The 57,671-nt window shown below is 62.3% G+C and carries 34 protein-coding genes (2 of these 34 cut by a window edge); 25 read left to right on the top strand and 9 right to left on the bottom strand.

The annotated features are described in order from the left end of the window. The 12 genes from PLH32_11775 to PLH32_11830 form a co-directional block, all read left to right on the top strand. Nucleotides 1-2,427, top strand: partial view of a family 20 glycosylhydrolase gene (locus PLH32_11775; protein HQJ65283.1) — the 3' portion only. Its footprint begins 429 nt before the window's first position; only the last 2,427 of its 2,856 coding nucleotides appear in the window; the start codon falls outside the window, past its left edge; it ends in the stop codon at nt 2,425-2,427. A gap of 17 nt (nt 2,428-2,444) precedes the next feature. Then, nucleotides 2,445-3,557, top strand: coding sequence for a glycosyltransferase family 2 protein (locus tag PLH32_11780; GenBank protein ID HQJ65284.1), 1,113 nt, complete (start codon nt 2,445-2,447; stop codon nt 3,555-3,557). A 64-nt stretch (nt 3,558-3,621) separates the two neighbouring features. Further along, nucleotides 3,622-6,075, top strand: coding sequence for a glycoside hydrolase family 95 protein (locus PLH32_11785; GenBank protein HQJ65285.1), 2,454 nt, complete (start codon nt 3,622-3,624; stop codon nt 6,073-6,075). Nucleotides 6,076-6,097: 22 nt separating this feature from the next. Then, nucleotides 6,098-9,916 (top strand): DUF4838 domain-containing protein, encoded by a 3,819-nt coding sequence (locus tag PLH32_11790; GenBank protein HQJ65286.1) that lies wholly within the window; start codon nt 6,098-6,100, stop codon nt 9,914-9,916. Between the two features lie 85 nt (nt 9,917-10,001). Beyond that, complete coding sequence (locus PLH32_11795) at nt 10,002-11,423, top strand: NCS2 family permease (GenBank protein ID HQJ65287.1); 1,422 nt, start codon at nt 10,002-10,004, stop codon at nt 11,421-11,423. 168 nt (nt 11,424-11,591) lie between these two features. Continuing rightward, nucleotides 11,592-12,137 (top strand): outer membrane beta-barrel protein, encoded by a 546-nt coding sequence (locus PLH32_11800; GenBank protein ID HQJ65288.1) that lies wholly within the window; start codon nt 11,592-11,594, stop codon nt 12,135-12,137. A 367-nt stretch (nt 12,138-12,504) separates the two neighbouring features. Then, on the top strand, nt 12,505-13,986 hold the full coding sequence (locus tag PLH32_11805; GenBank protein HQJ65289.1) for a DEAD/DEAH box helicase: 1,482 nt from the start codon (nt 12,505-12,507) through the stop codon (nt 13,984-13,986). A 95-nt stretch (nt 13,987-14,081) separates the two neighbouring features. Then, nucleotides 14,082-14,612, top strand: a complete 531-nt coding sequence (locus PLH32_11810) for a ribonuclease domain-containing protein (protein HQJ65290.1) — start codon at nt 14,082-14,084, stop codon at nt 14,610-14,612. After that, nucleotides 14,603-14,881, top strand: a complete 279-nt coding sequence (locus PLH32_11815) for a barstar family protein (GenBank protein HQJ65291.1) — start codon at nt 14,603-14,605, stop codon at nt 14,879-14,881. The genes PLH32_11810 and PLH32_11815 overlap by 10 nt, the downstream gene beginning before the upstream one ends. Then, nucleotides 14,856-16,835, top strand: coding sequence for a hypothetical protein (locus PLH32_11820; protein ID HQJ65292.1), 1,980 nt, complete (start codon nt 14,856-14,858; stop codon nt 16,833-16,835). The genes PLH32_11815 and PLH32_11820 overlap by 26 nt, the downstream gene beginning before the upstream one ends. Before the next feature lie 38 nt (nt 16,836-16,873). After that, a complete protein-coding gene (locus PLH32_11825) occupies nt 16,874-17,446 on the top strand; it encodes a methyltransferase domain-containing protein (GenBank protein ID HQJ65293.1) in 573 nt (190 codons plus the stop codon). Beyond that, entirely contained in the window at nt 17,443-18,903 is a 1,461-nt protein-coding gene (locus tag PLH32_11830) for an oligosaccharide flippase family protein (protein ID HQJ65294.1), read from the top strand. Before PLH32_11825 ends, PLH32_11830 begins: the two co-directional genes overlap by 4 nt. A gap of 12 nt (nt 18,904-18,915) precedes the next feature. Here the strand turns inward: PLH32_11830 and hypE are convergent, their stop codons facing one another. The 5 genes from hypE to hypB are packed head-to-tail and all read right to left on the bottom strand — an operon-like array spanning nt 18,916 to nt 24,415. After that, on the bottom strand, nt 18,916-19,935 hold the full coding sequence (gene hypE / locus PLH32_11835; GenBank protein HQJ65295.1) for a hydrogenase expression/formation protein HypE: 1,020 nt from the start codon (nt 19,933-19,935) through the stop codon (nt 18,916-18,918). Nucleotides 19,936-19,987: 52 nt separating this feature from the next. Then, nucleotides 19,988-21,082, bottom strand: coding sequence for a hydrogenase formation protein HypD (gene hypD / locus PLH32_11840; GenBank protein HQJ65296.1), 1,095 nt, complete (start codon nt 21,080-21,082; stop codon nt 19,988-19,990). Further along, nucleotides 21,079-21,351, bottom strand: a complete 273-nt coding sequence (locus tag PLH32_11845) for a HypC/HybG/HupF family hydrogenase formation chaperone (protein HQJ65297.1) — start codon at nt 21,349-21,351, stop codon at nt 21,079-21,081. The genes hypD and PLH32_11845 overlap by 4 nt, the downstream gene beginning before the upstream one ends. Before the next feature lie 24 nt (nt 21,352-21,375). After that, nucleotides 21,376-23,742, bottom strand: coding sequence for a carbamoyltransferase HypF (gene hypF / locus PLH32_11850; GenBank protein HQJ65298.1), 2,367 nt, complete (start codon nt 23,740-23,742; stop codon nt 21,376-21,378). Then, nucleotides 23,729-24,415, bottom strand: a complete 687-nt coding sequence (hypB, locus tag PLH32_11855) for a hydrogenase nickel incorporation protein HypB (protein ID HQJ65299.1) — start codon at nt 24,413-24,415, stop codon at nt 23,729-23,731. Before hypB ends, hypF begins: the two co-directional genes overlap by 14 nt. A gap of 219 nt (nt 24,416-24,634) precedes the next feature. On the opposite strand from hypB, the gene PLH32_11860 reads away from it, so the two are divergent. The 5 genes from PLH32_11860 (at nt 24,635) to PLH32_11880 (ending at nt 34,355) form a co-directional block, all read left to right on the top strand. Continuing rightward, on the top strand, nt 24,635-27,370 hold the full coding sequence (locus tag PLH32_11860) for a glycoside hydrolase family 3 C-terminal domain-containing protein (GenBank protein ID HQJ65300.1): 2,736 nt from the start codon (nt 24,635-24,637) through the stop codon (nt 27,368-27,370). A gap of 259 nt (nt 27,371-27,629) precedes the next feature. After that, the gene (locus tag PLH32_11865) at nt 27,630-29,294 is read left to right on the top strand and encodes a hypothetical protein (GenBank protein HQJ65301.1); all 1,665 of its coding nucleotides are present in this window, start codon (nt 27,630-27,632) and stop codon (nt 29,292-29,294) included. Nucleotides 29,295-29,472: 178 nt separating this feature from the next. After that, nucleotides 29,473-29,997, top strand: coding sequence for a DinB family protein (locus tag PLH32_11870; protein HQJ65302.1), 525 nt, complete (start codon nt 29,473-29,475; stop codon nt 29,995-29,997). Between the two features lie 108 nt (nt 29,998-30,105). Continuing rightward, nucleotides 30,106-31,179 carry a uroporphyrinogen decarboxylase family protein gene (locus PLH32_11875; GenBank protein HQJ65303.1) on the top strand — a complete coding sequence of 358 codons (1,074 nt, stop codon included), beginning with the start codon at nt 30,106-30,108 and terminating at the stop codon, nt 31,177-31,179. A 2-nt stretch (nt 31,180-31,181) separates the two neighbouring features. Next, the gene (locus PLH32_11880; GenBank protein HQJ65304.1) at nt 31,182-34,355 is read left to right on the top strand and encodes a glycoside hydrolase family 2 TIM barrel-domain containing protein; all 3,174 of its coding nucleotides are present in this window, start codon (nt 31,182-31,184) and stop codon (nt 34,353-34,355) included. Between the two features lie 18 nt (nt 34,356-34,373). Here PLH32_11880 and PLH32_11885 read toward each other — a convergent pair whose 3' ends face one another. Continuing rightward, the gene (locus tag PLH32_11885; protein ID HQJ65305.1) at nt 34,374-35,222 is read right to left on the bottom strand and encodes a hypothetical protein; all 849 of its coding nucleotides are present in this window, start codon (nt 35,220-35,222) and stop codon (nt 34,374-34,376) included. 112 nt (nt 35,223-35,334) lie between these two features. Beyond that, complete coding sequence (locus PLH32_11890; protein ID HQJ65306.1) at nt 35,335-38,553, bottom strand: T9SS type A sorting domain-containing protein; 3,219 nt, start codon at nt 38,551-38,553, stop codon at nt 35,335-35,337. A 424-nt stretch (nt 38,554-38,977) separates the two neighbouring features. Here PLH32_11890 and PLH32_11895 point away from each other — a divergent pair, with 424 nt between their 5' ends. The 8 genes from PLH32_11895 to PLH32_11930 all read left to right on the top strand — a co-directional run bounded on the left by PLH32_11895 (nt 38,978) and on the right by PLH32_11930 (nt 55,768). Next, nucleotides 38,978-39,946, top strand: coding sequence for a hypothetical protein (locus PLH32_11895; protein ID HQJ65307.1), 969 nt, complete (start codon nt 38,978-38,980; stop codon nt 39,944-39,946). Further along, nucleotides 39,943-41,034, top strand: coding sequence for a carbohydrate-binding family 9-like protein (locus PLH32_11900; GenBank protein ID HQJ65308.1), 1,092 nt, complete (start codon nt 39,943-39,945; stop codon nt 41,032-41,034). The genes PLH32_11895 and PLH32_11900 overlap by 4 nt, the downstream gene beginning before the upstream one ends. Before the next feature lie 24 nt (nt 41,035-41,058). Further along, on the top strand, nt 41,059-43,437 hold the full coding sequence (locus PLH32_11905) for a glycosyl transferase family 36 (protein HQJ65309.1): 2,379 nt from the start codon (nt 41,059-41,061) through the stop codon (nt 43,435-43,437). Between the two features lie 100 nt (nt 43,438-43,537). Next, complete coding sequence (locus PLH32_11910; protein HQJ65310.1) at nt 43,538-46,036, top strand: prolyl oligopeptidase family serine peptidase; 2,499 nt, start codon at nt 43,538-43,540, stop codon at nt 46,034-46,036. Between the two features lie 50 nt (nt 46,037-46,086). Continuing rightward, on the top strand, nt 46,087-48,303 hold the full coding sequence (locus tag PLH32_11915) for a family 20 glycosylhydrolase (protein ID HQJ65311.1): 2,217 nt from the start codon (nt 46,087-46,089) through the stop codon (nt 48,301-48,303). A 118-nt stretch (nt 48,304-48,421) separates the two neighbouring features. Next, nucleotides 48,422-49,987 carry a peptidyl-prolyl cis-trans isomerase gene (locus PLH32_11920; GenBank protein HQJ65312.1) on the top strand — a complete coding sequence of 522 codons (1,566 nt, stop codon included), beginning with the start codon at nt 48,422-48,424 and terminating at the stop codon, nt 49,985-49,987. 3 nt (nt 49,988-49,990) lie between these two features. Next, entirely contained in the window at nt 49,991-53,080 is a 3,090-nt protein-coding gene (locus tag PLH32_11925; GenBank protein HQJ65313.1) for a glycoside hydrolase family 38 C-terminal domain-containing protein, read from the top strand. A gap of 18 nt (nt 53,081-53,098) precedes the next feature. Then, nucleotides 53,099-55,768: a transglutaminase-like domain-containing protein gene (locus PLH32_11930; protein HQJ65314.1), complete on the top strand. Its 2,670-nt coding sequence runs from the start codon at nt 53,099-53,101 to the stop codon at nt 55,766-55,768. 39 nt (nt 55,769-55,807) lie between these two features. Here the strand turns inward: PLH32_11930 and PLH32_11935 are convergent, their stop codons facing one another. Both PLH32_11935 and PLH32_11940 read right to left on the bottom strand, forming a co-directional pair. Beyond that, on the bottom strand, nt 55,808-56,866 hold the full coding sequence (locus PLH32_11935) for a family 20 glycosylhydrolase (GenBank protein ID HQJ65315.1): 1,059 nt from the start codon (nt 56,864-56,866) through the stop codon (nt 55,808-55,810). A 1-nt stretch (nt 56,867) separates the two neighbouring features. Continuing rightward, nucleotides 56,868-57,671 carry the 3' portion of a DUF5009 domain-containing protein gene (locus tag PLH32_11940; GenBank protein ID HQJ65316.1) on the bottom strand. Its footprint extends 423 nt past the window's final position, so 804 of the gene's 1,227 nt are visible here — the last part of the coding sequence; the start codon falls outside the window, past its right edge; the stop codon is at nt 56,868-56,870.

Here is a 57,671-nt window from a genome sequence, read left to right on the forward strand (position 1 = left end):
CCGGTTCGCGCCGCCTGGCCGATCCCCAGCGTCTCCCTCCTCGACCGGCCGCGCTTCGCCTGGCGCGGGATGCATCTCGATGTTTGCCGCCATTTTTTTCCGGTCACTGAGATCAAGAAGTACATCGACCTGCTGGCGATGTACAAGCTCAACATCTTTCACTGGCACCTCAGCGACGACCAGGGCTGGCGCATCGAAATCAAAAAGTATCCTAGATTGACCGAAACGGGCGCATGGCGCAACGACGGAACCGGCCGGTATGGCGGTTTTTATACGCAAGAGGAGATCCGCGCGGTGGTGGCCTACGCAGCGGAACGCGCCGTCACCATCGTTCCGGAGATCGAAATGCCGGGCCATGCCATGGCCGCCCTGGCTTCCTATCCCTGGCTCGGCTGCACCGGCGGACCCTATCGGGTGCAGTTCAGCTGGGGCATTTTTGACGACGTCTTTTGCGCGGGCCGGGATACGACTTTCGCCTTTCTCGAGGATGTCCTGACCGAAGTGATGGCGCTCTTTCCAGGAACCTATATTCACGTCGGCGGCGACGAGTGCCCCAAGACCCGCTGGAAGAGCTGCCCGCGCTGCCAGGCGCGTATCCAGGCGGAGGGGCTGCAGAACGAGACCGAGCTGCAGGGCTGGTTCACGCGGCGCATCGAGCGCTTCCTCTCCGCCCACGGCCGCCGCCTCATCGGCTGGGACGAGATCCTCGATGGCGGCATTGCAGCAGGCGCCACCGCCCAGGCCTGGCGCGGCCTGGAGTATGGCATTGCCGGTGTCCGCAGCGGCCATGATGTGGTGATGAGCCCGACCAGCCATTGCTATTTCGATTATTACCAGGGCAACTCCAACAGCGAGCCCAAGGCCATAGGCGGTTATATCCCGCTGGAGAAGGTCTACGAACTGGAGCCGGTCCCGCCGGTGCTCACGCCTGAGGAGGCGGCGCATGTCCTTGGGGCTCAGGCCAATCTCTGGACCGAATGGATCGCCGACGCGCCCTACCTCGAATATATGCTGCTGCCGCGGCTCTGCGCTCTCAGTGAGGTCGTCTGGAGTTCTTCCGCGCGGCGCGAGTATGGCGATTTTACCCGGCGGATGGCGGATCAGTATCCCCGCCTTGAGGCGGCCGGAGTCAATGTCCGTGTCCCGCCGGCGGCCTATTTTGCCGGAACGGGCGAGCCGGCCACCTTCGAATTCCAGGTGTCGGCATCCATCTCGGGGGCGCAGAACGGGGCTGGAGCCCGCGTCGGCTCCGACGCCCTGCGTTGGTCGATGACCGAGGAGGGCCGCACCAGCGGCGCGACGATCGTTTTTAACACGCCCCGTGACATGCGGATGCGCATACCCTATTACAGCCTCACCTTTTCCTACAAGACCAACCTGGCCCTGGACACCCTCTTCATCGGCTTTCGCGATGCCGACGGCCGCGGATTCTCTTTCCCGCTGCTGCAGCGCCATATGAACACCTCCGGCAAATGGGTGGCCTTGTCCCTGGGACTCTCCAGCTTCAAGGCCGAAGCGGGCTTTGACAGCAGCCGGGTGGCGCAGTTCGGTTTCTGGACGCATGCCTCCCGCGCCGGCGCTGATTTCTTTTTCGCGGATATCTATCTGGGCCTCCCCGACACCTGGCCGGCGGCTCATGCCCCCATCGTCTTTTTCGACGGGAGCAATTTCAACCCCCTCTTCCGGGTCAAGGGATTTGGCAACGCTCCGGGCTCGGGTGTGCTTCAGGGGGGCGGCCTGCGCTCCCGGACCAATGCTCTGCGCTGGCTGCCGCCGGCCGATTACAGCAGCAGCGCCATCCGCTGGCGCTTCAACGAGACCGTCGATTTCCGTCAGGTACTGCTCGGCGATACCCTCAAGCTGGCCCTCAAGGCTCCGGCCGGGTGCGACAGCCTGCAGCTGGCCTTTACCGATGCGGGCACGCGCCTGAGCCGCTGCTGGCTGACAGCGGCGGAGGGGTGCTTCGACGGCCAGTGGCACAACCTGCGCCTGCCGCTCACCCGGTTCGCGCCGGACTCGGGCTTTGCGGCCGGGGCCGTCGATCTCTTTTCCTTTTTCATCCGCAGCCGGCTCCCCGGCGCCGAGATCCTGCTCACGGATATCTGGATCGGCCAGCCCTCCGCCGGGCAGATCAGCGGGATCGAACGCCGGGAGACACTGATTTCGGGGTACCGCCTCGAGCAGAATTATCCCAATCCCTTCAACCCGCTGACGACGATCGCCTACCGCCTGGCGCAGCGCGGCCGAGTCCGTCTCGAAATCTATAATCTGCTCGGAGAACGGGTCGCGACGCTGGTGGATGCGGTGCAGGAGGGAGGCGCCTATCAACTCTATTGGGATGCCCGGTGCTTCGCCTCGGGTTCCTACTATTACCGGCTGCAGGTGAACGATTTCGTTCACACCCGGAAGATGGTCCTGGTCAAGTGAGCGCGGAGCAGGGCCCCATGTCGAGACTCTCGATCGCTGTCATCACCCGCAATGAGGAGACCAACCTGCGCGCCTGTCTTGAGAGCGCGGCATGGGCGGACGAGATCGTCGTGGTCGACGCCGAGAGCAGTGACGCGACTGCAGCAATTGCGCGCGAGTTCACGGAGCGTGTCTATATTCGCGCCTGGCCCGGGTTCGCAGCGCAGAAGGCCTTTGCGCTCGAGCAGTGTACCTCGCCGTGGATTTTCAGCCTGGATGCGGACGAGCGCATCCGCCCCGAACTGGCTGTGGAGATCCGCCGTGTCATCGCTGATCCGGCGGCGCTGCCCGGATACCGCGTCGGCCGGCGCTCCTGGTTTCTCGGGCGCTGGATCCGCCACGGCGGCTGGTACCCCGGCTATCAGCTGCGGCTCTTCCGCCGCGACGCGGTCGCGGTCATCGACCGCCGGGTGCATGAAGGCTTCACCGTCGCCGGCGAAAGCGGCACCCTGCAGGGCGATCTCGACCATTATTCCCACCCCTCCATTGTGAGCAGCCTCGATAAGATGGGGCGCTACTCCACCCTCGAAGCGCTGGACCGCCTCGAGCGCCAGCACGTGCGGGCCCTCGATTTCTTCACGCACCCCCTCGCCGCATTTCTGCGCAAGTACATCGCCCAGGGCGGTTTCCGCGACGGCCGGCACGGCCTGGTGCTCGCCTGGGTGACCGCGCTGGTCAAGCTTGCCCTCTATATGAAGATCCGGCATCTGCAGCGACTGCGGGCGGCGAAGGAGGACGGTGCCGCCGCGCTGCCGGCGGATGATCCCCTCGAGGCGCTCTTCACGGCGCAGCAACGGCAGCTGGAACTCTTTAATCCTACCGCCGCGGCCGGTCCTGGCACGGGGCAGCCACGGGCTCCATCGGCCGGTTCGCCGGCCGATTTGCCAGCCCGTACGCCGCTCGGCCAGCCGCCCGGCGTGCGGGCCTTTGTGGTGCGCCCGCTGTCCGCCTTTTTCCGGACTTACCGAGACCGCTCTTCTGTCTCAGAGGGTGTCCCGGTCCTGACGCAGGCCTTGCTCGCCGCGGCCTATGCCACCGCCCGCGAGATAAAAATCTGGGAAGCGGGGGTGAACGCAAAGGGTAGCTCATGAGGAATGCGGCATCCTGCAGCCTGGGCCGTCTCGGGCTGCTCATTTTTCAAGGGATGAGGTTCTGATGATACCGCACAGGTTGGTGTATCCTTCCGTAATGTTGCTGGTGCTCGGACTGGTGCGGATATCGCCGGCCGAAAAGCGTCACGATTTGCGGCTCTGGTTCGACCGACCGGCCGGTTCGTTCACCGAGTCGCTGCCGCTCGGCAACGGCCGGATCGGGGCGATGCTCTTCGGCGGCGCCGATTCGGAAAAGATCCTGCTCAACGAGATCTCGCTCTGGTCGGGGTCGCCGCAGGAGGCCGACCGGCCGGACGCCCATACCTATCTGCCCCAGATCCGCGCTCTGCTGCTGGCGGGCGACAACCGCGCCGCGCAGGCGCTGGTGATGCAGCACTTTGTCTGCGCAGGGGCGGGCTCCGGCTACGGCAGCGGCGCCAACGTTCCCTACGGCTGCTATCAGACTCTGGGCGCACTGCGTCTGGACTTTACGGCACGCGGGGTGGTCCGCGACTATCGCCGTGAGCTCGATCTCGATCGCGCCGTGGCCACGGTCCGCTTCCGCCGCGCCGGCGTTACCTTTCAGCGCGAACTCTTCATCAGCGCCCCGGACCAGGTGCTGGTCCTGCGGCTGACCGCCAGCCGGAAGAGAGCGCTGCAGTTCACCATCGCCCTGGACCGGCCGGAGCGCTTCAAAACCGTCGCCTCCGGTTCGCGCGAGCTGCAGATGGCCGGGCAACTCAACGATGGCCGCGGCGGCATGGGGATGTGCTATGCCGTTCGTCTGCGCGTCGCCGCCTGTGACGGCCGGGTGGAGGTAGCGGGAGACCGGCTGGTCGTCACCGAGGCGTCCGAGGTCCTGCTCTTGCTCGCGGCCGCAACCGATTTTGACGGCTTTGCCGGGCGCCACACCCGTGATCCCGGCGCAGCGGTACAGCAGGATCTCGGTAGCATTGCGGTCCGGAAGTATGATGCGCTGTGCAGCCGCCACATGGCGGACTATCAGCACTTTTTTCGCCGCACCGCACTCCATCTGGGCGGTGGCGGATCTGATCGAGCGGCGGCCAGGCTGCCTACCGACCGCCGCCTGCTCGCACTGCAGCAAGGCGGCAGCGACCCTGCTCTGATGGCCCTCTATTTTCAGTTCGGACGGTATCTGTTGATCTCCTCCTCGCGTCCGGGCGGGCTGCCGGCCAATCTCCAGGGACTCTGGGCTGAGGAGATCCAGACCCCCTGGAACGGCGATTATCATATCAATATCAATCTGCAGATGAATTACTGGCCGGCCGAGGTGACCAACCTCGCCGAACTGCACGAGCCGATGCTTGATTACATCAGCGCGCTGGTGGAACCTGGGCGGCGGACGGCCCGGGCCTATTATGGCGCTCGCGGCTGGGTGGCCCATGTGATCAGCAATCCCTGGCTCTTCACCTCGCCCGGCGAAGGGGCCTCCTGGGGCGCGACGGTCAGCGGCGCGGCCTGGCTCTGCCAACATCTCTGGGAACACTATGCCTGGTCTCTGGACCGGGATTATCTGGCGCGGGTCTGGCCGGTGATGCAGGCGTCGGCCCTCTTTTACCGGGACATGCTGGTCCGCGAGCCCGGTCATGGCTGGCTGGTGACGGCTCCTTCCAATTCTCCCGAGAATTCCTACCGGCTGCCGGATGGTTTCACCGGGCAGATTTGCATGGGACCGGCGATCGACCAGCAGCTGCTGCGGGCGCTCTTCGGCAACTGCAGTGCGGCGGCGCGCATTTTGGGCATCGACACGGCCTTCGCCGCGGAGATGGATTCTCTCCGCCGTCAGCTCGCGCCCAACCAGATTGGTTCCAAGGGTCAGCTGCTCGAGTGGCTCGAGGAGTATGAGGAGCCGGAGCCGCACCACCGTCACGTTTCGCAGCTCTGGGGGCTCTATCCGGGTGACGAGATCTCGCTGGAGGCGACGCCCGAGCTGGCCGCGGCCGCGCGCAAAGTGCTCGAATTGCGCGGCGATGACGGCACCGGCTGGTCGCTGGCCTGGAAGGTCAGCTTCTGGGCGCGCCTTGGCGAAGGGGGCCGTGCCCATGCCCTTCTGCGGGTGCTGCTCCGGCCCAGCGGCGCGGACCTGGCCCGCGGGGAGCACGGCGGCAGCGGCAGCTACCCCAATCTCTTTTGCGCCCATCCGCCGTTCCAGATCGATGGCAATTTCGGCGGGACCGCCGGGATTGCGGAGATGCTGTTGCAGAGCCAGGGCGGAGCACTGCGTCTGCTGCCGGCCCTGCCGCCGGAGTGGACGGAGGGGGAGGTGCAGGGGCTGCGGGGCCGCGGCGGCTTTCGTGTCGATATCACCTGGCGGCAGGGCCGGCTCCTGCGCGCCGGCATCCACTCGGCGGCCGGCGCTCCCTGCACCCTGCGCTGCGGCAGCGCTGCGCTCCGCGTCACCGGCCCGGATGGCCGCATCCTCGCGGCTGCCGGCGCGGGCCAGTGGGCTCGGTTTGCCACGGCGCCGGGCGCCACCTATACCGTCACCCTGAACTGAACCTCGGACAAACAGGTTGAGCATGAATAAAACTCTTTTTCTGATCCTCCTGATCACCGCGGCGCCGGACATCGGCCGGACGCAAACGACTTCCGAAAGCGAAGCCGACCTGATCCGCCGTGCGGCGGCCGTCGTTCCCTCGCCGCGCCAGTACGCCTGGCAGCGGCTGGAGACCATTGCCTTCACCCACTTTGGTATCAACACCTTCACAAACCACGAATGGGGCGATGGGACCGAGGATCCGGCCTTTTTCAATCCCACCGCCTTCGATGCGCGCCAGTGGGCCAGGATCTGCAGGGCCGCGGGACTGAAGATGATCATTCTTACCGCCAAACATCACGACGGCTTTTGCCTCTGGCCGAGCGCCTTCACCGACCACTCGGTCAAGCGCTCCCCCTGGCGCGGCGGTAAAGGCGATGTCGTCCGCGAGGTCGCCGAGGCCTGCCGCGAGTACGGCCTCAAATTCGGCGTCTATCTCTCCCCCTGGGACCGCCATGAACCGAGTTATGGCGATTCGCCGCGCTACAACGTCCATTTCATGAACCAACTGCGCGAGCTCCTCACCCAATACGGCGAGGTGGCGGAGGTCTGGTTCGACGGCGCCTGCGGCGAGGGGCCCAACGGCAAACGTCAGATCTATGACTTTCAGGCTTGGTACCAGCTCATCCGCCAATTGCAGCCGAACGCGGTCATCGCCATCATGGGGCCCGATGTGCGCTGGGTCGGCACCGAGGCGGGCTATGGCCGTGAGACCGAATGGAGCGTTCTCCCGGCCGCGGCGCTGGACACCGATGCCATCGCCGCCCTCTCCCAGCAGCAGGCCAGCGACGCCGCCTTTGTGCCCGGCGATCTCACCGAAACCGATCTCGGCAGCCGCGACAAGATCCGCGCCGCCCCCCGGCTGATCTGGTACCCGGCTGAGGCCGATGTCTCGATCCGGCCGGGATGGTTCTACCACGCCAGCGAGGACGGCCAGGTCAAGAGCGCCGAAAAACTGCTCGATATTTATTACGGATCCGCCGGCCGCAACTGCGTGCTGCTCCTCAATCTGCCGCCCGACAAGCGCGGCCTGATCCATGAGAACGATGCCGCGGCCCTGCTCGGCATGCGCCAGGCGCTGGACGCCACCTTTGTCACTAACCTCCTTTCCGGCACCCAAGTCACCGCCGGCGGCGGGGGAGAGGCGGCGAACGCGGAACAAGCCGGCGCGCGGCAGCAAGACCCCCCATCCGGCCTGACCGTTCTGACCGACGGCGATCCCGCCTCGTTCTGGCGCGCGCCCGGCGGCTCGGAGACCGCTCTCCTTACCGCCGAACTCGGTGGTGAAAAAACCTTTGATGTCCTCGCCCTTCAGGAGCCCATCCAGAACGGCCAGCGCATCGAAGCCTTCGAGCTGCAGGCGCCCTCTGGCAGCGGCTGGCGATCCATCGCCTTCGGCACCACCGTCGGCTTCAAACGGTTGATGCGTTTTCCGCCGGTCACCGCGACCCGGGTGCGCCTGGTCATCACCCGGTCACGGACCGAGCCGGCACTCTCGGAGTGGGGCCTCTATAAGCAGCCTGCAGCCCTGGAACTTGCACCGGCGGGCAGCCGCGCCGGCGCCGCCATTGTCCCGGCCCTTCCTGAACTCCCCATCGGGAACAAACGCCCGGCTCTGCTGCGCCTCGCCCAGCACGGCCGCTCACCCTATCGCATCGTCCTGCCTGAAAAGCCGGCCGCCGCCGAGCAACGCGCGGCCGGTCTTTTGCAGGAGTATCTCCGCAAATCAACCGGTGCCGAATTGCCTGTCGTGGGTGAGGCCGCGGCTGCCGGGAAGAAGGAGATCCGCATTGGCGCTGGCCGGCGCTTGCCGCCAGTGCTCACGGCCCTGCAGAGCCAACTGCCCGAGGATGGGTTCTATCTCGGCCCGGACGGAGACAATATCCTCCTCCTCGGCGGCGCGGACCGCGGTGCGGTCTATGGCGCGGTCCATTTCCTCGAAAAGTACCTCGGCTGCCGCAAATACACGCCTACGGTTGAGGTGGTGCCGCCGCACCGCGACCTGACCCTCCGGATCGTGCCGGAGGTCCAGGCCCCGGCCAGCCGCTTCCGTTCCATCCATTCCCGATTCCTCCGCGATCCCGGCTACAAGGAGTGGATGCGCCTCGATGATGTCAACGACATCTACGGCCGCGGCTATTACGTCCACACCTTTGACCGTCTCGTGCCCCGCGCCGACTATTTCGCCGACCACCCGGAGTATTACTGCTGGATGAACGGCAAGCGGATTCACGACCAGCTCTGTCTTACCCATCCGGAGGTTCTGCGCCTGACTATCGCGCACCTGCGCCAGGCGATATCGGAGCAGCCCGACCGAAAATACTGGTCGGTGAGCCAGAACGATAATTTATCCTATTGCCAGTGCCCCGATTGCCAAAAGATCATCGAGGAGGAGGGTTCGCCTGCCGGGCCGCTCCTCCGCTTCATAAACGCCGTGGCCAAGGAATTTCCCGATAAGATCATCTCCACACTGGCCTACCAGTTTTCACGCCCGGCGCCGCGGATCACCCGTCCGGCGGAGAATGTCCAAATCGTCCTCTGCACCATCGAACTCAACCGCAGCAAGCCGATCGAAGCCGATCCGGAGAGTCAGGATTTTGTCCGGGATATCCGGGAATGGTCGCAGCGGACCCGGAATCTCTTCATTTGGGATTATGTGGTCCAATTCACCAATTTCGTCAGCCCCTTTCCCAATCTCCACGTCCTGCAGCCCAACCTGCAGTTCTTCGTCCGCAACGGCGGCCTGGAGCATTTTCAGCAGTCTAACGGTCAGTCGGGCGGCGAGATGGCCGAGCTCAAGAACTGGCTCATCGCCAAATGGCTCTGGAATCCCGATCTCGATGCCGATTCCCTGAAAAACGATTTCCTCCGAGGTTATTTTGCTGCGGCCGCACCCTTCATTAACGACTATATCGAGCGGCTGGAGACGGAGCTGATCCACTCGGGTCAGCGTCTCGATATCTACGGCTCGCCGGTCTGGAACGCCGCAACGTTTCTCTCGGCGGAAAATGTGGATGAATACAACCGCTTTTTCGACCAGGCCGAAGCGGCGGTGGCAGATGAACCCGCACTGCTGGAGCGGGTGCGCACGGCGCGGATGCCCCTGCAGTACGCGGTCATGGAGATCGGCAAGGACGACCTCTTCGGCCCGCGGGGCTGGTACCGGGAGGAGGGAGGCGCCTTTGTGCTGCGGCCTGAGATGCGCGCGACGCTGGAAAAATTCCATGCCGCCGGTCAAGCCGCCGGACTCGGATTGGTCAATGAGAGCGGCTTCACCCTCGAGGATTATTACCAGACCACCCTGCGCTTTATCGATGCCCGTGTCGAGGGCAATCTCGCTTTCCGCAAATCCGTGACCGCCGCGCCGCCGCCGAGCCCCAAGTATGCTCGCGGCGACCTGGCGGTGCTGACCAACGGGGTGCAGGGAGCCAGCGACTACAAGGTGCACTGGCTCGGCTGGGAGGGGGTTGATTTCGCCCTAACCCTGGACCTCGGCGCTGCCGCGCAGCCGCAGCGCGTTCGTCTCGCCAGCCTCTACGATCCCAAGAGCTGGATCCTGCATCCGCGCCGGGTGAGCTGCCTGGTTTCGCCCGACGGCAAAACCTTTCAGCCGGCCGGGAGCGAGGCGGTGGAGGGCGACCAGCGCCAGGAGCCCAAGGTTCACGAATTCGTCTTCACTGCTCTTCCTGCCGGGGTGCGCTGGCTGCGCTTCGAGGTCGAGGGGACCAAACATTTGCCCGCCTGGCATCCTTCCGAGGGCGGCCTCTCCTGGGTCTTTTTCGATGAGATCGTTGTGGAATGAAGCAAAGAGCCGGAGCGGCTGTTCCGGCAGCAGGCCAGCAGATCCCTGCTCAAGCCCATTCAAGCTAATAGGAGAAAAACAAGCCATGCGAGGATCATTAGACCGGTTTTTCAACCTTTCGGCTAATCACACCACCCTCCGTACCGAGTTGGTGGCCGGGCTCACCACCTTCATCACCATGGCCTACATCATCTTTGTCAATCCCGCCATCCTCAGCCTGACCGGCATGGACCGCAGCGCGGTGTTCACCGCGACCATCCTCTCGACGGTTATCGCCACCCTGATCATGGGATTATACGCCAATGTCCCCTTCGCCCAAGCCCCTGGTATGGGGATGAATGCCTTTTTTACCTTCACGGTCGTGCTCACTATGGGGCTGAGCTGGCAACAAGCCCTGGCGATTGTCTTCCTCTGCGGGGTGATCAATTTTATCATTGTTGTCACCAATATCCGCAAGATGCTGATCGAGGCCATCCCGGAGTCGCTGCAGCATGCCATCGGCGGCGGGATCGGACTCTTCATAGCCTATCTCGGCATCAAGAACGCTCATCTCCTGGATTTCACCGCCGACAGCGCCCAGATTGTCCGCGCCACCCTTGCCGGCGACAAGGTCCAACAGGTCGTTGCCCGGGACGTCGTGCCCTCGCTGACTCGTTTCACCGATCCGGTCACCCTCCTCGCGGTGACCGGCTTGATCCTCACGGTCATCATGCTGCTGCTGCGCTGGCGCGGGGCAATACTGCTCGGGATCCTAGCGACGACTGTGATCGGTCTGGCCACCGGCCAGGTGCACTGGCCGCATCTGGCGGCTGCCGATTTTCTCCCACCATCGCTGGAGCCGACGCTCTTCCATCTCGATATCGCCGGTCTGTTCAGTCAACCCGACAGGGTCTTCTCGATCTTGGCGCTGATCCTGGCCTTCAGCCTCTCGGATACCTTCGACACCATCGGTACCTTCATCGGCGCCGGACGCCGGGCCGGGATCTTCGACCAGCGTGATGCCGAGCGCCTGGCAGCAGGCAAGGGGATCTCCTCCAAACTTGACCGCGCCCTCTTCAGCGATGGCATCGCCACCTCGATCGGTGCCTTGCTGGGCACCAGCAACGTCACCAGCTACGTCGAAAGCGCAGCCGGGATCAGCGCGGGCGGACGTACCGGATTGACCTCGGTTTTCACCGCGGTGTTTTTCCTGCTGGCGCTCTTCATCGCGCCGCTCGCCCTGATCATCCCCGCCGCGGCCACCGCAGCCGCCCTCATCGTCGTTGGCATCCTGATGATCTCAAGCATACGCGAGGTCGACTGGAGTAATCCCGATGAGGCGGTGGCGGCCTTTTTCACGGTGGTGATGATGCCCTTCACCTGTAGCATCGCCAATGGCGTGGCTGCAGGGTTCATTTTTTATGTGCTCACGCAAACCGTCAGGGGAGAGGCGAAAAAAGTGCATCCGCTGATGTATTTCGTCACCGCTCTTTTCCTGATCAATTTTGTCATCACCGCAGTGAAATAGGGAACAGGAGGAATCGTTGCAGGCTGTGCGTTTTTGACTTGCCTTTGTGCGCTGAAATGTGTACCATTAATCATGGTTTTGTGACGGAGCTCTCTACTTTCCGCCTGCCAAAGCGGTATACTAATAGAAAGGTTTTTTCTGCAGCGGATCTTTTTTAAGGAGCTGACGATGAGAAAAATGATGATGCTGTTGGCCTTGCTGACGTTCGTCCTGGTCCTGCAGAGCGAAGTAATGGCGCAGTTATACCTCGGACCACGCGCCGGGTACTACAAGAGCAAGGATGCCGATCAGGGGCAGATGTATGGCGGCCTGGCCGCGCGCCTCGCGATGGGCGGATTAAAGATCGAGGGCGCCATTGATTACCGTCAAGAAAAGTACGATGACGGCATGATGACCCTCCGCAGCTGGCCCGTACAGGTATCCGCGTTGCTCTATCCTCTGCCAGTGGTTTACGGCCTCGCCGGCGCGGGCTGGTATCACACCACGGTCGATTACGATCAGAACAAGATCGGCCTGGGCGCGCCCGAGGATCAGACTACAAGCACTCTTGGCTACCATCTCGGCGCGGGACTGGAGCTGCCGGTCAGCAACATGAAGCTCACCGCCGATGTCCGCTATGTTTTTCTCAACTACGATCTCGATAATATCGGCAACAAGGAGCAGCCCGATTCCGATTTTCTCGCAATCACGCTCGGACTGCTCTGGGAACTGTAGCTCCTTGGAACGGGTAGGTGCGAGTGCTCTCTTCTCGCACCCACCTGGCCTGGGGGGCGACGCGAGAGCATAGAGGCCCACCTGGCCTTCGGGTCGGCGCGAGAGATTGGAGGCCCAGCCGGATTTCGCCAAGAATGAGAAAAAAGTATTGGAAATTAGAAATTTATTATGTATACTCATAGTTAATATTAATTGCGAGATGTCATTTCATAACACCAATTCAGTGCCGTTATTGAAATCGCGATGTTGATTGATATGTAATCCCGACCTGCCAGTGCGTCCCTCTTGACGGATTCCCCTGCAGTTCCAATGCGCATCCCTCTTCATCCTCTGACATTTCCAGTCCTCTATCCATAAAGGATGTATCATGAGTTTTGATCAATTCAAGCTCGATTCCCGCTTGATGCCGGGAATCAAAGCCGAAGGCTATGTCACGCCTACACCTGTCCAGTCTGCCTCCATCCCCGTGATCCTCTCCGGACACGACCTGATCGGCACAGCGCAAACGGGTACCGGTAAAACCGCGGCATTTGTGCTGCCTATTCTGCACCAGCTGCTCTCCGGGCCGCGCAAGCAAAGCCGTGCCCTGATCCTCACCCCCACGCGCGAGCTGGCCGAGCAAATCCACGAGACGGTCCGCAGCCTGGGCCAGGGTACGGATCTGCGCAGCGTCACCGTCTATGGCGGCGTTCCTTCCGGGCCGCAGATCAAGGCCTTGCGCAGCGGCGTTGAGCTTCTCGTCGCCTGTCCCGGCCGCCTGCTCGACCTGATGGATCAGCACCAGGCCGATCTCTCGGGGATTGAGATTCTGGTCCTCGACGAAGCGGACCGGATGCTCGACATGGGCTTTTTACCTTCAGTCCGCAAAATCGTCCAGAAGATCCCATCGCAGCGTCAGACTCTGCTTTTCTCCGCCACTTTTCCAGAGGAGATCGAAGGACTGGCCGCCCAGGAGATGCGGAAGCCTCAGCGCGTCATGCTCGGGCTCGCCCAGCCGGTTCATACGGTCCGCCACGCGCTCTACCCGGTGCAGCCGCATCTCAAGCTGCCTCTGCTGCTGGCTCTGCTGCAGCGCACCGAGACCGATTCGGTCTTGATTTTCGCGCGCACCCGTCACCGCGCCCAACGCGTCGCGCTGCAGGTGGGTCGTCACGGTTACAAGGTGACCAGCCTGCATAGTGACCGCACCCAGAGTCAACGTCAAGCGGCGCTCACGGGGTTCCGGCGCGGCGAGTTCCAGATCATGGTCGCCACCGACATCGCCGCGCGCGGACTGGATGTCGAAACGATCTCCCATGTCATCAATTTCGACATGCCGGATACCGCCGATGCCTACATTCATCGCATCGGCCGTACCGGACGTGCCGAGCGCAGCGGCCTCGCCTACACCATGACCACGCCCGAGGATACGGACATGGTGAAAACCCTCGAAAAAATCATGGGCAAGCCCCTGCCGCGGGAGACTCTGCAGGATTTTAATTACCGTCAGGCGGCGCCGGAGCCGGCTTCGCCGGCCGGGCGGTCTCAGAATCCGGCGCGTCGGCAAGTGCAGCGGCCACTGCCCCCATCCGGCGCGCAGCGCCCGGTTTCACATGCCTCCCGCTCCGCCTATCCCCAAGCGGGACGCCCCCAGGTCGCCCGGAACGATGGCGTCTATCGCGGTGACCCCCGCCGCGAGGCCGCCCGTCGTGAAGGCAGCCGTAGCGGCGCCAGACGCAGCGCTGTCGCTTCGGGCCGCGCCAGCGCGATGCGGAACGGCGCAATCCGGAAAAGCCAAAACCAGGCTTCCCGGATTCCGGGCAAAAGCCTTTGGGATACCCTGCGCCAGACCATCGGCCTGGGCCGATAGTCGAATTCCTGCCCGCCGGTGAAGAAAATGTTTTGAAATGGGCCTGAAAATTGCGATATTTTATTGATAAATATCGGAAATAACGAACTCTTCGCATGCCCAGGCGCAAAATACTCCTGTGGATCGCCATCGTTCTCGCGGTGGCGGTGGCCACACACTGGCTCTCCGGTGACGGGGAGAGCACGGCCCCGGCTGTCGCGCAATCCTCTGCCGCGCCGGCTGCGGCCGACTCCGGGTGTTTGCGCGCGGTGGCCGACCTCAATCGCCATCTAGCGGAACAGATCGACGAGGCGGAGCTGGCGGCCATTCTGGTCGCGCTGAACCGCAGCAACAATCGTGAACTCCCGGGCCGGTATGTCACCAAAGCCCAGGCTCGCCAGGCGGGATGGCGGCCGGGGGACGATCTTTGGGCCCATCCCGCCCTAAAGGGCAAAAGCATCGGCGGCGACCGCTTTTCCAACCGGGAGAACCAGCTGCCAGCCGGCGGCCGTAGCTGGCGCGAACTCGATCTCGACTACAAGGGTGGCCACCGCGGCGCCAAGCGCATGGTTTTTTCCAGCGACGGATTGCGCTATGTCACCGTCGACCATTACCGGACCTTTGTGGAGGTACCGCCATGCCCGTGAAACACTGTCTTCTGCAAGGCCGCGATCTGACCTCCATGGACCGGTTCTACGACGAGTTGGCGCGGCAGCTCGACTTCCCGTCCTGGTTCGGCCGCAATCTCGATGCGCTATGGGACCTGCTGACAACCGACATCCCGGGGCCGATCACCATCCGTATCAAACAGCCCAGAACCGCGGAGCGGCTTCTGGGGGAAGCCTACAGCCGGATTCTCGATCTTTTCAAGGAAGTAGAAGAGGAGCGCGATGATTTCAAAGTCGTGGTGCGTTAAAAGACCATCTTGCACCCGTCCTTTCCAATTCATTCTTCTCGAACTTTGCTTCTTTTGCCTACTGCCCCTGATTGCCGCTGCCCTGCCTGCTACGCCTGCCCTGCCCAAAGCCAAAGAGAAATGGATTTGTCAGGAGGGAAATCTGTTCACCCTTTATAGCGCGGCCCCGGCGCGGCAGGCCAGCGAAATCAACCTCGGCCTCGAGCAGTACCATGCCGTACTGACCTCGTTCAGCGCCGGCAGGGCCTTGCCGAGTCCGGTGCCCACCTTTATCTTTGTCTTCAAGGATGAGCGCGGGCTGGCGCCCTACCAGAGTTTTCCCGTCGAGCAGCCCGCCGGCAGTGACGGCTATTTTCTCCAGCGGGAGGATGCCCAATACATCGCTGTCAGCGCCCGCGAGGAGGTGACACGGACGATCTATCATGAATATGCCCATGCCATTTTCGCCACCGCCTGGCCGGGAGCGCCGCTCTGGCTCCAGGAGGGGCTGGCGGAGTATTTTAGTACTTTCCGGGCTGATGCCGATGCTATTCTGATCGGCGGGCCTCTCAAAGAGCATGCCCGCACCCTGCGGTCGACGCCGTGGGTCCCTTTTGCCGAGTTGATGAAGCTGGATGCCGATGCCTCCCTCTACCGCGATTCGGACAAGAATCCCATTTTTTACGCCCAATCCTGGATGCTGACCCATTTCCTTTTCCATGGGCTGCGCGATGGGGGAGCCGAGGCCATCGACTGCTATATCACCCTGTTAGGGACGGGGGAATCCAACGCCAATGCCTTCAAGGAGGCCTTTCATCTCTCGCTGGCGGCGCTGGATGAGGCGGTGAGGGCCTATTCCGAAAGGGAAACCCTCGTTTCTACCCGGGTAACTCCGCGGGAACTGCGCGTGGTGTCGAGTCATCTTTTTCGTCCGGTGCCTTTTGAGGAGATCCTCTATCACCTCGGCGATCTGCTGGCGCATAACGGCACCAGCCAGTTGGCCGCCGCCGAAGCCCATTTCCAGCAGTCGCTCCGGGTCAATCCGCGCTATGCGCTGGCTCTTGCCGGACTCGGCTATGCGGCCATGGTGCGGGAAGAGGAGTCCCAGGCCCGGCACTATTTTCTGCAAGCCCTCGCCATCGATTCCAGCTCCGCTTGGATTCATTACCAGTACGGCCGCTGTCTGCTGGCGGCTGGACGCAAACAAAAGACGCCGCAGAAGGAGGAGACCATCGCTCTGGCGCGCGATGAGCTGCTGAGAACCCTCGAACTCGACAGCCGGTTCATCGATGCCCAGGCTCAGCTGGGTGAAGCTTATATGCATCTCGGCATGCAGCTGCAGGGCCAGAGTGCCCTCGAGAAGGCCTTGCTGGGGATGCCTTCGCGCCTCGATGTAGCGCGCAATCTGCTGCAGTATTATGTGCTCGAGGACAATACTACCAAAGTGACCGAGCTTCTGGCCCTGATTGGTCAGCGGGGCGGGGAGAAGGCCCTTGAGGCCGCTCGCGAGTCGACCCTGCGGACGCAGATCGACCGGGTAGCGCGGCTGATCAGCGAGAAAGAATATGCCAAAGCCATTTCCCTGGCAGAAAAACTGCGCAAACAGACCGACGATCCGGAGATCAAAAAGCTGATCGAAGAGGCACGCCAGGCGGCTTCGCAGGGTCAACTGGTCAATATCTACAACCAGGGGGTACGCTGCGCTGCAGACAAACGCTACGACCAGGCGGAAAAATATTTTTTGCATGTGATCAAGGAAGGGGGCAAGAGCGAATTGGCCATCCTGGCCCGGAGCAACATCAGCAAGATTCGCGTCGCACGCCAAGCAGCCTGGTACAATGAGGCGTTCGAATTGATGCGGGCCAGCAATTTCCAGAAGGCGGTGCCTTTGCTCAAGAAGGTGATCAACGACAACTCGGATGCCCAGACCACCCGCGCCGCAGAAAACGCCCTGAGTCAGATCGAGGCCCTTTAGGCGGCCCCCCCTTTCACCCTTACCGTGGATGACTGCTCATGCCGCAAAAACTGAATCTACAAGTGGACGCCTGCGATGTCAGCGATTTCCAGGGCAAACTCCGTTTCAATTTTACGCGCCGGTTCGTGGCCTCCGGCATCACCGAGCCTGGCGAAGTGCTCTCCATCGGGCCGGAAAATGCTTTCGACCAAGCCATGGCCGGAGTCTTTCAGCTTGGGTATAATTCAACCACCGGCGACCTCGACCGGGAGTGGCGCGCTCCCGAGAAGCCATATGCCTATGTCTTTTGCTTTGAGGTGATCGAGCACCTGATGAATCCGCTCCATTTCCTCGAGACGCTGCAGCGCTATCTGCAACCTGGAACCCGCATCTTTTTATCGACGCCGCGCCGGCCCCACGCCTTCTGGAACAACCAGCATTTTCACGAGTATGACACCCTGCGATTCACCCATCTGCTCACTTCTGCCGGTTATGAAGTGGTGCGGCATGAAGCGCGTGTGACCTGGTATCATCCCCTCTTCTATTTGAGCGGGCTGCGTCCCTTTCTGCGCCTGACCGTCGGCCGCAGCAAGACTCATCTCTATGAACTGCGGTCGACAGCGAAGCGATGATCTCGCGCCAGTTTTTCAAATCCTCTCTGATCTACTCGGTCACCGGCGCGCTGCCGCTGGCGGCCAGTGTTTTGCTGCTGCCCTTTTACACCAATTTGCTCAGCACCGGTGATTTCGGCCGGCTGGCTCTCTTTATCAGCTTCAGCTTTCTGATGCAGATTCTGGTCAGCTTCGGCCTCGATTCCTACATCACAGTGCAGTATATCGAATACCGCAACGATTCCGGCCTGTTGAAGCAGAACATGAGCGGCATCCTGACCGCGTTTCTCGGCTTCAGCGGTGGCATCGTGTTGCTCTCGATGCTCATCGGCCCCTGGCTTTTCCGCCTGATCTTCCACGATGCGGAACTCGCCTTCTATCCCTACGGCTTTCTTTCGGTGCTGACCGCGGTTTTTCATGGGATCTTTAAGCTCTACACCAATCTCCTGATCTATCAGCAGCAACCGGTCCGCTATTTCTGGGTCAATATCCTGAATTTCATCCTGGTCGTTGCGCTTTCGCTGAGCGGCCTTTATCTTTTCCCCCGTTCCCTGATCGGTCCGATGTGGGGGCGGCTGCTTGCCGCCCTGGCCATGGCCGCCCTGGCGTTCATCATCTTCTTGCGCGAGTTCGGCCTGACGCGGGACCGGAGCTTTCTGCGGGGCATGGCCGGCTACTGCTGGCCTCTGGTCCTCTATTCGCTGCTGTTCTGGATCCTATCGTACGTCGACCGCTTCATCATCAACCACTATCTCCAGGCCGAAAGTGTGGCGATCTATGACTTCGCCGTCAAGTGCACCCTCCTGATCGAATTCTTTCAGAATGGCCTGGTCAGCACGATCTATCCCAAGGTTTTCGGAATCTGGAAGGAGCAGCCGGACGGCGCCAGCCATATTCAGGTCAACCGCTATTTCAGCGCGTTCTCCGCCGCCACCCTGCTGATTCTGCCGCTGTTTCTCATCGCAGTCCCGGCGCTGGTCCCCCTGGTCGTCAAACGGGAGGCCTACTATTCCGCTTTTCATTTTCTGCCCATCCTCAGCCTGGGATTTGTGGCACGCAGCCTGTTTTACATGTTTCTTGCGCCGTTTTACTATTACCGCAAGACCCGGCTGCTGCCGCGGGTGCTCTTTTTTTCCTCCCTGCTGCAACTCCTGTTTTCGTTTTGGTTTGTGAAGGAGTGGGGTGTACTGGGTGCCGTCTGGGTGAATTTCGGTATGAAGTGGATCGTGGCGGGATTTGCCTGGAATGAATGCCGCAAAATCTATAATTTCAAATTCAACAGGTTGAAATTGCTCTGGCTGCCGGTCATCTATACCCTGATCTTTTTTCTGGCTGATCTTTACGTCACGCCCGCTACTCCCTTGCTCGTCCATACGCTGGAGGGTGTCATCAGCCTGTTCCTGGTCTTTTTCGTCTATCGGCGCGAGCTATTGCCCATCTGGAACCAGTGGCGGACGAAAAAGGCCCCCGCCCTCTAGGTCTTGGCTGCCTCAGCAAATGCGCGGCAGCAATTCCCCCGCCGGCAGATCCACGAGGCGCCAGGCGCCGAGGCTGGTGTGCAGCGCCACCAGTCCCGCTTCCCCCTTTTTGACCTCACCGATCACTGCCGCATCGCGGCTGAGGGGATGGCTCCGCAAGGCCGCCACCGCGCTCTCCGCGGCTTCTCCGGCGATCGCCGCCACCAGCTTGCCCTCGTTGGCGATATAGAGCGGATCGAGACCCAGCAGCCCGCAGGCGGCGGCTACGTCCGGCCGCACCGGCAGCGCTTTCTCCTCCAGGCGGATCTCGAGGCTTGATCCCCTGGCGAACTCGTGACAGGTGGCTGCAAGGCCGCCGCGCGTCGGGTCGCGCAGGGCATGCACGGCCTCGCCGCACTCCGACAGGAGCAGGGCGGTCAGTTCATGCAGAGGAGCAGTGTCGCTTAGCAGCGCGGTGGAGAAACCGAGATTCTGCCGCCGGGAGAGAATGGCGATGCCATGGTCGCCGAGCGTGCCGCTGATGATCAGCCGGTCGCCCGGTTGGAGATGGCGGGAGCCGAGCGTCAACCCATGTGCGATCACGCCGATGCCGCTGGTGTTGATGAAGAGCTTGTCGGCCTTGCCCTTTTCGACGACCTTGGTGTCACCAGTGACGATTTGCACCCCCACTCGGGCTGCCGCCTCCGCCATCGCTGCGGCGATTCGGTCCAGATCCTCGAGGGGCAAGCCCTCCTCGATGATGAATCCGGCGCTGAGCCAGCGGGGCTGGCTGCCGCACATACACAGATCGTTGACCGTGCCGTTGACCGCCAACTCGCCGATGCAACCGCCGGGGAAAAACAGGGGATCGACGACGAAACTGTCGGTGGAGAAGGAGAGGCGCTGGCCCGGCTCCAGTTCAGGCAGCAGGGCGCCATCGTCGAGGGGATTGAGAAAGGGATTGGCGAAGTGGCGCCGGAAAAGATCGGAGATGAGGCCGGCCATCATACGGCCGCCGTTGCCATGGCCGAGCTGGATCGTTTCGCCGTTCACACTGAACCTCCCGGCATCAGGTTGAAGATCAAGAAATACGCTGCAGAGTACGTCAGGCGCGCTCCGGATTGCGATGGTAACTGAAATAGGCGGCACACGCCCCTTCGGCCGATACCATGGGCGCTCCGAGGGGACGCAGCGGGGTGCAGCGGCCGCCGAATGCCGGACAGTCGGGCGGTTTTTTCAGGCCCTGGAGGATTGCTCCGCTGATGCACTCCGTCGGGACCGCTTTTTCCGCTATCAGCCCGCTGAATTTGACCTGCGCATCCCATGCCGCATACTCGGGCCGTAGTCGGAGGCCGCTGGCGGGGATGACACCGATTCCCCTCCATTCGCAATCACATACTTCGAAGACGCTCTGCAGCTGCGCTTGGGCCGGGAGGTTGCCCTCGCGGCGCACCACGCGTTCATAGGCATTTTCGACCCGCGCCTCGCCCGCCTCAAGCATCTGCACCACCCGTCCGATGCCGCGGAGGAGGTCGGCCGCTTCAAAGCCGGTGACGACGATCGGCACCTGGAACTCGGCGGCCAGAGCCTCATAGGGCTGCCAGCCGAGGATAGCACAGGCATGACCCGCAGCGAGATAACCCTGCACCCGATTGCCGGGGCTTTGCAGCAGGGCGCGCACGGCGGGGGGGACGAGCACATGGGCGGTCAGCAGAGAAAAGTTCCGGATCCTTTCGCTGCGGGCGCGGGCGACGGCGAGGGCACTGCCCGGGGCGGTGGTCTCGAAGCCGATGGCAAAAAAGACGATCTCACGTCCGGGCGACCGTCGCGCCAGCGCGAGGGCGTCGAGGGCGGAGTAGACCATCTCCACTTTTCCGCCGGCGGCTCGGGCGGCAAACAGGGTGGTGGTGGAACCGGGGACGCGCATCATGTCTCCGAAGGTGGCGAGTGTCACCCCGGGGCGGGCGGCTAAGGCTATTGCTGCGTCGATGCGTGCGGATGGCGTAACGCAGACCGGACAACCCGGTCCGTGCACCAGTTCGATGCCGCGGGGCAAAAGCTGGTCAAGGCCGAGGCGGAGAATGGCGTGGGTCTGGCCGCCGCAGGTCTCCATGATCACCCAGGGGTGGTGTAGCGCGTTGCGGATCTCCTCGAGCAGCCGGCTGGCCACTTCAGGGTGGGCAAAGGGGGCGAGGTTCATAACGCGTCATCCCCCGCCTCGGCGCGTGGGCGATCCCCGGTTCGGGTGTCGAGCACGGCCCGCCACAGGGCATAAAACTGCTCCACCTCGGCGGCGTCGATGATCTCGAGAGCAAATCCGGCATGCACCATCACATGATCTCCAGCCCGTACCGCCGGTACATGCGCAAGGCAGACCTGCTTGCTGATGCCGCCAAAATCGACCTCCCCCATCTGCAACCCCTCCGTTTCATAGAGCCGGAGGACCTTTCCCGGTGCAGCGACGCACATCTTCGTTTCTCCCTCGGTTTGTTCTTACGCTGCAGGATGGCCCGCTGACCCGCGAAGACGGGCAGCGGCTACGGCGATCTGGCCCAGCGCGAGTCCGCCGTCATTGGCGGGGACGAGGCGATGAGCGAATACCTCGAACCCAGCCGTTTCGAGGATCCGGCGCAGCTGTGTGTGTAAAAGGGTATTCTGAAAGACACCGCCGCTGAGGGCGACGCGGTTGACACCGCTGCGCCGCCGTACCTCCTCCGCTGCGAGCCGGAAGATGTCCGCGAGGATGAGATGGAAGCGCCAGGCGAGCAGGCCGACGGAGCAGCCCTCGAGGGTCCTCCCGGTCAAGCGGCGGATGTACTGACCCAGATGGAGGGCACCAGCCGGCACAAAATCACTCCCCAGAATCTCGGCCAGGGCTGGCCGCGGGGCGTCACTCTTTTCGGCGGCCATCTCAACCGCCATAGCCGCCTCCGCTTCGAAGGTGTTCTCGAAACAGAGTCCCATAATGGCGGAGACGGCGTCGAACAGGCGCCCGCAGCTCGAGGTCAGGGGAGCGTTTACCCTCTTTTCCACGGAATCGAGGAGCAGCTCCAGCTCCGCGCGCGGGCGGTAGTGCATCACCTCGAGATCGAGATCGAGGCAGTTGCGGCCGAAGGCCGCATGAAGATGGCTCAGGGCCATGCGCCAGGGCTCGCGCACGGCGGCGCTGCCGCCCGGCATCGGCACCGGCTGCAGCCAGGCTTCGCGGGTGAACGCAGCGGCGTTGCCGAGCAAAACCTCGCCGCCCCAGATCGTGCCGTCGGTGCCGTAACCGGTGCCGTCGAGGATGATGCCGATGCAAGGCTCTGTGATCCGGTGTTCGGCCAGGACCGCAGCGAAATGGGCATGATGGTGCTGCACAGCCATCCGTTTGACCTCCGGCTGTGCGAGCACCCACTGAGTCGAAAGATAGTCGGGATGGAGGTCATGAATAATGATTTGCGGTTCGATCCGCAGCAGGGTTTTTAGATGGCCGATGGCATGGCGGAAGAAGGCCAGGGCCTCGGGGTTGTCGAGGTCGCCGATATGCTGGCTCAGGAAGACTTCGTTTTCGCGTCCAAGCGCGACGGTGTTTTTGAGTTCGCCGCCGACGGCAAGCATGGGGGAGGGCAGGACCTCTCCGAGGAGGATGGGTTCGGGCACATAACCGCGGCTGCGGCGGATGCGCATAGGCATGCCGTCGATAAGATGGACGATCGAGTCGTCACAGCGCTGCAGGATCTCGCGGTCATGGAGCAGAAAAGCGTCGGCGACACCGCCCAGACGCTTCAGTGCCTCCGCGTTATCGATTGCGATCGGCTCTTCGGCGAGATTGCCGCTGGTCATGACCAGCACCGGCAGGGGGCCGGCCAGAAGCTGATGGTGTAGCGGCGCATAGGGCAGCATGAAGCCCTGGCAGCGCTGACCGGGCGCGATGGCCCAGGGGAGGGGATGGATAGGTGCTTGTGGCGGCTGGCGGAGTTCTGCGCCGCTTTTGGCGCTCAGGAGCAGTATCGGCCGGGCAGCGGATTCCAGCAGCTCCTGTTCTTTTAGACTGACGTGGCACCAGCGGCGGATGATCTGGAGGTCGCGGGCCATCATGGCAAAAGGTTTGCGGCCCCGCCCCTTGCGCTGCCGCAGGGTCATGATCGCCGTCTCGTTTTGCGCATCCACGCAAAGATGAAAGCCCCCGATGCCGCGTATGGCGACAATCCGCCCCTGCTGCAGCAGCTCCCAGGCGGCAACGACCGGATCCTGGCCACTGATCTGCACCCCGCTGGCATTTGTCAGCCACAGCTTTGGCCCGCAAAGCGGGCAGGCCGTGGGTTGCGCATGAAAACGGCGGTCGCCGGGATCGTCATATTCGGCCTGGCAGGCGGGGCACATCGCAAACCCGGCCATGGAGGTGCGGCTGCGGTCGTAGGGAAGGCTGCGGACAATCGTGAAGCGCGGCCCGCAGCGCGTGCAGTTGAGAAAGGGGTACTGATAGCGGCGGCTGGCGGGATCGTTCATCTCGGCCAGGCACTCGGGGCAGACCGCCAGATCGGGTGAGATAAAGGTCGCGGCCGCATCGCCGTATTGGCTGAACCGGATGGAAAATTCGCTCTCGCCGCAGACCGGGATGGCGATCGCATTGTGGCGCACGACCCGGGCAAAGGGGGGATGTTCCGACAGGATACGGCCGATGAACCGATCGATCACCGCCGGCGGTCCTTCGGCCTCGATTAAGACGCCGCCGCTCTCGTTGCGAACGAATCCGACCACGCCGCACTCCCGGGCCAGGCGCAGGGTGAAGGGCCTGAAGCCTACGCCCTGGACGATGCCCTCCAGGCGAATACGGCGGCGTTCCCGGGTGCTTCGGCTGGACTCATCCAAGAGCATGACCTGTGCTCTCCATGCGGTTCGCCATCAGGCGTTCCAGCCAGGCGAACCAGTCCTCCATCCCCGCGTTGCTGCGGCAGGAGAGGCGCAGGATTTCGATGCCGGGATGGATCATGCGGGCGTGTGCTTCGGCCCGCTCCGGATCGAAATCGGAACTGCCGAGCAGATCGGTCTTGGTGAGGACAACAAGACCGGCGCGGCGGAAGATCGCCGGATACTTGAGGGGTTTGTCATCCCCCTCAGCCGTGCTCAGCAGCACCACCTTCAGGTCTTCCCCCAGGTCGTAGCTGGAGGGACAGACCAGATTGCCAACATTCTCGATGATCAGCAGGTCGCATCCTTCCAGGTCCATCGCCTCCAGGGCCTGAGTGACCATGCGAGCGTCGAGGTGGCAGGCTCCGCCGGTGACGATGGGCTGAACCAGGCTTCCCCCTGCTGCGGTCAGGCGTCGGGCGTCGTTGTCGGTCTGAACATCTCCGGCGATGAGGGCGATGCGCCGCCGCCCCGCCATATGGGTGAGGGTTTTCTCGAGCAGGGTGGTTTTGCCGGACCCCGGCGAACTGACCAGATTGATGGCGGGAAGATGCAAAACCGAGCGCCGGGCGCGGATCGCTGCGGCCAGGCGGTCGTTTTCGGAGAGGACTTGTTCACCAATGGGGATGATTTCGCTCATGCTGGCTCCGTTGTCTGACAGATCCCGACCCTTCATGCCATTCCCTTCGCCCTGTAGCGCGTGCTCAAAAATACAAAGAGAATCAGAGGAATGCAAGCGGGATTTGCAGAGGGCTGCGGAGCGAGCGCTGCGCCCCGGCGCGAAAACCATTTGCATATCGGGGAAAAATGGTGCAAATTGAGATCTGAATCCAAAACACCACTTTTGCGAGGATGGAACATGACCGGATCCCGGTATGTCCTTTTAATCCTGATCATTTCGATGATTACGCCGGGCGGAATCCCGGCGCAACCCGCCGATCGCACCCTGCCCTATCGGGATCCTAGCCTCGCGGTGGAGACGCGGGTCCAGGACCTTCTCAAACGGATGACCCTGGAGGAAAAGCTCTGGCAGCTCTTCATGGCTCCCGGCGATCCGGCGGAGGAGCCGGAGACCTTTCGTCACGGGGTATTCGGGCTGCAATTCGCCACGCGCGCTACGGGTGGGGGCGCAGCCCAGCAGATGCTGGCATACGGGAGTACTGCCTCCGCAGCAGCCATGGCGGCGCAGATCAACGCCGCGCAACGATTCTTCGTCACGGAGACCCGTCTGGGGATTCCCATCATCCCCTTCGATGAAGCCCTGCATGGTCTGGTCCGCGAAGGCGCTACGGCCTTTCCGCAGGCCATCGGGCTGGCAGCCACCTGGGATCCGGAGCTGATACAGCGCGTCGCTGCGGCCATCGCCCGTGAAACCCGGTCCCGCGGCATCCGCCAGGTGCTCTCGCCGGTGGTCAATCTGGCTACTGATGTGCGCTGGGGCAGGGTGGAGGAGAGCTATGGCGAAGATCCATTCCTCGCTTCGGTTATGGGCGCCGCGTTCGTGCAACCGTTTGAAGAAGCCGGCGTCATCACCACGCCCAAACATTTCGCGGTCAACCACGGCGCAGGCGGCCGCGACAGCTATCCCATCCACTTCAACGATCGGCTCCTCGAGGAGGTCTATTTCCCGCCTTTCCGGAGCTGCATCGACCAGGGCGGCGCCCGCTCGCTGATGATCGCCTACAACAGCCTTGACGGCCGGCCGTGCACAGCCCATGACAGGCTCCTCAACGGGATACTAAAGGGCACCTGGGGGTTCCGGGGTTTTGTCATCTCCGACGCAGGTGCAGTCGGCGGGATGGTCGATCTGCACCACATCGCGACTGATTATGAAGCCGCGGTCAAGGAGGCCTTCGAGAACGGCCTCGACGTCCTATTTCAGTCGACAGCCGGCCATTTTCCGCTGTTTTTCACCCGCGCCCTCAACGGCGGCTACATCGACGGCCTTGTCATCGATCGCGCCGTCGCCCGTGTGCTGCGCGCCAAGTTCGAGCTGGGGTTGTTCGAAACACCCTATGTGGATCCGGCGGAGGCCGGGCGCCTCAATGGCCAAACCAGCCACCGCGACCTCTCGCGCCAGGCAGCCCGCGAGAGCATCGTGCTGCTGAAAAATCGCAATGCGCTGCTGCCCCTTTCGCGGGCGATCAGGACCCTGGCCGTCATCGGCCCGGATGCGGCGGAGGCGCGGTTCGGGGGTTACAGTGGCCCCGGCAACCGGCCGGTCTCGATTCTAGAGGGCCTGCGCGCTCGGGCCGGCGGCCTGGTTCAGGTACGCTATGCACCGGGCTGCAACCGGGAGCAGAAGGAGGTGGAGACGGTTCCGGAGCGCTGGCTGCGGCACGCCGCTGCGGAGCGGACGGGCGCGTCTCTGCCGGGCGCACCGCGCCCGGCGACGCTCAAGGCAATGGAAGGATCCGCAGGGCTCATCGGCCGCTACTGGGACAATCCCGATTATGCCGGCTCGCCGCGCTTTGAGCGCTTCGACCCGCAGATCGATTTCAACTGGACCCTCTTTGCGCCGCACGCCACCCTCAACCGCGAGTGGTTCAGTGTCAGCTGGCAAGGCGAGCTGGTCGCCCCGCTCAGCGGCACTGTGCGCCTCGGTCTCGAGGGCAACGACGGCTTCCGGCTCTATTTTAACGACTCGCTGGTCATCGAGAACCCAGGGAAGGGCTCCTGGCATCGTATCCTGGTGCCGGTGCAGATGCGCAAGAACCTGTCGTATCCCATCAGGGTCGAATTCTGTGAGCGGAGCGGTGGCGGACAGATCCGGTTGTGCTGGGATTATGACGTGAAGGAGAGCAGCCGGAAGCAGATCGCGGAAGCAGCCGCGGCCGCGCGCGGCTGCGATGTGGCGCTGGTTTGCGTCGGCATTATTGAGGGCGAGGGGCACGACCGCGCTTCCCTGGCCCTGCCCGGCCTGCAGGAAGAATTGATCCATGCGGTGGCCACCACCGGTGTGCCCATGGTGGTGCTACTCACCGGCGGCAGCGCAGTGACCATGCAACGCTGGCTGGATCAAGCGAAGGCCGTGCTCGCCCTCTGGTATCCCGGCGAAACAGGTGGCGAGGCCGTCGCCGAGGTACTCTTCGGCGACTACAATCCGGCCGGCCGGCTGCCCATCACCTTCCCTCTGGCCGAAGGTCAGCTGCCGCTGGTCTACAACCACAAGCCCACCGGGCGGTTGGACTCCTACCATGATTTGCCCGGAGAACCGCTCTTCCCCTTTGGCTATGGATTGAGCTATACCACCTTCGCCTATACCAATCTCCATCTGCGACCGTGTGGCGATTCGCTCGCGGTCACCTTTACACTCCGCAACGCGGGTATACGCGCCGGCGAGGAGGTGGCGCAGCTCTATCTTGAATGGGTTGATGCCCCGATCGCGCAGCCTGTGCTGGCCCTCAAGGCCTTCACGCGGATCCTTCTGGCCGCCGGAGAAACAAAACAGGTTGAATGGAAGCTGACTCCGGAACAGCTGACTTTCCTCGATACCGGGCTACGGCCGGTCAGGGCGCACCGCGTGCAGGTGCTGGTCGGCGCCTCCAGCCGGGATATCCGCCTGCGCGGCGAGATCACCAGGGGGTCTCGCTGATAATACGAGTTTCTTGTTTTAAGCGTTGGCAAGCGGCGTCTGTTTCATCCATCAGCCGTCCCGGTTTCGACAGGCGTTGCTTCGATCTTTAATGAATAATCGAACCGCACAAGGTATGATGCTTTGTATCGCACTTCTGCTCGCTCTGTTTTTCTCAAATCCGGAGGTCGGCTTTGCCGGTGACGGGAAGCAGAGCGCCTGTTGCCATCTGGATCATCGCTTATTCGGTTTCAGGACAGGGCGTTCTGGCGATGAACAGATGTGCAGTTTCATCTTCCGCAGCGACGTCCACGTTCACATCACTGCCCCAGTGAATCTGCCCGCTGGCAAACGGATCCTGTTGATCCTTTTCGCCCTGCCCAATGGCAACACCCTCGACCATACCTTCGGCAAACGGCTGCAGTCGGGTGATGACTGGCGTTATGATATCCAGCATACAGGCGCCCAAGTCCGTTTCGTCCATTCGCTCGATCCGGATTTCACGCCGGTGCTCATTCTCCTGCAAACCCGGCAGCGGAGTTGGCCAGGCTGGAGAGCGGCGCATCCCACGGATCATGGCGTGAGGGTGATCGCCCTGGCCGATACACTGCGGGATCTCTTCAACGCGTACCGGCCGAAGATCATGCTCACCGGCCACAGCGGTGGCGGCCGCTTCATATTCAGCTTCCTCGACCAAGCGGGCGAGATCCCGGATGATGTGGCGCGCATCGCCTTCATCGACTCGAATTATGGCTATGAAGAAAAATATGCCGCTCCCCTGGGGCGCTGGCTCGGCCGTGGTGGTGATCATGCCCTGATGGTCTTTGCCTACAATGACAGTGTGGCTTTGCTGGATGGCCGGCGCGTGGTTTCGGACTCGGGTGGCACCTGGCATCGCAGTGGGCGGATGCGCCACGACCTGGCCCGTTATTTGTCATTCACCGTAAAGAGAGACTCGGTTTTTCAGCATGCATCCGCGCTGGCGGGCCGGGTGCAGTTCTGGCTCAAGGAGAATCCGCGCCGCGGTATCTGGCACACCCAACAGGTGGAGCGCAACGGTCTGATCCACGCCATACTGGCGGGGACCAGGCTCGAAAACCACGGCTATCGCTACTGGGGCGAGAGGGCCTATGCCGCGTTTATCGGGGAGGGCAGCCAACTCGTGCCGGACTTGGCCATCCCCCCGCGCTCATCTGCTGCCTGCACAGGTTCTCAATTCATCGCCGGAAGCGATACCCTCACCGGCGCCCGACGCGAGGAGGCCATTTGGCGGGAACTGCAGTCGGGCAACATCCCCGAGTTTCTTCGCCGCCCGGTCCTGATCGAAAAGCGCTGGGCCGACGTCGCCGGTGATTCGCACCAGGTCGTCTTTGCCGTTTTGCCCGACTATCTAGCTATTGGGACAGACTCCGATTTTGTCCGCATGCCGATGACCCCCTTCACCGCACAGAAGGCGGCCGATCTTTTTGGCGCTGTTTTACCGACGCGCAAACTGGTGGATGCGATCTGGGCGGCCGCTCCAGTTAAATTGACCCCGCAGTTCTATGCCCCTCTGGGCGATCGCAATGAACGTCCGGCGATGTTCTTGCAGCATCAGAGGGATATTGAAAGACAGCGGAGGGCGACGGGAGCGCGTCTGGGGGCGCTGACGGCCGGGCACAAGAAGGACCTTGTCCTCAGCAACGCTATGGCCCTTCCGGACCGGCTGGATCATGTCGTCATCTATGGCTGGCACCAGCCGGACGGCCGTCCGATCCAGCCCCTCACCAATATCCACATTGGCCGCTATGTCGATTACAGCCACGGGGTGCGCCTGCTGCCCGATGTCCTGCTCGTCGATGGCGTGCCCCGGGGTACCACGTCGCTCCTGGCCGATCCCCTTTTATATACCTTGATCAGCGATGAAGAGGGAGTAATGACGGTGGCGCATTACCCGAGCAAATAGTGTAATGCACTGTGCGCAAATCAACTCGAAAAATCGTAATCGAAAAGATGAAAAATAGTGTGTATATTCTCTGGCGGGGCCATACATTGCTGGGGATTCATGGGCAGGTTGGACACCCGGACCAGGGTGAATGACATAATGCACCTTATTTATCAACGGCCCAAAGAAGGAGGTTGGTATGAACTGGAAAGAGTTGATCACCAGTGAACTCGAGGATGCCTACAAGGTTTCGGCCGGATTGTTTGACCTGGTCGAGGAGAAGGATCTCAACTGGAAACCCGCCACCGGCAGCAACTGGATGACCATCGCGCAACTGCTGAAACACATCGCCGATTGCTGCGCCGGCTCGTTCAAGGGGATCCTCACCGGCGATTGGGGTATGCCGGAAGGTGTGGATATCAACAGTCTGCCGCCGGAGGAGATGCTGCCGCCTGCGGAGATACTGCCCGCGGTCGGAAGCGTCGCCGAAGCCCGGAAGCTGCTTAACGAGGATCGGGCGGGAGCGCTCCGGTACCTCGACACCGTCAGCGAGGAGCAACTGGCGACCACCGCCGCGACAGTGCCCTGGGATCCCAGCGAAATGCTTCTCGGCCACCGCCTGCTGCAGATGGTGGAACATATGAAACAGCACAAGGGGCAGCTCTATTATTATCTCAAGCTCCAGGGCAAGCCGGTCCATACCGGCCATCTCTACGGCATGTAACCTCGGTGCGGATAACAGCCCCCGCCGGACCATATGACAGGGCCAGCGGATGCAAGGCGTGCAAGAAAAGAGTTTCTTTTTAGGATTGAATTGACTACCTTGGAGTGTATGACAGCCACCCCTCGGGACATCGTCGCCGCTTGTCTGAATTTCCAGTACCCTGCACGCCTGCCGCGTGACCTCTGGCTGCTGCCCTGGGCGGAGCAGCGCCATCCGGCCGCCGTGGCCGAACTGATCCAGAGATTTCCTGCCGATTTGACGACCACTCAGTATTTCTATCCGCCCTCCCCTCGCGTTCAGGGAGATCCGTACCGTGCCGGCCGCTATATCGATGAATGGGGCTGCATCTTCATCAGCATCCAGGACGGTCAGGTCGGCGAGGCGCGCACCCCCCTCCTTGCCGACCTGGCCGATTGGCGGAAGGTGCGGCCGCCTTGGGAGCAGCTGCCACTTAGCGCCCACGATCGGGCGGCGGCGCGGTCGGTCATCAGCCGCTTTTATGAAAGCACCGACTTGTACGTGCTCGCCAACATTTGCCCGCGGCCCTGGGAGCGCTACCAGTTCATCCGCGGCAGCGAGAACGCCTACTACGACCTGGCTGATCCCGATGGCGGTTTGCGCGACCTCCTCGGCGTGATCCACGAATTCAATCTGCGGGAGCTGGAGTTCTGGGCGGCGAGCGAGGTCGACGGCATTCGCTTCATGGACGACTGGGGCAGCCAGGACCGCTTGCTGATCCGGCCTGCGCTTTGGCGGGCCCTTTTCAAACCCCTTTACCGCGACTATTGTGACCTCATTCACGCCGGCGGAAAAAAAGTCTTCATGCATTCCGACGGCTTCATCGAGGAGATCCTTCCAGATCTGATCGAAATCGGCGTGGATGCGCTCAATTGCCAGCTTTTTATCCTGGACCTGGACCGGCTCGCGCAGACAGCAAAGGGGCGGATCACCTTCTGGGGTGAGATCGACCGGCAGCATGTGCTGACGGCCGAAGATCCGGAGGCTGGCCGCGCTGCCGTGCGCCGCATCGCCGAGAAGCTTTACGATCCTGCCGGAGGACTCATCGCCCAGTTTGAATTCGGACTGGGCACCCAACCTGCCACGGCTATCGCGGTATTTGAAGAGTGGCAGCGGTGGGATGAAACCCACCGGATTCATCCATCCATTCATTCCGCGAGGTAACCATGTATCATGCTTTCCTGCCTCTGCTGGTTTGCAGCCTCCTGCTCGCCTGCGGGATCGCCTCAAGCCAGAATCTCGACTGGGAAAATCCTGCGGTATTCGGAATCAACAAGGAAGCCCCCCATGTCACCTATGTCCCCTACAGCGATGCCGGCGCCGTGCTGCAAAACGACTGGCACCACTCGCCCTGGGTGCAAAGTCTCAATGGCCTTTGGAAATTCCACTGGGTGGCCAGACCCGCCGACCGCCCTGCCGGTTTCTTCAATACCGGTTTCGATGCCAGCGCTTGGAAGGAGATAGAGGTGCCCTCCAACTGGGAACTGCAGGGCTATGGCCAGCCAATCTACGTCAACATCCCCTATGAGTGGACCCGGAATCCGGACCCGCCGTACATTCCCCACGACAACAATCCAGTCGGCTGCTACCGCCGCACCTTTACCCTGCCGGACGCCTGGGCCGGCCGCGAGGTCCTTATCCACTTCGGCGCGGTCAAGTCCGGCTTTTATATCTGGATCAACGGACAACTCGCCGGATACAGCGAAGACGCCAAAACCCCCGCTGAATGGAATATCACCCGCTACCTCAAACCGGGCGAGAACCTGGTAGCCCTCGAGGTCTACCGCTGGACCGACGGCTCCTATCTCGAATGCCAGGATTTCTGGCGCCTCAGCGGCATCGAACGCGATGTCTTTCTCTATGCCGTGCCCAAGCTGCGCATCCGCGATTTCTGGGCCAAAGCCGGCCTCGACTCGACTTTCAATAACGGCCGGCTCCAAATCGAGGCCGATCTCCTCAACCTGGACGTCAAGAAGCGGAGCGACCTCTGTAGCATTGAAGCCCGGCTGGTGGACTGCGACGGGGCAGAGGTCTGGAGCGGGACACAAACGGTGGAGATGAAGGGCAAAAGTTCGGCGCAGGTCGTCCTCTCCCAGACGCTTCCTTCGCCGCGTAAATGGACGGCCGAGACGCCCAACCTCTATAGTCTGGTTTTGAGTCTCAAGGATGCCCGGGGCGCCGTGATCGAAATCGCCGGCTGCAAGGTCGGCTTCCGCACCGTTGAAATCAAAGACGGGTTGCTGCTGGTCAATGGGGTTGCCGTACGGCTCAAGGGCGTCAACCGGCATGAACACGACGAGTACAACGCGCATGTCATCTCCGAGGCTTCGATGGTGCGCGACATCCAACTCATGAAGCAGCACAACATCAACACGGTTCGCACCTGCCATTACCCCAACGACCCGCGCTGGTACGAGCTCTGCGATCAATATGGGCTTTACGTCATCGATGAGGCCAACATCGAGTCGCATGGCATGGGATACAATCCGGAACGTACCCTCGGCAACAATCCCGACTGGATCGCGGCGCATGTTGACCGCGTCAGCCGCATGGTCGAACGCGACAAGAACCACCCCTCGGTGATTATCTGGTCGCTTGGCAATGAAGCGGGCGACGGGGTCTGTTTCACGGCCGCTTACAAATGGGTTAAATCCCGCGATCGCTCGCGGCCGGTCCATTATGAGCGGGCCCAGCTCGGTGCCAACACCGATATTTATTGCCCGATGTACGTTTCGATCGAAAACCTGAAAGAGTATGCCTCGAAACCGCAGAGCCGGCCGCTGATCCTCTGCGAGTATGCCCATTCCATGGGCAACAGCACCGGCAATCTTCAGGATTATTGGGACGTAATCGAGGCGCATCCCCAACTTCAGGGCGGCTGCATCTGGGATTGGGTCGACCAAGGCTTTGCCCGGAAAACCGCGGACGGACGTAAATACTGGGCATTCGGCGGCGAGTGGGGTCCCCCCTCGGATGCCAATTTCTGTTGCAACGGACTGGTTTGCCCCGACCGCACCCCGCATCCGGCCCTTGCGGAGGTCAAAAAAGTCTATCAATCTATCAAATTCAAAGCGGTTAACCTGGAGGATGGCGAAGTGGAAATCCGCAACAGCTACGCCTTTATCCCCCTCACCGGCTTTGAACTGCTCTGGAACCTTCAAGTCGACGGACGGATCCTGGATCACGGTTCCCTGGGCGCCCTCGATCTGGCGCCCGGGGAGGCCCGACGCATACGGATCCCGTTGCCCCTCCTTACCACACTCCCCCGCACGGGCTACTATCTGACGCTCGAAGCGCGCACCCGGAACGAAGCTCCCCTCATCCCGCAGGGATCTCTCCAGGCCACCGAACAATTCGCGCTGCCCTTGCCCCGGATCACCCCGGAAAAAGTGCCGGCTGCCGGGATGGGATTAAAGCTACAGGAGAACCATCTCGCGCTGGATCTCCTCGGCGCCGGATTCCGGATTCGCTTCAAGAAGGCCACCGGCGAGCTCACCTCCTGGCAACACGGCGGCCGTGAACTCATCCAGACTCCGCTGCGGCCAAACTTCTGGCGGGCCCCCACCGATAACGATTTTGGCAACGGTATGGACAAGCGCTGCCTGCCCTGGCGCAAAGCCAGCCAGGAGCGCAAGCTTCTCTCTTTTACAACCACCGCGCTCAAGGCTGGCAAGATCCGCAGAGCGGCCGTGAAAGTGGAGGCGCTCTTTGAGCTGCCGGCAGTGGGTCAGGAGAGCGTCATCTACACCGTATTCGGCAGCGGCGACATCCAGGTGGAGAGCCGCTTCACCTCGGCGGCGGCTGAACTCCCCGAGATGCCGCGTTATGGCATGGCCCTGGCCATGCCGGCGGGCTATGAACAGGTGCGCTGGTTCGGCCGTGGACCGCAGGAGAATTACATCGACCGCAAGAGTTCGGCCTTTGTCGGCCTCTACGAACAACAGGTGGACGGATTTACTTCACCCTACGTCAGCCCGCAGGAGATGGGCTATCGCACCGACACCCGCTGGGTGGCGGTAATGGATAGCACGGGAGTGGGCCTACTCTTCACCGGACCGCTCTGCTTCTCCGCATTGCACTATACCAGCGAGGATCTGACGCAGACAAGCCGTGGCAGCATCCATCCGACCGATCTTTTACGACGGGAGGAGGTGTGGCTGAATATTGATCTGGCCCAGATGGGAGTGGGCGGAGACGATTCGTGGGGGGCCTGGCCGCACAAGCAGTACCTGCTGCAGGAGAGGGCGTACCGGCACAGTTTTGTGATGCATCCGCTGGCGGCTGGAGAGGACCCAGCGGTCAACGGCGGCAGGGTGCCGGTTTTGGCCGCCGGGTTATAGGCTGGCAGGAAAGCGCGGTCACGGTTGTGGCGGCAACGCCCTGGGAAAATCGTGCTGAAAGGCCGCGATCATCGCGGCCTTTTTTACAGGATCCGCTTCCTGGCTGATCTCCCACCGGCGCGCCGCCGCGGCCACCGATCCGTGCGGCAGCAGGGCAACCGACTCGGTGATGATCTCGCGGGCGATATACGCCTGTCCGGTGCGATAGAAAAAGGGAAGGAGAGCGGCCAGGATCTCCTCATCGCCACCGGCACTCTCGTAGACCTGGCGGAGTTCATTCCGCACCCGAGTTGTAGTCGATGCCACCGGGTATTGGCGCAGAAGCAGATCCCAGAGCGCCGTACGCGCGGCTATGTTTTGCGGCCAGACGGTCAATTCCGCTTCAAGTTCGGTCTCCGCCTCGTGAAGGTCCTTACGGCAGGGATATCCTGCCACCCCGCCCTGCTGCAGCAGCAGGGCTTTCTCCAGATGCGCTCCGATCACGGGGCGCCCGTCGTCGCTGAAGACCAGGCTCAACCAGCTTTCCCCCCGATTATCATCGGTACGTTCTGCCGTGAAGCGCAGCAGCAGCATTCGGGCCTCGGGCTGCAAAAGGGTGTGCACCTGCCACAGGCTGCCCTTGCGGGCCATCGCGAGCCGCAACGGCAGGGGGGGCTGCTGATCGCCGCGCATCTGGAGCAACTCCGCGGTCACGGCGGCGGGATTTTTCAGAACCGCATGTACGGCGCCGGGATTGTAATAAAGCGTGATCTCTGCGCCGGCCAGCGGTCGTTGCGGTTTCCACGCGGCGACCTGGTCCGGCGGCAGCTGTGGCGCACAATGGATCAGCAGGGCAGCGCTGATATACCAGGCAGGGTGTACTTTCATGGCATCCTCATCATTGAATGATGCCTTAGTATAGCAAATTCTGTTTTTCAGGGCAATAACAAAAAAGGGATGGACCGTATGGCCCATCCCTTTTTTGGGTACAAGGGAGCAATTACTTGAGGAACATCATCTTGTGGCTCTTGACTCCGAACTGGCCTTCCAGGCGGTAGATATACATGCCGCTGGAAACCGCGCTGCCGTTGTCATCCAGGCCATCCCATTTGATGGTGTGCGTTCCGGCGACCATGGTGCGGTCGACCAGCGTCTTCACCTTTTGACCCAGCATGTTGTAGACCGTCAGTTTAACCTGCGAGGCCTTGGGCACGCTGAAATCGATCGTGGTGGTCGGGTTGAACGGGTTCGGGTAGTTCTGGCCGAGCTCGTAGCTCTCGACTACGGCGACACCGCGCTTGTCGACACCGGTCAGGGTCGCGTTCATGGCATAGTAATAGACGCCGGAGGTGACGAAGTTGCTGAAGCCGTTGATCAGCTTGTAGTATTCGCTGCCGGGGCCATTGTCACCAAAGTAGATGATCTGAAGCTTGCCGTTGACGACTTTCTTGTCGGCGACGGCATGGCGTTCGTCGAATTTCGGGGTGTTGGTCAGGTTGACCGGGGTTCCCCAGTTCTTGCCGCCGTCGGTGGAACCGACCGCAAAGATTTCGCCGTAACCGAGGAAGCGGTTGGTGACGGAATCGAGCGCGGCCCACTCGCCCCAGTTCTCGGAGTACTGGTTATAGACGCAGTACAGAACCTCCTTCTCCGGATCGAAGACGATGTTGGGCCAGGTGGCCAGCGCCGGGCGGGTGCGGCCGGGCAGCATGGAGTACTGGGCATCCAGATCCATGGCGGGAGCCAGGGAGGTGGCGGCCAGGTTGTAGCCCGAGGTGGCGCTCCAGTGTCCGATGGCCGATTTTTTGTCTGCGACGTAGGGTTTGGACCCGCCGAAGCCCGGATAGGGATTGCGGGCCTTGGCCTGGGCGGCATCGAGGTAATAGTTGGCCTCGAAGACGACATGGGCGTTGTTGGCGTTGTCATAGACGACATCGCAGAAGAGGCCGGCGCGGAGGTGATCGGGGTCGCCGGAGTCGGTGATTTTCTGGTTGCCGGTGATGTAGACGACGCCGGCTGAATCGGGCCAGGTCTGGCCGTGGTCGAGGGATTCCATGAAGAAGGCTTCGTTGGCCTGGTCGGTGATAGCGACGCCGACCTTGCCGTTCTTGCCGGCTGCGACCGCGCCGCCGTAGACGTCGCCGTCATCTCCGAAGGGATGGAGGGCGATGGAGGTGAAGCCGTCGCGCTGGTAGGCGAAGATCACGACTTGGGAGAAGGTGAAGCCGCCGTCCTGAGAGGACTTGTAGAGATAGGCATCGCCCCATCCGTCATAGAGCATGAGGTGGATGACGCCTTCGTCGGAGATGTCCATGACGGTGGCCAGGACGTTGTTGGGTCCGGCGATGGGGTTTTCATCGAACCAGTAGAGGGAATCGAACTGGGCGGAGCCGACTGCGGTTTCCTCGAAGAGGGTGGCGCCGGTGCCCCAGCCGCCGTAGTTGAACCAGGGGATGTGCTTGGTGTTGGAGAAGATCATGTGACGGCCGTCGGGCATCAGGCCGATGCAGGGGTTGCCATAGTCGTTTTTGACCATGGTGATTTTGCCGCCGGTGACATCGGCGTAGTGGAGTTCGGTGATGTCGTCGCCGGTGAGCTCGCCCATGGCCGAGGCGTAGGTCAGGCCGACCTGGCCATTAGCGGGATTGACGGCGATCATGGTCGGCTGGTTGCCGTACCAGGTCTGCACGTCCATCTTGTTATCCGCTACCTTGGTGCCGGGGGTCACACCTTCAACAACGATTTCGGGCAAATTAGCGGCCCAGTAGTAGACGCCGGAGGTGACGAAGTTGCTGAAGCCGTTGATCAGCTTGTAGTATTCGCTGCCGGGGCCATTGTCACCAAAGTAGATGATCTGAAGCTTGCCGTTGACGACTTTCTTGTCGGCGACGGCATGGCGTTCGTCGAATTTCGGGGTGTTGGTCAGGTTGACCGGGGTTCCCCAGTTCTTGCCGCCGTCGGTGGAACCGACCGCAAAGATTTCGCCGTAACCGAGGAAGCGGTTGGTGACGGAATCGAGCGCGGCCCACTCGCCCCAGTTCTCGGAGTACTGGTTATAGACGCAGTACAGAACCTCCTTCTCCGGATCGAAGACGATGTTGGGCCAGGTGGCCAGCGCCGGGCGGGTGCGGCCGGGCAGCATGGAGTACTGGGCATCCAGATCCATGGCGGGAGCCAGGGAGGTGGCGGCCAGGTTGTAGCCCGAGGTGGCGCTCCAGTGTCCGATGGCCGATTTTTTGTCTGCGACGTAGGGTTTGGACCCGCCGAAGCCCGGATAGGGATTGCGGGCCTTGGCCTGGGCGGCATCGAGGTAATAGTTGGCCTCGAAGACGACATGGGCGTTGTTGGCGTTGTCATAGACGACATCGCAGAAGAGGCCGGCGCGGAGGTGATCGGGGTCGCCGGAGTCGGTGATTTTCTGGTTGCCGGTGATGTAGACGACGCCGGCTGAATCGGGCCAGGTCTGGCCGTGGTCGAGGGATTCCATGAAGAAGGCTTCGTTGGCCTGGTCGGTGATAGCGACGCCGACCTTGCCGTTCTTGCCGGCTGCGACCGCGCCGCCGTAGACGTCGCCGTCATCTCCGAAGGGATGGAGGGCGATGGAGGTGAAGCCGTCGCGCTGGTAGGCGAAGATCACGACTTGGGAGAAGGTGAAGCCGCCGTCCTGAGAGGACTTGTAGAGATAGGCATCGCCCCATCCGTCATAGAGCATGAGGTGGATGACGCCTTCGTCGGAGATGTCCATGACGGTGGCCAGGACGTTGTTGGGTCCGGCGATGGGGTTTTCATCGAACCAGTAGAGGGAATCGAACTGGGCGGAGCCGACTGCGGTTTCCTCGAAGAGGGTGGCGCCGGTGCCCCAGCCGCCGTAGTTGAACCAGGGGATGTGCTTGGTGTTGGAGAAGATCATGTGACGGCCGTCGGGCATCAGGCCGATGCAGGGGTTGCCATAGTCGTTTTTGACCATGGTGATTTTGCCGCCGGTGACATCGGCGTAGTGGAGTTCGGTGATGTCGTCGCCGGTGAGCTCGCCCATGGCCGAGGCGTAGGTCAGGCCGACCTGGCCATTAGCGGGATTGACGGCGATCATGGTCGGCTGGTTGCCGTACCAGGTCTGCACGTCCATCTTGTTATCCGCTACCTTGGTGCCGGGGGTCTGGGCGGCAAAGGCAGCGACAACCGCGAGCGTAAGGAACAGCACGAGAACAACTCTTTTCATCTTTCTCTCCTGATTAAGGGTGAAAAAAAATGATTAGGTGATGCAGGTACTGGAGATTAAAGTGTGAAGGAACCTCCTCCAATCGGGTTAAGGGTTGAGAGGACAGAAAACTTGGGGATGTGGCGCAGCCGAAGTGATCCGCTGCAGAAATTGGTTATTTTTGTAGAAAAAATTACTTTCTAATGTAGAGAATCTGTGGCATTTTGTCAAGGGATAATTTGCCATTTTTTGCAAAAAAGCAGGCTAAAACCGCGTCCACTGGGGTGCGAACCGACCCGGCAGCGGCGTTGTGCCCGGTTTTTATTCGGCCGGAATCCGCAGGGTGCGCATTTATCACTTGACTTACATAAAATTTATTAGTAAACTTTTTTAGTTTTACTATAAAAAAAACTAACCGATTTAACCGGTTCAACTAGCCGAGCCAATGCACGAATTCAGCATATGGGGCCGCCGGGCGGCCTGCCTCACCGGCTTGCTTTTAGCCCTGGCAGCCCCCGCCCGCAGCGCCCTGAACAACTCCACCGTGGTGAACGTCTTCACCGCTCACCCCATCCATTTCAGCGACGCCTCCCGCTATAATACAGCCGGGGTATCCGGTGAGGAGGGCGGCTGCATCATCCGCCGTGACGTCGAACTCCCGGCCTGGTCCGGACCGGTACAGATTACCGCCCGCGTCGTGGTTTACTCGACTCTGCTGGAAGGCGGCGACGGCGACCCCTGGGATCGTGCCGGCTCGGTTTTACTCGACATCCCCGGCATGGCGCCCATCGAACTACTTAAATTTATCACCGGTTTCGGCGGACGCTCGGATCTGCGCCAGGACGTCAGCGACCTCGCGCCGCTGCTCTCGGGCAAGCGCAGCCTCCGCGCCTTTGACGACACCTGGGTCTCGCCGGCATGGAAGCTTTCTTTTGAATTGATCTGCCGGCCCGTCACCGCGCCTGCCAACCCGGATTGGGCGGACGGCATCTTTTACAATACCGGCATGACCGCAACGCAAGTCGGACCCGAAAAGCCTGTAGTCGCCGTCAACATCCCCCCGACGACCAGCCAGGTTACTCTGACCTGGTATGCCTCGGGCCACTGCACCGATGGCACCGATGCCGGCGGCACCGGCTACTGGCAGATCTCCTCCTTTATCACCGGCCTGGGCGACATCAGCAGCTGGTGCGCCAGCCGCATTGTCCTGAACGGCGAGGAGAAAAAGCTGCTGCCGATCAGAACCAGCACCCCACTCCGCATCGATCTGGTCGACGATTCCAGACTGCCGGTTTTTGCCGCCGCAGCCTGCATTCAGGTTGCCTCGGCATTGATACTGCTGGCCGGCGAACCCTCCGGGTATGCCCCGTCACCCTGGTCCGCTGAGACACGAATCCAACGGGAGATCCAATGAAACGCATCCTGACCGGCCTGATCCTGATCCTCGCGGCGGCGGCCTGGGGTTTTGAGACGCCCCGTACGGCCTTCGCACCGCGCTATTACGTCTGCTGCCGCACGACCCGGCCGCTTTACATTGATGGCAATATCAGCGAGACCGACTGGCAGCAGGCCGCTTGGAGCGAACCCTTTGTCGATATCGAGGGCTCCGCCAAACCCCTGCCGCGTTTCACCACCCGCGTCAAGATGCTCTGGGATGACGACTTTTTTTATATCGCCGGCGAGATGGAGGAGCCCGATGTCTGGGCGACTCTGCGCGACCACGACTCGATCATCTTCCACGACAACGATTTCGAGGTCTTTATCGATCCCGATGGCGACACCCATCGCTATTACGAGCTGGAGCTCAATGCCTTTGCCACCGCCTGGGATCTCTTCCTCGACCGCCCCTATCGCGACAACGGCAATCCCACTTTCTTCTGGGACATCCGCGGCCTGAAGAAGGGGGTACAGGTGCAGGGCAGCATCAACCAGCCCGGCGATACGGATCAGGGCTGGACAATCGAGCTGGCCCTCCCCTGGGCCGTGCTCAAGGAGCAGGCCCCCGGCGGCCGCCGGCCGCAGCCAGGTGACTATTGGCGCGTTAATTTTTCACGCGTTGAATGGCGCGTGCAGGCCGGGGACGGCACCTATGCCAAGGTCAAGGATCCTGTGACCGGCAAGCCGCTGCCCGAGGATAACTGGCTCTGGTCGCCCCAGGGCTTGATCAATGTCCACTACCCCGAGATGTGGGGGTTCGTCCTCTTTTCCAGCCGCAGCAGCGGCGCGACCCCCGAGCCCTTTATTATGCCGGAAACGGAAACAATAAAATGGCTGATGCGTCTTATTTATTATTCCCAGCGTACGGTTAGCCAGGCGCAGGGACGCCCAGCCCGTACCTGGGCCGAACTTGGAGTGCAGGTAGAGCGTCTCGCGGGCTACCAGTGGCCGCCGCGCCTCTATGCGGGCCCCGAAACCTGGGAAGCGGTCCTGACCTCCAATGATGGCCAAATCCGCTGGCACATCCGCCATGACGGCCTGGTCTGGCGCACTCCCAAACTCTAGTCATGCAGTGGAGATCCTTCCCAGATGAAATACGGCGATTTCAGCCCCGACGGCAAAGAATATATCATCGATCACGTGGCGACTCCGAGCCCCTGGATCAATTATCTCTATAATGGCAGCTATTTTGCCACCATCTCCAATAACGGCGGCGGCATCAGCTATTACCGCTCTCCCCTGCATGGCCGGGTCACCCGCTATCGCATCAACGATGTGCCCCCGGATCGCCCCGGCAAGTATATCTATGTCAAGGACCGCGACAGCGGAGAGATCTGGAGCCTCACCTGGCAGCCGGTCGGGCGCCACCTCGAAGCCTACCGTGTCCATCACGGTTTCGGCTATACCCGCGTCGAGTCCCGGGTCGCGGAGATCCGCGGGGATCTGCTCTATTTTGTCCCGCCTGGAGATCACCTCGAAATCTGGCAGGCCCTACTGCACAATGAGAGCAACCGGGTGCGCCGCCTTTCAGTCTACGGCTATGTCGAATTTGCCCTCGGCCACGCCCTGATCGACCTGATCAACCAGTGCGACGATCAGCACTTCAATCGCGTCTATTTCGATCCCCAGGTCCGCGGCCTTTTCGCCACCAAAACCTACTGGGTCACGGAATCCCGCGGCACCCAGCACCAGGAGAACAAGGAATGGGATCAATGGGCGTTTTTCACGACCAACCAGCCGGTGACCGGCTTCGAGACCCTGCGCGAACGCTTCATCGGCCCCTATCGCAGCGAAACCAACCCCCTCGCCGTTGAACAGGAAAAGCTGAGCTGCCAGGAGACCGATTTCGGCAATGCGGTCGGCGCGCTGCAGGTGGACCTCGAGCTGGCCCCGGGCGCGGAACTCCCCGTCGTTTTCACCCTTGGGGTCGTGGCCAAGGAGGCCTTCAGCACGCAGCGCACCCAGCTGCCGGTGCGCTACCACGACGCTCGCACCCGCCAGCGCAGCTGGGAAAAATTGCAGGCCAAATGGGACCGCTATTTTCAGGTGACCCGGGCCAGGACACCGGACGCCACCACCAATGTCTTTATGAATTACTGGACGCCCTATCAGGCGCGCGTGGCTTTTGAGGTGGGCCGGGTCGCGAGTTTTTACTATTGGGGCATCGGCCGCGGTTTCGGCTTTCGCGATACCGCCCAGGACACCATTGCCGTGACGCTCTCCGACCCGGAGCTGGCGCGCCAGCGCATCCTCCTGCTCTCGCGGCAAATGTTCAGTGACGGCCATGTCTATCACCATTTTTACGGCGACGGCCAAGGCGAGGTGACCGGCCACTGCGATGATCCCCTCTGGTACCTCCTCGCTATCAGCGATTATATCAAACAGACCGGGGATTGGGCGATCCTCGACAATGCCCAGCCCTTCATCGACGCCCCAGCCGCGCCCTTGCTCGAACACCTCGAAGCGGTGGTCCATTTTGTCGAAAACAATCTCGGACGGCATGGTCTGCCCAACTTCGGCCGCGGCGACTGGAACGACACCCTCGATTACATCGGCGGCGACGACGGCGGCGAGAGCGTCTGGGGCGCCATGTTCTATGTCGCCATGCTCAATCTGCTCATCGAGATTCTCGAACATCAGGCTCTGACCGCGCTCCTGGCGCGGACTGTGGCCATCCGCGACCGCCTGCGCGAGGCGGTGCAACATACCTGCTGGGATGGCGCTTGGTACATCCGCGCCTTCGGCGCCAGGCAGCGGAAGATCGGCAGCAAAACCAGCAAGGCGGGCAAAATTTTTCTCAACCCCCAGTCCTGGGCGGTGATCGCCGACATCGATACCCCCGAACGTCTGGAACAGGCCATGCAGAGCCTGTGGGATCACCTCAATACGCCCTACGGTCCAAAGAAATGCGCCCCAGCCTTTCGCGAGATCGACCCCACCATCGGCCTGGTCACCCGCTGTGTTGCAGGAAAAAAAGAGAATGGCGCCATCTTCGCTCATCCGACCGCCTGGGTCATCCAGGCCGAGTGCATCCTCGGTCATGGCGACCGCGCCTATGCCTATTACCGCGAGATGCTGCCCAATGCCATCGACTCGGATCTCTTCGTCGCCGAACCCTACGTCTTTTCCCAGTATGTCACCAGCGACGAACACAGTGCGCCGGGACGCGCCAGTCACTCCTGGCAAACCGGCACTGCCGCATGGATGTACCGGGTGATGATGGATTATTTCCTCGGCGTGCGCGCCACCTTTGATGGACTCTATATCGATCCGGTCATCCCCTCCACCTGGGAGGGCTTTACCTTTGAACGCGTCTTCCGCGGCACCCAATATGTCATCCAGGTGCGCAATCCGGAAAGCGTGCAGCGGGGCGTCCGCTCCATCCTTATGGAGGGCACGCCGGTTGCGGGACACTTGTTGCCGCTGACCGACAAGAAGCGTGTGACGGTTGAGGTCGTGATGGGCTGACGCCCATGCGGGCGTTTCGGCGCGGGAGGGGACCTGCACCCGGTTGAGCCCCAGCTCTTCAAACCACCTATGCATTCCTGACATTCCTGCCTGAGGACTTATGCGACGCATACTCCTGATGGTTTTGACGCTCCTTGCAGCCGCCACCCTGTTGATGGCGGCCGAGGAGACCCTTATGCTCACCCATGGCCTGGCCTGCAAACTCCCCGAGCGGCAGCGCCGCGCAATGATTCCCGCCGATCCGGTCGAAGCCCTACTGGTGGCCGGCAAGCGGGTGATGCCCATGGAGGGGGATCCGCTGGATGCCGGCGGCGAGACCCTGCACTGGCAGTCGGTCGTCGCGGACAGCGACGGCTGGTTCAGCGGTTCTGAGCTGCGCAATGGTTGGGTCCATTTTCGCGTCACCCGCCTGCAAGGGGCAGTTTTCCTCCTTGAGGGTATGGGCAACACCATGGTCTACGTCAACGGCGTGCCGCGCATCGGCAACCGCTACCGCTCCAAGGATCTTTTTGAGTCCTGGGAGCCGCGCTTTGACTATGGCCTGGTGCCCATCCGGCTTGAGGCGGGCGAGAACCATCTGCTCTTCCGCAACAACCGCGGCCGCCTCAAGGTGGTCCTGCATACCCTCGACCAGCCCGCGGTGCTCAATCCCCGGGACCTGACACTGCCTGATCTGCGCGCCGGCGAGGCGTTGGCGAGCTGGGGCAGCATCCCGGTGCTCAACGGCAGCGACGCCCCATTGAGCGGTCTGATCCTGCGCGGCAGTGGCGAGGGCATCCGCGTGCCCGAAACTGTGCTGCCCGAGCTGCTCCCCCTCGGCATCCGGAAGGTGGCTTTCCCGATCCAGGCGGATGCCGCTGCAGAGACGGGAGCGGTGCGGTTAACCCTCACCCTCTGGCGCCGGAGCGGTGGCCATGAGGAACAGATCGATAGCGCCGAGATTACACTGCGCTGCATCGCCACGACGGCCCCCTGCAAGCGGACTTTTATCAGCGAAATCGACGGCAGCGTGCAGTACTATACGCTCCTGGCCGCCACCTCCACAGACGCCACCCCCAAAGCCCTTTTTCTTTCCTTGCACGGTGCCAATGTCGAGGCCCTGAATCAGGCCGGCTCCTATGCCCCCAAGAACTGGGGACACCTCGTCGCGCCCACCAACCGCCGCCCTTATGGCCATAACTGGGAGGATTGGGGGCGCATGGACGCCCTCGAGGTACTCGCCCTGGCCCGCAAGACCCTGAATGTCGATACCAGCCGGATCTATCTGACCGGTCATTCCATGGGCGGCCACGGCACCTGGCATCTCGGCGCCTCCTTTCCAGATCTTTTTGCCGCGATCGGCCCCAGCGCCGGCTGGATCAGTTTCTGGTCCTATGGCGTGCGCGACACCAGCGGCAGCACCGATCCTGCTACCCGGCTGCTGCAGCGCGCCGCAGCCCCCAGCAATACCTTCGCCCTCGCGGGTAATTTAGCGCAGCTCGGTGTTTACATCATCCATGGGGCGTCGGACGATAATGTCCGCATCGAGCAGTCGCGGCAAATGGCCGAACGGCTCAATACCTTTCACCACGACTGGTATTTCCACGAACAGCCGGAAGCGGGGCACTGGTGGGACCTCTCGGATGCGCCCGGAGCGGACTGCGTCGACTGGCCGCCGCTCTTCGATTTTTTCGCGCGCCATGCCCGTCCCGGTGCTGAACGGCTGCGCTCGATTGATTTCACCACCGCCAATCCCGGACTTTCGGCCCGCGACGGCTGGCTCACCATCGTAGCGCAGGAAAAGCCGTTGCTCCTCAGCCGTGCGCGTATCGAAGTGGATCCGGTACTGCAGCGTTTTGCGGGCACCACGGAGAACATCAACCGCCTCGCCCTGCGCATTCCACCGGAACCGGGCCGGACGCTCTGGCACCTGGAACTCGACGGTCAGAGCTTCGAGGCCTCCGGTACGGGCACGCTCTGGCTCGAAAAAAGCGCAGGGGCCTGGCGCAGCGCAGCCGCGCCGCCGTCGGGGGAGAAGGGGCCGCAGCGCAATGGACCCTTCAAGGAAGCCTTTCAGCACCGCATGATCTTCGTTTACGGCACCAGGGGTTCGGTCACGGAAAACCGCTGGGCGCTGGCCAAGGCGCGCTTCGACGCCGAGACTTTCTGGTATCAGGGCAATGGCTCCGTTGATGTCGTCGCCGACACCGCTTTCGACCCGCAGGCCGATCGCGACCGCAGCGTGGTTCTATATGGCAACGCCGCGACCAATGCCGCCTGGAAGGCTTTGCTGGGAACAAGTCCGATCCAGGTCCGCCGCAGTATCATTCAAATCAACAAGCAGCTGCTTCGCGGCGACGACCTGGCCGCTCTCTTCATCCAGCCGCGTCCCGGCAGCGATTGCGCCTGTGTCATCGCGATTTCCGGAACCGCGCCGGCCGGCATGCGCCTGACCAACAACCTGCCCTATCTCTATGCGGGCGCCGCCTTCCCCGATTTCATGGTATTCTCCAGCGCCCTGCTGGCAAAGCCCGAAGCCGGCATCCTCGCCGGCGGTTTTTTCAACAACCGCTGGGACCTGGAGGATGGCGACTGGGTGATCCGGGAAGAGACCAAGTAGAACAACGGGAGCTGTTGATGCGACGTGCACTCATTTTAGGAAGTATACTGATGCTTGCAGGTTCTGTTGCGTCCACTCCGGTGACGCTGATCCCCCGGCCTGCCCGCCTGGCCGAAGCCCGGGGAAGCTGCAAAATCTCCGGCAGCGCTCCGCTGCTCTACCCGGTCGGCGATCCAGAGCTGGAGCGGATCGCCCGGCTGGCTGCCGCCGAGATCGGCCGGACCAGCGGCTGGAACCTCACTGTCGCGCCGGACGAGGGCCAGAAACAGCGGGCTCCCGTCATCCGCCTCGGCCTCGATCCGGCACTTGCCGGCCTCGGCCCAGAGGGATACCACCTGACCATCGCACCGGCCGGCGTCTCGCTCAACGCCGCTGTACCCGCGGGCCTTTACCGCGGTGTGCAAACCCTGCGCCAGCTCATCCCCCGCGCCGGTGCCGAACAGCGAAGCCGTTCCTTCACTTTGCCCTGCCTCGAGATCAGCGATCAGCCCCGTTTCGCCTGGCGCGGCGTTATGGTCGATGTCGGCCGCCATTTCCACAGCGTCCGCTTTATGAAGGAAATCCTCGACTGGATGGCCCTCTACAAGATGAACCGGCTGCATTGGCACCTGACCGAGGACCAGGGTTGGCGCATCGAAATCAAAAAGTATCCGCGCCTCACCGAGGTTGGGGCCTGGCGCACCGAAGCGGACGGCAGCCGCTATGGTGGATTCTACACCCAGGACGAGATCCGCGAGGTCGTCGCCTATGCCGCGGATCGCCACATCGAGGTCGTCCCGGAAATCGAGATGCCGGGACACTGCATGGCGGCGCTTGCGGCCTATCCCGAACTCTCGTGCAGCGGCGGCCCCTTCTCGGTTCAGACCCAATGGGGGGTCTTCAAGGAGGTCTTTTGCGCGGGCAAGGATGAGACCTTTGTCTTTCTCGATGCGGTTTTGACGGAGGTGATCGGCCTCTTTCCGGGCGAATATATTCACATCGGCGGCGACGAGGTGCCCCGCGACCGCTGGCAGTCCTGCCCGCTCTGCCAGAAACGGATCCAAGCCGAGGGAGTCAGCGACGAAGCGGAATTGCAGACCTGGTTCATCAGCCGGATCGGATCCTTCCTCGCGGCCCATGGCCGGCGCCTCATCGGCTGGGACGAGATCCTCGAGGGCGGCCTGTCCCCCGGCGCCACGGTGCAGTCCTGGCGCGGCATGGAGGGGGCCCTGGCCGCAGCGCAGGCAGGTCACGATGCCATCGTCTCGCCCGGCAGCCACACCTATTTCAACGCGGATATCGGCGCGCTCGACCTGCGTAAAGCCTACTCCTTTGAGCCCTTTCCCGCGGAACTCGCAGCGGAGGCACAAGGCCATATCCTCGGCGGCGAGTGCTGCCTCTGGAGCGAGCGCATCACCGAGGACAATCTCGGCTACCAGCTTTTCCCGCGCCTGCTCGCCTTCAGCGAGGTGCTCTGGTCTCCGGATGGGGAACGCCATTATGACTCCTTTCTCGAACGCCTGCGCAGCCACTATCCGCTGCTCGAGTCTCTCGGCATCCATTACGGTCCTGAGGCCCGGCCGGTCTCTATCCTGACCCGTTTTGACCCGGCCTCCCAAGCCCATACCGTGACATTGGAAAGTGGGGAGAAAGGGTCTGAACTCCACTATACCTTGGACGGCGCCGAGCCCTCGGCGTCCGCACCGCTCTATCAGGCACCGTTCACACTTCGCCAGCCGGCGACGATAAAGGCTCGCGCCTTTCACGCCGGCCAGCCCTATGGGGAGAGCGCTGTTCGAGCGCTCCTGTACCATGCCGGTATGCGCGGCGCCCTCCATCTCGAAAATCCACCCAGCCCACGCTACAACGCCGGTGGCGCTTCAGCGCTTGTGGACGGCTTGTGCGGCTCCACCACCTTCACCGACGGCTGCTGGCAGGGTTTCGAGGCCCAGGATCTGATCGCCACCCTCGACCTCGGGACGCTGCAGCCGGTTCACCGCCTGCGCGCCGGCTTTCTGCAGGAGACCAACTCCTGGATTTTCCTTCCCGCCTTTGTGGAATGGTCCGTTTCACGAGATGGCGTTAATTTTAAAAGCATAGCAGCCTGGGACCATCCCACAGCGGCCGGCACCTCGCGCGTCTGCATCCAGGAGGACCGCGCGGAACTTGCCGGCATCCAGGTGCGTTATATCCGCTTACGGGCCCGCAACGTAGGCTTTTGCCCGGCCTGGCATCCCGGCGCCGGCGGCAAGGCCTGGATCTTCGCCGATGAGATCATCGTCGAATAAGCGGCTGCCTGGCGGAGCTTGCGAAGGCCTGGGTGCGTTTCCATTGTATTTCATGTCGATTTTGCTTACATTAGAGATAATGCTTAAAAAAACCGGATTTTCATCCATGGAGAACGAGATGAGACGATACTGGATTTTCGGGCTGCTGCTCGCATTGGGGTTGCTGGCCTGCGGCAAGAAGGACGAGACCTGGCTGGTCAAGGTCAAGGAACAGACGCTGCGGGAGGACCTCTTCACTCGCCGTTACAAGATGAGCAGGGAGTATTCCCAGCACCCGGTCATCACGCCCGAGATTGTCCGGCAATTCATCGAGAAGAATCTGCTCAACAATCTCTACTTCCAGGCCGAAGGCGCCGCGCTCAAGCTAGAACAGGACAGCACCCTCGCGGCGCAGATCACCCAGGAAGAGCGCCGCATGCTGACCCGCAATGGCGGTCCGCTCTTCAAGGCCGTCATTCCCGCCAGTTTCCCCGTGAGCAGCGAGGAGGTGCAGGCCGCTTATGAATGGGGCAAACAGGAGTGCAAACTCTCGCATATCCTGGTCAAGTCGCCTTCTCTGGCGGACTCGATTTACAAGGCCCTGATGGCCGGCGCCGATTTTCCGGCCATGGTAAAAAAATACAGCATGGATGTCAACACCCTGGAGACCAAGGGTCAGATCGGTCCCTATCTGACCTGGTCCAATCTCGCGCCTGCAGCGGCAGCGGCCGTGCGTAATACGGCTGTCGGCTCGTATACCCGTCCCGTTTTGACCGGTTACGGTTACCAAATCCTGCGCGTCGATGAGCGCCGCGAGCGCAAGCAGCCGCCGTTTGAGCAGGCCCGCGCCCAGATCGAGGGGGATCTGCGGAACCAGAAACAGGGGCTCTTTATCGAATCGTACGCCGATTCGCTCAATCGCAAGTTCCATCTCAAGGTCGACAGCCTGCTCTTTGTCCGGATTGCGCCCGCTTTGAATGCCGGCAAGCCGGAGGTCAAGGTCGATTATGCCCTGATCACGCCGGAGGACCAGAGGAAGATTCTGGTCAGCTACGACGGCACTACCTTGAGCGTGCGTGAGATCCTCGATAAGTATATCCAGATGACGCGCGGCAACGCTTACCGTCTTTCGCGCTATGAAGATATGGTCGATTTCGCGAAAAAGAGCTCGCTGCAGGATCTGATGCTTCTGGATGCCCGTGCGCGCAAGCTCGATCAGTCGCCGGAGTTCAAGGCTGATTTTCTTTACGCCAAAAATCAGTTCATCGGGCAGAAATGCCGCGAGCGCCTGGTGACCCGGGCGGTCAAGGTACAGGATGCAGAGATCACCGCTTATTATGAGGCCCACAAGGAGGAATACAAGAACCAATCCCTCGACCAACTGCGTTCGACCATTCGCGGCCGCCTTTACAGCGAGAAGACTCTGCAGCTGCAGGACAAGGTGACGGCCGAGCTGATCAAAAAGTATCCGGTGAAATGGAACGACAAGGCCCTGAAAAAGACCGCCGAGGCCCTGAACGCCGAAAAGGCGAAAAACCCCCCGGCGCCGGGCGCGCCCCGGGGCATGGGTCAGATGCCCGGCCAGGGCGGCAGGATGCAGGGGCAGCCACCGATGCAGCGGCCTGGGCAGGGCCCCGACGGCGAGCAACGCCCCGGTCAGCGGCCGGATCATCAGCCGCCCGCTCCCCCGCAGGGGGTGCGCTGAGCTATGCACGAGCGCGAAATCCTGCTCTATGAAACCCGGATTGCCCAGTTCGTCGAACGCCTGCCGGACTCCTTCTATGGGCAGGAGATCCTGCTGCATGCCGAAGCGGCTCTTGCCGAGCCGCCGGTGCCCTTTTCGCGCCTTCATGATCTGACCTTTCGTCCCATCGCCCGGGGCGAAAAATGGGGCGCCGACTGGCAGACGGCCTGGTTTCATCTTACCGGAACCGTGCCGGAATCCTGGCACGGCGAAACGGTGGTCGCGCGCATCAACCTGGGCGGTGAAGGCCTCGTCTTCGCCGCCGACGGCACCCCGGTGCATGCGCTGAGCTGGCATTCGCTCTGGCTTCCTGAATTCCGCCGCGACCGCATCCCGATCGCCGCTCCCGCCTGCGGAGGCGAAGCCGTCGATCTCTGGATCGAGGCCTCCGCCGCCCAGATTTTCGGGCTGCGTCTCAGCAGCGATCCTGCGCAGGATGATCCTCACCGCCATGGCCATCTCGAGGCGGTGGTTCAGGATCTGGCCCTCGCGACTTTCCGGCCGGAGGTCTGGCATCTCTGGCTGGACGCCCGCCTGCTCAACAACCAGATGAAGGCTCTGCCGGAAAAAAGCGTGCGCCGCGCCCGGCTGCTGCGCGCCCTGATGCGCGCCGCCGATCTCTTCCAGGGCACGGCCGACGGCACCGCCGCCGCCCGCCAGGTTCTGGCCGTCGAGCTGGCCAAAAAGAGCAGCGCTTCCGATCTCACCGCCCACGCCGTCGGCCACGCCCATATCGATACCGGCTGGCTCTGGCCGGTCGCCGAGACGGTGCGTAAGTGCGGCCGCTCCTTTGCCGCCCAGATCGACCTCATCGAACGCTACCCCGGCTACGTCTTTGGCGCCTCCCAGGCGCAGCATTACGCCTTTGTCAAGGAGCATTATCCCGCGCTGTATGAAAAAATCCGCACCCAGGTGCACCGGGGCCGTTGGGAACTGCAGGGCGGTATGTGGGTCGAAGCCGATTGCAATCTGATCAGCGGAGAGTCGATGGTCCGCCAGATCCTACACGGCGTGCGCTTTTTTGAGAAGGAGTTCGGCGTCACCGTGCGCAACCTCTGGCTGCCCGATGTCTTCGGTTACAGCGCCGCCATGCCGCAGATCCTGAAAAAGAGCGGCCTCGACTATATGATCACACAAAAGATCTCATGGAACCAGTTCAACCGCTTCCCCTGGCACAGCTTTGTCTGGCGCGGTATCGACGGCAGCGAGATCATCGTTCACTTTCCCCCCGAGGATACCTATAACAGTGAATTCTGGCCCTCTGGCATGCGCCATGCCCAGGAGAATTTCGCCGAGCGCGACCGCCTCGACGAATTCCTCGTCCTTTTCGGCATCGGTGACGGGGGCGGTGGCGCCACAGAAGAGATCATCGAGACCGGCCTGCGCCAGGCCGACCTTGAAGGTGGCCCGCGCGTCCATTTCGGAGCGGCACAGGAAATGCTCGACCGCCTTGGCGCGAAAAAGCCCTTGCTCGAGCGCTGGACCGGCGAACTCTATCTCGAACTCCATCGCGGCACCCTCACCACCCAGGCGAAGACCAAATTCATGAACCGCTGGTGCGAGCACAAATTGCGCGAAGTGGAGATGCTCTACACCCTGCTGCCGGCAGCGGATTATCCCGCTGCCGAAATGGATGGTCTGTGGAAGACTGTGCTGCGCAACCAGTTCCATGACATCCTGCCGGGATCGAGCATCAGACGGGTCTATGAGACCACACAGCGCGAGCACGCAGAGGTCCAGGCCGCCCTGACCGCGCTGACAGTGCGCGCCGGAGAGCGGCTCTTCCCGCCTGATCCGGAGTCCCTGACCCTGGTCAACACCCTCTCCACTCCCTTTACCCGCCCATCGCCTCTGCCGGCGGCGTGGGCCGGCCATGAGTTGCACGATGGTTCCGGTGAAGCGGTGCCGGTCCAAATGCGCGAGGGTCATTCGGTCGCCCTGATCGAGGTGGCGCCGCTGAGCGCGGTCGTGCTGAAGCGCGGCGCGCGCAGGGCGGACTCCGTCGCGCCGCTTCCTGAGGCCACTTCGCTGCAGGGCGTCGTCCTCGAAAACGATCTCATCCGCTACGAGCTGGCCGGCGATGGTACGCTTGCCCGCATCTTCGACAAGGAGGCGGGGCGCGAGGTCATGCGCCCGGGCCAGAGCGGCAACCGCCTCAGCCTCTATGAGGACCGCCCCGCCAACTGGGATGCCTGGGATGTCGACCTCTATTATGAAAACCAGCTGCTCCAGCAGGCGGAGTTGACCGGCTGGCGCTGGCTGGGCAACGGGCCGGTCGCCCAAATGCTGCTGCTGCAATTCCGTATCGGCGCATCGACGATCGACCAGCGCCTCTGCCTCGCAGGCAACACCAAACGCCTCGATTTTGTCACCCGGATCGGCTGGCACGAGCGCCATCGCATGCTGCGCGTCGCCTTCGATGCCGATGTGACCGCCGCCGAGGCCTCCTACGAGATCCAGTATGGCACGGTCAGGCGGCCGACGCACCGCAACACCAGTTGGGACCGGGCCCGGTTCGAGACCGTCGGCCACCGCTTCGTCGACCTCAGCGAGCCGACACACGGCGTCGCCCTGCTCAACAACGGCAAGTACGGCCACAAGATTTTCGACCGCACCATCGACCTCAACCTGCTGCGCGCCCCGACCTCGCCCGATCCCGAGGCCGACCGCGGCGACCATGAGATCATCTTTTCCCTGCTGCCGCACCTCGGAGCGCTGGAGGCTTCGGCGGTCTATGCCGAGGCGGCGCAACTCAACCAGCCGCTCGCTGCATTCCCGGGCCGCGCCGGCGTAGTAACCTTCCCCTGCCGCCTCAGCGATGATGCGGCGATCCTCTCTGTGCTGAAAAAGGCGGAAGGGGAGGAGGCCTGGATCGTGCGGCTCTACGAGCCCCGCGGCCGCCGCGCGACGACGCGGCTGATCCTCGCCGATCCCGGGCGCCGGGTACAAAACGCCGACCTGCTCGAGCGACCGCTCGGCGAACTGCCGGTGCGGGATGGCGCCGTCGCGCTCGAGTTCGATCCCTTCGAGATCAAAACCCTCATGCTGATCTGATACCGGGAGGTTTTCCGCATGCGCAAGCTGCTCCTGCTGCCGTTTTTTCTCCTCTGGGCGGCTTGCCCGTCCGGACAGAATCACCTGATCACCAACGACACCCTGCGCCACAGCATGCAGCTGCAGTTTGGGGTTCAGAAACAGCTGGCGCAGCAACGGCAGGACGAACTCTTTGGCGTCCTCAAGCAGCCACTGCGTCCCGCCGAGCGCGAGGCGCTGGAATGGCTTTATGCCTGGATGCCCCTCAGCGATCTGGCCGATTATGACGGCGGATTTTTCCTGCGCCAGGTACGGGCGACCCTGCAAGCCCGCGCTGAAATGGCCTGGGGCCGCCATGTGCCCGAAGCGCTCTTCCTGCACTTTGTCCTTCCCCTGCGCGTCAACAACGAGAACCTCGATTCGGCACGAGTGGTGCTCTACGATGCGCTCAAAACGCGCGTCGCCGATATGCCCATGCGCCAGGCCATCCTCGAGGTCAACCACTGGTGCCACGAGCACGTCACCTACCGCAGCGCGGATATGCGCACCTCCGCGCCCCTGGCCACCCTGCGCAGCGCCATCGGCCGCTGTGGCGAGGAGTCGGTTTTCACCGTCGCCGCCCTGCGCGCGGTGGGCATCCCAGCGCGTCAGGTTTATGTGCCGCGCTGGGCCCATAGCGACGACAACCACGCCTGGGTAGAAGCCTGGGCCGACGGCACCTGGTATTTTCTCGGAGCTTGCGAGCCGGAACCGGATCTCAACATGGGCTGGTTCAAGGAGCCGGCGCGGCGCGCCATGCTCGTCCACACCCGGGTGATGGGACCCTATGACGGCCCCGAAGAGCTCCTCGCTTCCTCCGCCCGCCACCGTGAGATCAATGTGCTCGGGCGCTATGCTGTGACCAAAAAATTGCTTGTCCGGACCGTTGACCCCGATGGCGCCCCCATTACCGGCGCCGAGGTTTCGTTCCGGCTCTACAACTATGCCGAGTTCTATCCGCTGGCACGCCGGGTCACCGATGCCGGCGGTCGCTGCAGCCTCGAAACCGGCCTGGGCGATCTCTTCATCTGGGCCCATCGCGGCGGACTTGCCAGATTCGCCCAGGCGCATGCCTCGGCGCAGGATACCGTCACCGTGACGCTGCTTCCCTGCCCGCGTGGCGAGGAGATTCAGGATCTTGATTTTACACCACCGCTGGCCCGCCCCCCTTTGCCGGACACGATCTCCACAGCTGCCCGCGATCTCCATGCCCGCCGCCTTGCCCACGAGGACAGTCTGCGCCGGGCCTACATCGCGACCTTTATGGATTCACTCGCCTGCAGCCGGCTAGCGCAGGAGGCTGGTCTGCCACCGGATCGCCTCTGGCCGCTGCTGCGCACAAGTCGCGGCAACCATGATCAAATCGCCCGGTTCATTCGTGAAGGCATGGCCCTCCGTCGCCCGATGGTCTTGCCGCTCTTGCAGCAGCTTTCGGAGAAAGATCTGCGCGATACCCGCGCGGAGGTGCTGCTCGATCATCTCACCGCGGCCGGGAGCGATGCCCGCATTGATCGCGAGCTGATGGAAAAGCATATCCTCAATCCCCGCATCCGCAATGAGGCATTGGTCGCGTGGCGCCGGCTGCTCTGCGATGGATTTTCACCCGCCTTTCGCGACTCCGTCCGTGCCAATCCCCTGCTGCTGGCCGGGTGGGTCCAGCGCCACATCCGCGTGGACTCGACCGCCAATTATTATGGCGTGCCACTGACCCCGCGCGGCGTCTGGGCGCTGCGCGTCGCCGATCCGCTCTCGCGGGATATTTTTCTCATCGCTCTCAGCCGCGCCTGCGGTATCCCCGCCCGGCTCGACCCTGCCTTAGACCAGCCCTGCTATTTTGACCTGATGCAGCGGCGCTGGCTGCCGCTGGTAAGCGGTTCCCGAGAAATCATGACCGCGACCGCTTCCCTGACGCTGAAAAGCAGTGACGCGGCGATGGCCCGGCCGGATTACTGGACGCATTTCACGCTGGGACGGCTGCAGGAGGGGGAGTACAAGACGCTGGAATTGGAGGGATTGCGGTTTGAAAAGGGCGCGGCCAGGCTGGAAGTGCCGGCCGGGGCCTGTCAGCTCATCACCGGCTGGCGCGAGCCGGATGGAACCGTGCTGAGCCGCCTCCATTTTTTCAGCCTGCTGCCGGGTCAAGCCCTCACGGTTGGGCTGAGCTGGCGCCATGAGGCGCAGGGCAAGAAGCCGATCGGAACACTGCCCGCCGGCGCGTTGCTGGCCCTGGCTGACGCCGGCGGCCCGGTTTCACTGGCGCAGCTCTCCAGCCCGAAGGGTCTCATCCTCGCCTGGCTCGATCCCGGGCGTGAACCCTCGCAGCATATCCTGCGCGAGTGGCAGGACCTGCGGCCGCTCTTTGAGGCGTGGGGGGGTACGATGGCGGTGATGGTGGAGCCGGAACAGACGGCCCGGCTGCGCGAGTACCAGTTGCCGGGGCAGCTGCGGCTGGGAAAGGATCCGCAGGAAAAGCTGCTGAGGAGCCTGGAGTCAAGCCTGCCCGGCGGGCCCTTGACGATCCGGCCGGTGCTGATCTATGCCGATCCCGGCGGATCGGTGCTGCTGCTCAATCAGGGCTATCAGGTCGGCCTCGGCGATCGGCTGCTGCAGGCCATCAAGAGCTCTAACAGACCCTCGTCCTCAAGACGCTGCGCGCAGGCGAAGGCCTGAACAACTATGCGGTGAGAAATTTAGGATGGTTGTCAGGGATCAATCCGACCGAAGCCGTCCCGCCCGCACGCTCTTGCCCAGCTGCGCCAGAGGCGGCCACCAGGCCAGACTGTCCCGTTTGCCGCTCCACATCGTAAAGAGGTGCCCGAGCATCCCGGGGTGATTCAGAGATGCGCTGTAGCGAAACAAGGCGCCGGCAGCCTCGCGATTTTTCCAGCTCGTCGGCAGCACCTGAAAGCCCTTTTCCAGAAACATCGGCAGCGAGGGATACGCCTCCCGCAGTTCGTAGTGCCAGTCGCAGATGATGATATCCTTCGGAATGCTGTCGACCGCGGCGGCGGTGCCGTTCTTCGATGCCTCCCACTCGCCCAGATCATACTTCTCGCCGTCAATGAGACGGTCCCCCCACATCAGCATCTGCTTATGCCGTTTCCCGACGAGATGGCCGTGGAGATCCTTCACAGCGCCTGCAAAGACCGAGGCCGGATTCTTGCCGAAGGTGGCCGGAGAGAGGCTGTCGCCGATGAGAAAGACTTCATCCATCCCGACATGAAGCATATCAGCATCAAAGGCCTCGAGCAGCTCATCGAGGAGATCGAAGACCGTGGCATGCACTTTCGGATTCAGAGGGTCCCATTCCCTGCAGTAGATCCCCTTGTTACCCGGGTAAGCGCCCGGGGTCAGATCGAATTCGGGATAGCAAGTGAGCAGGGCGAAGGTGGTGCCAGCCCAGGACTGGTGACCGAAGCACTGAAATTCCGGCACAAGGGTGATCCCCTGGCGGCGGCAGGCTTTAACGAACCGCCTGGCTCCGGCGCGGGTGATCGGTCTCGCCGAACCGCGCAGCTCGGGATGCGATCGCCATGCAAAGCCGTAATCGACCTCGAGGATAAGCATGTTGACCCCGGTGGCGGCGAGCTGAGGAAGCTGGGCTTCCAGCTGGATCAGACTCGAATCCGAGGTGAAGTCGAGCAGGTGCAGGGCGCACCAGGGAGCCACCGGTTTGGGGCTCCCGTGTTGCCAGGGTATGCAGGAGAGGGCGGTTAGTAGCAGGAGTAAAGCGAGGAGCAGGCAGGTGGTGATGACCTTGGTTTTCATCTTACATCCTCAGGAAGCGTCCGGAGCGGTGCAGCTGGGCGGTGAGCCAGGTGCCGGTGATGGCGAAAAGGAGGGAGCGCCAGAAGCCGGTGGCGAAGCTGGCGCCCAGTTTCCAGTAGGGATTCATGCCGTCCGCCAGCGGCGGGATGAGATCGATCAGGAGATAGGCGATCGGACCGAGAATGAAGGCGAAGAGGGCATTTTGTCCGGCGGACGCGAGGGTGCAGGTGCCGGTGGTCCATCCGCGCATATCGGCCAGGCCATAGATCACAGCAAAGATCAGGGCCGTCCAGCCTGAGGCAACCAGGCACCAGGGGACCGTGGCGGCATTCTTGTTATAGATGAACTGTAGATGGATGCCACTGAGGGTGTGCAGGAGGACGCCGCCAGCCAGGGCCGCCAAGGCGAAAAGCAGGATGACACGCAGCCGCCCGGCATGGCTCTCCTCCCGGCCAAAGATCAGCATGCTGAGCAGGGCTCCGGAGGCTGTGATCGCCGGCTGCGAGCCGAGCACCGAACCAATGCCGATCCAGTTATGGAGGAATCCGAGAAAGGTGAGCAGGCCAAACCGGTCGGCGACATAGAGGCCGTAGAGCAGCAGGACCGCGCCGGCGAATCCGGCTCTGGATCGTCGCAGCAGCAGGTAGAGCCCCGAGGTCACCAGGTAGGCCCAGCCGATCAGACCGAGGATACCCCACCAGTGCGGCCGCAGTCCCAGGCCCGCCTCGCTGCGGTAGGAGAAGGCGAGGGCCGCCAGCAGGACCACGCCGGCGATCCGGCGCATCTGGACAAGACGCTTGCGCTC

It is taken from the genome of bacterium, assembly GCA_035419245.1.
Lineage (GTDB): Bacteria > Zhuqueibacterota > Zhuqueibacteria > Residuimicrobiales > Residuimicrobiaceae > JAKPUX01.

Excerpts from the sequence above, each read along its gene's own strand:
- PLH32_11790 (HQJ65286.1), top strand. The coding sequence starts at position 6,098 with ATGAATAAAACTCTTTTTCTGATCCTCCTGATCACCGCGGCGCCGGAC.
- PLH32_11815 (HQJ65291.1), top strand. The coding sequence starts at position 14,603 with ATGCCCGTGAAACACTGTCTTCTGCAAGGCCGCGATCTGACCTCCATG.
- PLH32_11900 (HQJ65308.1), top strand. The coding sequence starts at position 39,943 with ATGAAACGCATCCTGACCGGCCTGATCCTGATCCTCGCGGCGGCGGCC.
- PLH32_11830 (HQJ65294.1), top strand. The coding sequence starts at position 17,443 with ATGATCTCGCGCCAGTTTTTCAAATCCTCTCTGATCTACTCGGTCACC.
- PLH32_11865 (HQJ65301.1), top strand. The coding sequence starts at position 27,630 with ATGTGCAGTTTCATCTTCCGCAGCGACGTCCACGTTCACATCACTGCC.
- PLH32_11825 (HQJ65293.1), top strand. The coding sequence starts at position 16,874 with ATGCCGCAAAAACTGAATCTACAAGTGGACGCCTGCGATGTCAGCGAT.
- PLH32_11895 (HQJ65307.1), top strand. The coding sequence starts at position 38,978 with ATGCACGAATTCAGCATATGGGGCCGCCGGGCGGCCTGCCTCACCGGC.
- PLH32_11870 (HQJ65302.1), top strand. The coding sequence starts at position 29,473 with ATGAACTGGAAAGAGTTGATCACCAGTGAACTCGAGGATGCCTACAAG.
- PLH32_11930 (HQJ65314.1), top strand. The coding sequence starts at position 53,099 with ATGCGCAAGCTGCTCCTGCTGCCGTTTTTTCTCCTCTGGGCGGCTTGC.
- hypF (HQJ65298.1), bottom strand. The coding sequence starts at position 23,742 with ATGCTCTTGGATGAGTCCAGCCGAAGCACCCGGGAACGCCGCCGTATT.
- hypD (HQJ65296.1), bottom strand. The coding sequence starts at position 21,082 with ATGAACCTCGCCCCCTTTGCCCACCCTGAAGTGGCCAGCCGGCTGCTC.
- PLH32_11890 (HQJ65306.1), bottom strand. The coding sequence starts at position 38,553 with ATGAAAAGAGTTGTTCTCGTGCTGTTCCTTACGCTCGCGGTTGTCGCT.
- PLH32_11795 (HQJ65287.1), top strand. The coding sequence starts at position 10,002 with ATGCGAGGATCATTAGACCGGTTTTTCAACCTTTCGGCTAATCACACC.
- PLH32_11845 (HQJ65297.1), bottom strand. The coding sequence starts at position 21,351 with ATGTGCGTCGCTGCACCGGGAAAGGTCCTCCGGCTCTATGAAACGGAG.
- PLH32_11935 (HQJ65315.1), bottom strand. The coding sequence starts at position 56,866 with ATGAAAACCAAGGTCATCACCACCTGCCTGCTCCTCGCTTTACTCCTG.
- PLH32_11905 (HQJ65309.1), top strand. The coding sequence starts at position 41,059 with ATGAAATACGGCGATTTCAGCCCCGACGGCAAAGAATATATCATCGAT.
- PLH32_11785 (HQJ65285.1), top strand. The coding sequence starts at position 3,622 with ATGATACCGCACAGGTTGGTGTATCCTTCCGTAATGTTGCTGGTGCTC.
- PLH32_11820 (HQJ65292.1), top strand. The coding sequence starts at position 14,856 with ATGATTTCAAAGTCGTGGTGCGTTAAAAGACCATCTTGCACCCGTCCT.
- PLH32_11925 (HQJ65313.1), top strand. The coding sequence starts at position 49,991 with ATGCACGAGCGCGAAATCCTGCTCTATGAAACCCGGATTGCCCAGTTC.
- PLH32_11880 (HQJ65304.1), top strand. The coding sequence starts at position 31,182 with ATGTATCATGCTTTCCTGCCTCTGCTGGTTTGCAGCCTCCTGCTCGCC.
- PLH32_11860 (HQJ65300.1), top strand. The coding sequence starts at position 24,635 with ATGACCGGATCCCGGTATGTCCTTTTAATCCTGATCATTTCGATGATT.
- PLH32_11885 (HQJ65305.1), bottom strand. The coding sequence starts at position 35,222 with ATGAAAGTACACCCTGCCTGGTATATCAGCGCTGCCCTGCTGATCCAT.
- PLH32_11920 (HQJ65312.1), top strand. The coding sequence starts at position 48,422 with ATGAGACGATACTGGATTTTCGGGCTGCTGCTCGCATTGGGGTTGCTG.
- PLH32_11780 (HQJ65284.1), top strand. The coding sequence starts at position 2,445 with ATGTCGAGACTCTCGATCGCTGTCATCACCCGCAATGAGGAGACCAAC.
- PLH32_11810 (HQJ65290.1), top strand. The coding sequence starts at position 14,082 with ATGCCCAGGCGCAAAATACTCCTGTGGATCGCCATCGTTCTCGCGGTG.
- PLH32_11875 (HQJ65303.1), top strand. The coding sequence starts at position 30,106 with ATGACAGCCACCCCTCGGGACATCGTCGCCGCTTGTCTGAATTTCCAG.
- PLH32_11805 (HQJ65289.1), top strand. The coding sequence starts at position 12,505 with ATGAGTTTTGATCAATTCAAGCTCGATTCCCGCTTGATGCCGGGAATC.
- PLH32_11910 (HQJ65310.1), top strand. The coding sequence starts at position 43,538 with ATGCGACGCATACTCCTGATGGTTTTGACGCTCCTTGCAGCCGCCACC.
- hypB (HQJ65299.1), bottom strand. The coding sequence starts at position 24,415 with ATGAGCGAAATCATCCCCATTGGTGAACAAGTCCTCTCCGAAAACGAC.
- PLH32_11800 (HQJ65288.1), top strand. The coding sequence starts at position 11,592 with ATGAGAAAAATGATGATGCTGTTGGCCTTGCTGACGTTCGTCCTGGTC.
- PLH32_11915 (HQJ65311.1), top strand. The coding sequence starts at position 46,087 with ATGCTTGCAGGTTCTGTTGCGTCCACTCCGGTGACGCTGATCCCCCGG.